Origin of the sequence: Roseicyclus persicicus (genome assembly GCF_012395815.1) — a bacterium.
GTDB lineage: Bacteria > Pseudomonadota > Alphaproteobacteria > Rhodobacterales > Rhodobacteraceae > Roseicyclus > Roseicyclus persicicus.
Genome location: NZ_JAAZQQ010000002.1, coordinates 386,196 through 439,895, shown reverse-complemented (window position 1 = coordinate 439,895; position 53,700 = coordinate 386,196). Strand labels below are relative to the sequence as shown.

Annotated in this window: 59 protein-coding genes, 1 tRNA gene, 1 other RNA gene and 1 pseudogene (2 of these 62 running past the window's edge); 34 read left to right on the top strand and 28 right to left on the bottom strand. The window is 71.9% G+C overall.

Going from position 1 to position 53,700, the window contains the following annotated elements; genetic code table 11:
* The 7 genes from HCU73_RS07465 to HCU73_RS07435 form a co-directional block, all read left to right on the top strand.
* On the top strand, window positions 1-523 hold the 3' portion of the coding sequence (locus HCU73_RS07465) for an SPOR domain-containing protein (protein ID WP_168622799.1). It extends 446 nt beyond the left edge of the window; 523 of the gene's 969 nt are visible here — the last part of the coding sequence; its start codon lies off the left edge, out of view; the stop codon is at window positions 521-523.
* 22 nt (window positions 524-545) lie between these two features.
* Complete coding sequence (locus HCU73_RS07460; protein ID WP_168622798.1) at window positions 546-1,760, top strand: D-alanyl-D-alanine carboxypeptidase family protein; 1,215 nt, start codon at window positions 546-548, stop codon at window positions 1,758-1,760.
* A complete protein-coding gene (gene tmk / locus HCU73_RS07455) occupies window positions 1,760-2,386 on the top strand; it encodes a dTMP kinase (RefSeq protein WP_168622797.1) in 627 nt (208 codons plus the stop codon). The genes HCU73_RS07460 and tmk overlap by 1 nt, the downstream gene beginning before the upstream one ends.
* A gap of 102 nt (window positions 2,387-2,488) precedes the next feature.
* Window positions 2,489-3,622 carry a DNA polymerase III subunit delta' gene (locus HCU73_RS07450; RefSeq protein WP_168622796.1) on the top strand — a complete coding sequence of 378 codons (1,134 nt, stop codon included), beginning with the start codon at window positions 2,489-2,491 and terminating at the stop codon, window positions 3,620-3,622.
* 18 nt (window positions 3,623-3,640) lie between these two features.
* The gene (locus HCU73_RS07445) at window positions 3,641-4,450 is read left to right on the top strand and encodes a TatD family hydrolase (RefSeq protein WP_168622795.1); all 810 of its coding nucleotides are present in this window, start codon (window positions 3,641-3,643) and stop codon (window positions 4,448-4,450) included.
* Between the two features lie 4 nt (window positions 4,451-4,454).
* A complete protein-coding gene (locus tag HCU73_RS07440) occupies window positions 4,455-5,252 on the top strand; it encodes an MBL fold metallo-hydrolase (protein ID WP_168622794.1) in 798 nt (265 codons plus the stop codon).
* A 4-nt stretch (window positions 5,253-5,256) separates the two neighbouring features.
* Window positions 5,257-6,186: an AEC family transporter gene (locus HCU73_RS07435; protein ID WP_168622793.1), complete on the top strand. Its 930-nt coding sequence runs from the start codon at window positions 5,257-5,259 to the stop codon at window positions 6,184-6,186.
* 10 nt (window positions 6,187-6,196) lie between these two features.
* Here HCU73_RS07435 and HCU73_RS07430 read toward each other — a convergent pair whose 3' ends face one another.
* Window positions 6,197-6,847 (bottom strand): Hint domain-containing protein, encoded by a 651-nt coding sequence (locus tag HCU73_RS07430; protein ID WP_168622792.1) that lies wholly within the window; start codon window positions 6,845-6,847, stop codon window positions 6,197-6,199.
* 297 nt (window positions 6,848-7,144) lie between these two features.
* Here HCU73_RS07430 and HCU73_RS07425 point away from each other — a divergent pair, with 297 nt between their 5' ends.
* Complete coding sequence (locus tag HCU73_RS07425; protein ID WP_275403011.1) at window positions 7,145-8,818, top strand: ABC transporter ATP-binding protein; 1,674 nt, start codon at window positions 7,145-7,147, stop codon at window positions 8,816-8,818.
* 6 nt (window positions 8,819-8,824) lie between these two features.
* Here the strand turns inward: HCU73_RS07425 and HCU73_RS07420 are convergent, their stop codons facing one another.
* The 4 genes from HCU73_RS07420 to HCU73_RS07405 form a co-directional block, all read right to left on the bottom strand.
* The gene (locus HCU73_RS07420) at window positions 8,825-9,667 is read right to left on the bottom strand and encodes a fumarylacetoacetate hydrolase family protein (protein WP_168622790.1); all 843 of its coding nucleotides are present in this window, start codon (window positions 9,665-9,667) and stop codon (window positions 8,825-8,827) included.
* Between the two features lie 125 nt (window positions 9,668-9,792).
* Window positions 9,793-9,879: transfer RNA gene (locus tag HCU73_RS07415), tRNA-Leu, on the bottom strand.
* Between the two features lie 138 nt (window positions 9,880-10,017).
* Window positions 10,018-11,325, bottom strand: coding sequence for a peptidoglycan-binding domain-containing protein (locus HCU73_RS07410; protein WP_168622789.1), 1,308 nt, complete (start codon window positions 11,323-11,325; stop codon window positions 10,018-10,020).
* A 117-nt stretch (window positions 11,326-11,442) separates the two neighbouring features.
* Entirely contained in the window at window positions 11,443-11,949 is a 507-nt protein-coding gene (locus HCU73_RS07405; RefSeq protein WP_168622788.1) for a DUF2306 domain-containing protein, read from the bottom strand.
* Window positions 11,950-12,073: 124 nt separating this feature from the next.
* Between HCU73_RS07405 and HCU73_RS18820 the strand changes: the two genes are divergently transcribed.
* Both HCU73_RS18820 and lipB read left to right on the top strand, forming a co-directional pair.
* Complete coding sequence (locus tag HCU73_RS18820) at window positions 12,074-12,838, top strand: LytTR family transcriptional regulator DNA-binding domain-containing protein (RefSeq protein WP_168622787.1); 765 nt, start codon at window positions 12,074-12,076, stop codon at window positions 12,836-12,838.
* A gap of 10 nt (window positions 12,839-12,848) precedes the next feature.
* A pseudogene (gene lipB / locus HCU73_RS07395) lies at window positions 12,849-13,535 on the top strand (lipoyl(octanoyl) transferase LipB); the annotation flags it as partial.
* On the opposite strand, the gene HCU73_RS07390 reads toward lipB, so the two are convergent.
* Window positions 13,512-14,177, bottom strand: coding sequence for an outer membrane protein (locus tag HCU73_RS07390; RefSeq protein WP_168622785.1), 666 nt, complete (start codon window positions 14,175-14,177; stop codon window positions 13,512-13,514). The pseudogene lipB and the gene HCU73_RS07390 sit on opposite strands and share 24 nt — an antisense overlap.
* Window positions 14,178-14,696: 519 nt before the next feature.
* Here HCU73_RS07390 and HCU73_RS07385 point away from each other — a divergent pair.
* From HCU73_RS07385 to HCU73_RS07365, 5 genes are all read left to right on the top strand, one after another.
* Complete coding sequence (locus HCU73_RS07385) at window positions 14,697-14,948, top strand: hypothetical protein (RefSeq protein WP_168622784.1); 252 nt, start codon at window positions 14,697-14,699, stop codon at window positions 14,946-14,948.
* A gap of 192 nt (window positions 14,949-15,140) precedes the next feature.
* A complete protein-coding gene (gene ctaD / locus HCU73_RS07380) occupies window positions 15,141-16,805 on the top strand; it encodes a cytochrome c oxidase subunit I (RefSeq protein WP_168622783.1) in 1,665 nt (554 codons plus the stop codon).
* 7 nt (window positions 16,806-16,812) lie between these two features.
* Entirely contained in the window at window positions 16,813-17,337 is a 525-nt protein-coding gene (locus tag HCU73_RS07375; RefSeq protein WP_168622782.1) for a DUF2244 domain-containing protein, read from the top strand.
* Window positions 17,338-17,456: 119 nt separating this feature from the next.
* Window positions 17,457-18,566 (top strand): AraC family transcriptional regulator, encoded by a 1,110-nt coding sequence (locus HCU73_RS07370; protein ID WP_168622781.1) that lies wholly within the window; start codon window positions 17,457-17,459, stop codon window positions 18,564-18,566.
* 80 nt (window positions 18,567-18,646) lie between these two features.
* Window positions 18,647-18,811: a hypothetical protein gene (locus HCU73_RS07365; protein WP_168622780.1), complete on the top strand. Its 165-nt coding sequence runs from the start codon at window positions 18,647-18,649 to the stop codon at window positions 18,809-18,811.
* A 54-nt stretch (window positions 18,812-18,865) separates the two neighbouring features.
* On the opposite strand, the gene HCU73_RS07360 is transcribed toward HCU73_RS07365, so the two are convergent.
* Entirely contained in the window at window positions 18,866-19,324 is a 459-nt protein-coding gene (locus HCU73_RS07360) for a GatB/YqeY domain-containing protein (protein WP_168623247.1), read from the bottom strand.
* Window positions 19,325-19,489: 165 nt separating this feature from the next.
* Between HCU73_RS07360 and carA the strand changes: the two genes are divergently transcribed.
* Both carA and HCU73_RS07350 read left to right on the top strand, forming a co-directional pair.
* Window positions 19,490-20,638, top strand: coding sequence for a glutamine-hydrolyzing carbamoyl-phosphate synthase small subunit (gene carA / locus HCU73_RS07355; protein WP_168622779.1), 1,149 nt, complete (start codon window positions 19,490-19,492; stop codon window positions 20,636-20,638).
* Between the two features lie 118 nt (window positions 20,639-20,756).
* Window positions 20,757-22,754: a glycosyltransferase gene (locus HCU73_RS07350; protein ID WP_168622778.1), complete on the top strand. Its 1,998-nt coding sequence runs from the start codon at window positions 20,757-20,759 to the stop codon at window positions 22,752-22,754.
* Here the strand turns inward: HCU73_RS07350 and HCU73_RS07345 are convergent.
* Window positions 22,723-23,376, bottom strand: a complete 654-nt coding sequence (locus HCU73_RS07345) for a GntR family transcriptional regulator (protein ID WP_168622777.1) — start codon at window positions 23,374-23,376, stop codon at window positions 22,723-22,725. The genes HCU73_RS07350 and HCU73_RS07345 overlap by 32 nt on opposite strands.
* 99 nt (window positions 23,377-23,475) lie before the next feature.
* Here HCU73_RS07345 and HCU73_RS07340 point away from each other — a divergent pair, with 99 nt between their 5' ends.
* Window positions 23,476-24,120: a pyrimidine 5'-nucleotidase gene (locus HCU73_RS07340; protein ID WP_168622776.1), complete on the top strand. Its 645-nt coding sequence runs from the start codon at window positions 23,476-23,478 to the stop codon at window positions 24,118-24,120.
* A 118-nt stretch (window positions 24,121-24,238) separates the two neighbouring features.
* Entirely contained in the window at window positions 24,239-25,444 is a 1,206-nt protein-coding gene (locus tag HCU73_RS07335) for a UbiH/UbiF family hydroxylase (protein ID WP_168622775.1), read from the top strand.
* 3 nt (window positions 25,445-25,447) lie between these two features.
* Here the strand turns inward: HCU73_RS07335 and HCU73_RS07330 are convergent, their stop codons facing one another.
* The 3 genes from HCU73_RS07330 to HCU73_RS07320 all read right to left on the bottom strand — a co-directional run bounded on the left by HCU73_RS07330 (window position 25,448) and on the right by HCU73_RS07320 (window position 27,619).
* On the bottom strand, window positions 25,448-26,578 hold the full coding sequence (locus HCU73_RS07330; RefSeq protein ID WP_168622774.1) for an aminotransferase class V-fold PLP-dependent enzyme: 1,131 nt from the start codon (window positions 26,576-26,578) through the stop codon (window positions 25,448-25,450).
* 130 nt (window positions 26,579-26,708) lie between these two features.
* On the bottom strand, window positions 26,709-27,167 hold the full coding sequence (locus HCU73_RS07325) for an Lrp/AsnC ligand binding domain-containing protein (protein ID WP_168622773.1): 459 nt from the start codon (window positions 27,165-27,167) through the stop codon (window positions 26,709-26,711).
* Window positions 27,164-27,619, bottom strand: a complete 456-nt coding sequence (locus HCU73_RS07320; RefSeq protein WP_168622772.1) for an Lrp/AsnC family transcriptional regulator — start codon at window positions 27,617-27,619, stop codon at window positions 27,164-27,166. Before HCU73_RS07320 ends, HCU73_RS07325 begins: the two co-directional genes overlap by 4 nt.
* 137 nt (window positions 27,620-27,756) lie before the next feature.
* On the opposite strand from HCU73_RS07320, the gene ilvC reads away from it, so the two are divergent.
* Complete coding sequence (gene ilvC / locus HCU73_RS07315) at window positions 27,757-28,779, top strand: ketol-acid reductoisomerase (RefSeq protein ID WP_168622771.1); 1,023 nt, start codon at window positions 27,757-27,759, stop codon at window positions 28,777-28,779.
* Window positions 28,780-28,841: 62 nt separating this feature from the next.
* Here ilvC and HCU73_RS07310 read toward each other — a convergent pair whose 3' ends face one another.
* The 4 genes from HCU73_RS07310 to HCU73_RS07295 form a co-directional block, all read right to left on the bottom strand.
* On the bottom strand, window positions 28,842-29,306 hold the full coding sequence (locus tag HCU73_RS07310; RefSeq protein WP_168622770.1) for a CAP domain-containing protein: 465 nt from the start codon (window positions 29,304-29,306) through the stop codon (window positions 28,842-28,844).
* A 191-nt stretch (window positions 29,307-29,497) separates the two neighbouring features.
* On the bottom strand, window positions 29,498-30,841 hold the full coding sequence (locus HCU73_RS07305) for an 8-oxoguanine deaminase (RefSeq protein WP_168622769.1): 1,344 nt from the start codon (window positions 30,839-30,841) through the stop codon (window positions 29,498-29,500).
* Window positions 30,834-31,673 carry a histidinol-phosphatase gene (gene hisN, locus HCU73_RS07300; RefSeq protein ID WP_239025476.1) on the bottom strand — a complete coding sequence of 280 codons (840 nt, stop codon included), beginning with the start codon at window positions 31,671-31,673 and terminating at the stop codon, window positions 30,834-30,836. Before hisN ends, HCU73_RS07305 begins: the two co-directional genes overlap by 8 nt.
* An 80-nt stretch (window positions 31,674-31,753) precedes the next feature.
* Window positions 31,754-32,137 carry a helix-turn-helix domain-containing protein gene (locus HCU73_RS07295; protein WP_168622767.1) on the bottom strand — a complete coding sequence of 128 codons (384 nt, stop codon included), beginning with the start codon at window positions 32,135-32,137 and terminating at the stop codon, window positions 31,754-31,756.
* Window positions 32,138-32,447: 310 nt separating this feature from the next.
* Here HCU73_RS07295 and HCU73_RS07290 point away from each other — a divergent pair, with 310 nt between their 5' ends.
* Window positions 32,448-33,407: an NADPH:quinone oxidoreductase family protein gene (locus HCU73_RS07290; RefSeq protein ID WP_168622766.1), complete on the top strand. Its 960-nt coding sequence runs from the start codon at window positions 32,448-32,450 to the stop codon at window positions 33,405-33,407.
* Between the two features lie 4 nt (window positions 33,408-33,411).
* Here HCU73_RS07290 and HCU73_RS07285 read toward each other — a convergent pair whose 3' ends face one another.
* Window positions 33,412-34,266 (bottom strand): LysR family transcriptional regulator, encoded by an 855-nt coding sequence (locus HCU73_RS07285; protein WP_168622765.1) that lies wholly within the window; start codon window positions 34,264-34,266, stop codon window positions 33,412-33,414.
* 121 nt (window positions 34,267-34,387) lie between these two features.
* Here HCU73_RS07285 and HCU73_RS07280 point away from each other — a divergent pair, with 121 nt between their 5' ends.
* From HCU73_RS07280 to HCU73_RS07260, 5 genes are all read left to right on the top strand, one after another.
* On the top strand, window positions 34,388-34,603 hold the full coding sequence (locus tag HCU73_RS07280; RefSeq protein WP_168622764.1) for a DUF1127 domain-containing protein: 216 nt from the start codon (window positions 34,388-34,390) through the stop codon (window positions 34,601-34,603).
* Between the two features lie 185 nt (window positions 34,604-34,788).
* Entirely contained in the window at window positions 34,789-35,571 is a 783-nt protein-coding gene (locus tag HCU73_RS07275; protein WP_168622763.1) for a Bax inhibitor-1/YccA family protein, read from the top strand.
* Between the two features lie 112 nt (window positions 35,572-35,683).
* Window positions 35,684-37,009 (top strand): chromate efflux transporter, encoded by a 1,326-nt coding sequence (gene chrA, locus HCU73_RS07270; RefSeq protein ID WP_168622762.1) that lies wholly within the window; start codon window positions 35,684-35,686, stop codon window positions 37,007-37,009.
* A gap of 101 nt (window positions 37,010-37,110) precedes the next feature.
* Window positions 37,111-37,278: a 50S ribosomal protein L33 gene (gene rpmG, locus HCU73_RS07265; protein ID WP_005630270.1), complete on the top strand. Its 168-nt coding sequence runs from the start codon at window positions 37,111-37,113 to the stop codon at window positions 37,276-37,278.
* An 85-nt stretch (window positions 37,279-37,363) separates the two neighbouring features.
* Complete coding sequence (locus HCU73_RS07260) at window positions 37,364-37,870, top strand: GNAT family N-acetyltransferase (protein ID WP_168622761.1); 507 nt, start codon at window positions 37,364-37,366, stop codon at window positions 37,868-37,870.
* 83 nt (window positions 37,871-37,953) lie between these two features.
* Here HCU73_RS07260 and HCU73_RS07255 read toward each other — a convergent pair whose 3' ends face one another.
* Both HCU73_RS07255 and HCU73_RS07250 read right to left on the bottom strand, forming a co-directional pair.
* A complete protein-coding gene (locus HCU73_RS07255; RefSeq protein ID WP_168622760.1) occupies window positions 37,954-38,646 on the bottom strand; it encodes a metal-dependent hydrolase in 693 nt (230 codons plus the stop codon).
* A gap of 69 nt (window positions 38,647-38,715) precedes the next feature.
* Complete coding sequence (locus tag HCU73_RS07250; protein WP_168622759.1) at window positions 38,716-38,928, bottom strand: hypothetical protein; 213 nt, start codon at window positions 38,926-38,928, stop codon at window positions 38,716-38,718.
* A 211-nt stretch (window positions 38,929-39,139) separates the two neighbouring features.
* Between HCU73_RS07250 and gatC the strand changes: the two genes are divergently transcribed.
* The 5 genes from gatC (at window position 39,140) to rnpB (ending at window position 42,824) form a co-directional block, all read left to right on the top strand.
* Window positions 39,140-39,427: an Asp-tRNA(Asn)/Glu-tRNA(Gln) amidotransferase subunit GatC gene (gene gatC, locus HCU73_RS07245; RefSeq protein ID WP_168622758.1), complete on the top strand. Its 288-nt coding sequence runs from the start codon at window positions 39,140-39,142 to the stop codon at window positions 39,425-39,427.
* Window positions 39,428-39,429: 2 nt separating this feature from the next.
* Complete coding sequence (gene gatA, locus HCU73_RS07240; RefSeq protein ID WP_168622757.1) at window positions 39,430-40,914, top strand: Asp-tRNA(Asn)/Glu-tRNA(Gln) amidotransferase subunit GatA; 1,485 nt, start codon at window positions 39,430-39,432, stop codon at window positions 40,912-40,914.
* 34 nt (window positions 40,915-40,948) lie between these two features.
* On the top strand, window positions 40,949-41,761 hold the full coding sequence (locus HCU73_RS07235) for a hypothetical protein (protein WP_168622756.1): 813 nt from the start codon (window positions 40,949-40,951) through the stop codon (window positions 41,759-41,761).
* Window positions 41,758-42,411: an N-acetylmuramoyl-L-alanine amidase gene (locus HCU73_RS07230; RefSeq protein ID WP_168622755.1), complete on the top strand. Its 654-nt coding sequence runs from the start codon at window positions 41,758-41,760 to the stop codon at window positions 42,409-42,411. The genes HCU73_RS07235 and HCU73_RS07230 overlap by 4 nt, the downstream gene beginning before the upstream one ends.
* Window positions 42,412-42,444: 33 nt before the next feature.
* Window positions 42,445-42,824: RNase P RNA component class A (gene rnpB, locus HCU73_RS07225), an RNA gene on the top strand.
* Between the two features lie 295 nt (window positions 42,825-43,119).
* On the opposite strand, the gene HCU73_RS07220 is transcribed toward rnpB, so the two are convergent.
* Window positions 43,120-43,569, bottom strand: a complete 450-nt coding sequence (locus HCU73_RS07220) for a nucleoside deaminase (protein WP_239025475.1) — start codon at window positions 43,567-43,569, stop codon at window positions 43,120-43,122.
* Window positions 43,570-43,621: 52 nt separating this feature from the next.
* Between HCU73_RS07220 and HCU73_RS07215 the strand changes: the two genes are divergently transcribed.
* Window positions 43,622-44,425, top strand: a complete 804-nt coding sequence (locus HCU73_RS07215; RefSeq protein WP_168622754.1) for a pseudouridine synthase — start codon at window positions 43,622-43,624, stop codon at window positions 44,423-44,425.
* Here HCU73_RS07215 and HCU73_RS07210 read toward each other — a convergent pair.
* The 3 genes from HCU73_RS07210 to ftsY are packed head-to-tail and all read right to left on the bottom strand — an operon-like array spanning window position 44,394 to window position 47,052.
* Window positions 44,394-45,011: an inner membrane-spanning protein YciB gene (locus HCU73_RS07210; protein ID WP_168622753.1), complete on the bottom strand. Its 618-nt coding sequence runs from the start codon at window positions 45,009-45,011 to the stop codon at window positions 44,394-44,396. The genes HCU73_RS07215 and HCU73_RS07210 overlap by 32 nt on opposite strands.
* Window positions 45,012-45,022: 11 nt before the next feature.
* Window positions 45,023-45,925: an EamA family transporter gene (locus HCU73_RS07205; protein WP_168622752.1), complete on the bottom strand. Its 903-nt coding sequence runs from the start codon at window positions 45,923-45,925 to the stop codon at window positions 45,023-45,025.
* Window positions 45,926-45,969: 44 nt separating this feature from the next.
* Window positions 45,970-47,052: a signal recognition particle-docking protein FtsY gene (gene ftsY, locus HCU73_RS07200; protein WP_168622751.1), complete on the bottom strand. Its 1,083-nt coding sequence runs from the start codon at window positions 47,050-47,052 to the stop codon at window positions 45,970-45,972.
* 135 nt (window positions 47,053-47,187) lie between these two features.
* On the opposite strand from ftsY, the gene HCU73_RS07195 reads away from it, so the two are divergent.
* Window positions 47,188-48,351 (top strand): alkane 1-monooxygenase, encoded by a 1,164-nt coding sequence (locus HCU73_RS07195; RefSeq protein WP_168622750.1) that lies wholly within the window; start codon window positions 47,188-47,190, stop codon window positions 48,349-48,351.
* A 9-nt stretch (window positions 48,352-48,360) separates the two neighbouring features.
* On the opposite strand, the gene HCU73_RS07190 is transcribed toward HCU73_RS07195, so the two are convergent.
* From HCU73_RS07190 to HCU73_RS07165, 6 genes are all read right to left on the bottom strand, one after another.
* Complete coding sequence (locus HCU73_RS07190; RefSeq protein ID WP_168622749.1) at window positions 48,361-49,200, bottom strand: ATP-binding protein; 840 nt, start codon at window positions 49,198-49,200, stop codon at window positions 48,361-48,363.
* Between the two features lie 4 nt (window positions 49,201-49,204).
* Window positions 49,205-50,071 carry a twin-arginine translocase subunit TatC gene (tatC, locus tag HCU73_RS07185; RefSeq protein ID WP_168622748.1) on the bottom strand — a complete coding sequence of 289 codons (867 nt, stop codon included), beginning with the start codon at window positions 50,069-50,071 and terminating at the stop codon, window positions 49,205-49,207.
* Window positions 50,068-50,619 (bottom strand): Sec-independent protein translocase protein TatB, encoded by a 552-nt coding sequence (tatB, locus tag HCU73_RS18615; RefSeq protein WP_210730528.1) that lies wholly within the window; start codon window positions 50,617-50,619, stop codon window positions 50,068-50,070. The genes tatC and tatB overlap by 4 nt, the downstream gene beginning before the upstream one ends.
* Before the next feature lie 90 nt (window positions 50,620-50,709).
* The gene (locus HCU73_RS07175) at window positions 50,710-50,943 is read right to left on the bottom strand and encodes a twin-arginine translocase TatA/TatE family subunit (RefSeq protein ID WP_168622747.1); all 234 of its coding nucleotides are present in this window, start codon (window positions 50,941-50,943) and stop codon (window positions 50,710-50,712) included.
* A 127-nt stretch (window positions 50,944-51,070) separates the two neighbouring features.
* Window positions 51,071-52,153 carry an ABC transporter ATP-binding protein gene (locus HCU73_RS07170; RefSeq protein WP_168622746.1) on the bottom strand — a complete coding sequence of 361 codons (1,083 nt, stop codon included), beginning with the start codon at window positions 52,151-52,153 and terminating at the stop codon, window positions 51,071-51,073.
* A gap of 150 nt (window positions 52,154-52,303) precedes the next feature.
* Window positions 52,304-53,083: an SDR family oxidoreductase gene (locus tag HCU73_RS07165; protein WP_168622745.1), complete on the bottom strand. Its 780-nt coding sequence runs from the start codon at window positions 53,081-53,083 to the stop codon at window positions 52,304-52,306.
* 125 nt (window positions 53,084-53,208) lie between these two features.
* Here HCU73_RS07165 and HCU73_RS07160 point away from each other — a divergent pair, with 125 nt between their 5' ends.
* Window positions 53,209-53,700, top strand: partial view of a Hint domain-containing protein gene (locus HCU73_RS07160; RefSeq protein ID WP_168622744.1) — the 5' end (the start) only. The gene runs 513 nt beyond the window's last position; 492 of the gene's 1,005 nt are visible here — the first part of the coding sequence; its start codon is at window positions 53,209-53,211; its stop codon lies beyond the right edge, outside the window.

Genomic DNA, 53,700 nt, shown 5'->3' with positions numbered 1-53,700 from the left:
CGAGGAGGTGTCCGACCCGGTGATCGAGCCCGCCGAGGGGGCCGAGGCCCTGCCGGCCGCCGCCGAAGGCACCGAGGTGGCGACGCCCGCGATCACCGCGACGCCGCTGGGCGACCCGATCGCCGCGGCCGAGGCCGCCATCACCCAGAGCGAGATCGCCGCGGCGACCGCGGCGGCCCCCGCCCGCCCGCTGCCCGCCGCGGCCACCGCGTCGGCCGCACCTGCCGCGCCCTCCGCCACGCCGGCGCCCACGCCCGTCGCCGCCGCCCCGGCCGCCGCCGCCTCGGCGCTGGACCGGCCGTTCATCCAGATCGGCATCTTCTCTGTGCAGGAAAACGCCAACAACACCGGGCAGGCCTTGCGCAACGCCGGGCTGGTGCCGACAATCTACGACCAGAGCTCGAACGGCCGCCGCTTCTGGCGCGTGGTCGTGGGCCCGGCCCAGACCAGCGCGGACCGCGACGCGATCCTCGCCACCGTCCGCGGCCTGGGCTTCGAGGACGCCTATTTCGTCACGAGGTGACGCCAAGACCGACGGGGAAAGAATGCCTGCTGCCCTATCCCACCTGATCCGACGCGCCGCCGCCCTCGTGGCGGCGGTCGCCGTTTGCCTGATCTCCGCCGCGCCGGGCGCCCACGCCCAGGGCTACGAGACCGAGGCCACCGCCGCCTATGTCATCGACCACGGCACCGGCCAGGTGCTGTTCTCGCGCAACGCCGACGTGCCGCTGCCGCCGGCGTCGATGTCCAAGCTGATGACGCTGCTGATGGCCTTCGAGGCGCTGCGCGACGGGCGGCTGACGCTCGACACCCGCGTCCCGGTCAGCGCCCACGCGATGAGCTTCGGCGGCTCGACCATGTTCTTGAACACCACCGACCGCCCCACCGTCGAGGACCTGATCCGCGGCATCATCATCGTGTCGGGCAACGACGCCTCGGTGGCGCTGGCCGAGGCGCTCAGCCCCGACGGCACCGAGGCCGGCTTTGCCCGCATCGCCACCGACCGCGCGCGCGAGCTGGGGATGTCGTCGACCACGCTGATGAACGCCTCGGGCTGGCCCGCGCCCGGCCACGTGATGAGCATGCGCGACCTCGCCATCCTGGCCGAGGAGATCATCACCGAGCACCCGCAATACTACCGCTACTTCGCCGAGACCGAGTTCGACTACGAGAACCGGTCGCCCGCGAACCGGTTCAACCGCAACCCGCTGCTTGCCATGGGCATCGGCGCCGACGGGCTCAAGACCGGCCACACGCAGGAGGCGGGCTATGGCCTCGTCGGGTCCGCGGTGCAGGGCAACCGCCGGGTGACCTTCGTCATCACCGGCCTGTCCAGCGCCGAGGCCCGCGCGCGGGAAAGCGAGCGCATCCTCAGCTGGGCCTTCCGCCAGTTCGTCGAACGGCAGGTGGTGACGGGCGGCACCGAGCTGGCCCGCGCGCCGGTTTTCATGGGCACCGCCGCCGACGTGGGCCTCGCCGCCGCCGGGGACCTGACGCTGCTCCTGCCCGCCACGGGCGAGACGGGGCTGCAGGCCGAGATCACCTACACCGGCCCGGTGCCGGCGCCGATCGAGGCCGGGGCCACGCTGGGCGAACTGGTCGTGCGCGTCGGCGAGGGCGACACGGCGGTCGAGCACCGCATCCCGATGGTCGCGACCGAGGCGGTGCCGCAGGGCGGCATCGGCATCCGGCTGGGGACCGCGGCGCGCGCGGTGCTGCACGAGCTGCTCGGCCCGCCCCCCACCGCCGTGGGCGGGTGATGGCCGCGACGCAGGCGCTGTTCCTCAGCCTCGAGGGGATCGACGGCTCGGGCAAGTCCACGCAGGCGCGGCGGCTGGCCGACTGGCTGCGCGCGCAGGGCCGCGACCCGGTCCTGACGCGCGAGCCGGGCGGCGCGCCGGGGGCCGAGGAGATCCGCCGCCTGCTGGTCGAGGGCGACCCCGACCGCTGGTCGCCCGAGACCGAGATCCTCCTGTTCACCGCCGCCCGCCGCGACCACCTGGAGCGCACGATCCACCCCGCGCTCGCCACGGGCCGCGACGTGGTGACCGACCGCTTTGCCGATTCCACCCGGGTCTACCAGGGTGCCACGCGGGGCGACCTGCGGGCGCTGGTCGACGACATCCACGCCCGGGTCATCGGGATCGAGCCGGACCTGACGCTGGTGCTGGACATGGACCCCGAGGTGGCGCTGACGCGCGGCCTCGCGCGCGGCTCGGGCGAGGACCGGTTCGAGGAGTTCGGGCTGGAGTTCCAGCACCGGCTGCGGGCGGGGTTCCGCGCGCTGGCGGCCGAGGCGCCGGGGCGCTGCGTGCTGATCGACGCCTCGCGGGACGCCGACGCCATCGCCGCAGCGATCCGGGACGCGGTGGCCGCGCGGCTCTGACCGGCGCCGAAAAACTGCAGTTTTTCGGATGGGAAAACTGCAGTTTTCCCACGCGGAAAACTCGAGTTTTCCGCCCCCCGCCGCGGTGCTACACCCGTGCCCATGAGCGACGACGCCCTCCTGCCCGAGCCAGACCGCCTCGACGGCGCGCCCCACCCGCGCGAGACCGCCCGGCTGTTCGGGCAGGCCGACGCCGAGGCCGCGTTCCTGTCGGCCTACACCTCCGGCCGCCTGCCCCACGGCTGGCTCCTCACCGGCCCCGCGGGCACCGGCAAGGCCAGCTTCGCGTGGCGCGCCGCCCGCTTCCTGCTGGCCACGCCCCGCGACGAGGGCGACGGCCTCTTCGGCGCCCCGCCCCCGCCCGCCAGCCTCGACATCGACCCAGCCCACCCGGTCGCGGCGCGCCTGCGCGCCCTGTCCGAGCCGGGCCTCTGCCTGATCCGCCGCGGCCCGCGCCCCGACGGCAAGGCCCTGTCCGACGTCATCCGCGTCGACGAGGTGCGCCGGCTGAAGGGCTTCTTCGCCCTGTCGGCCGGCGGCAACGGGCGGCGGGTCGTGATCGTCGACAACGCCGACGAGATGAACCCCTCGGCCGCCAACGCGCTTCTGAAGGAGCTGGAGGAACCGCCGAAGGACGCCGTCCTGTTCCTGATCTCGCACCGGCCCTCGGGCCTCCTGCCCACGATCCGCTCGCGCTGCCGCACCCTGCGGTTCCAGCCGCTCGGGGCCGACGACCTGCAGGCCGCGCTGGCGCAGGCGGGGCTGGCCGCGCCCGACAACGCCGCGGGGCTGGCGGAACTTGCCGGCGGCTCGGTCGGCGAGGCGGTGCGGCTGATTTCCCACGACGGGCTCGGGCTTTACGCCGAGCTCCTCACGCTGTTGCAGGGGCTGCCGCGGCTCGACCGGCCGCTGGCGCTGAAGCTGGCCGAGGCGACGGTGGGCAAGACCGGCGAGGCGCGCTTCGACCTGACCCTGTCGCTGCTCGACACCGCGCTTGCCCGCCTCGCCCGCACCGGCGCGACCGGGGCGGCGCCGCCCGACATCCTGCCCGGCGAGGGCCGGACGCTCGCCCGCCTTGCCCCCGATCCGCGCGCCGCGCGGGCCTGGGCGCAGCTGGCCGCGACCCTGACGGCGCGGGCCCGGCGGGGCAAGGCGGTCAACCTTGACCCTGCCGCGCTCACGTTCGATATGTTCCTCGACCTCGACCGGACCGCCGCAGAGCTTGCCGCGGCCTGACCCCGCGAAAGCCTAGCCATGCCCGAGACCACGCCCGAGATCGTCGACAGCCATTGCCATCTCGACTTCGACGCGCTGAAGGACGAGCTGCCCGAGGTGGTCGCGCGCGCCCGCGCGGCGGGCGTCACCCGCATGGTCACAATCTGCACCCGGCTGCGCAACGCCGACAGCGTGCGCGGCATCGCCGAGGCCCACGCGCCCGTGTTCTGGGCCGCCGGCACCCACCCGATGAGCGCGGCCGAGGAGCCGCTGGCGAGTGTCGAGGCGCTGGAGGCGCTGGCGCGGCACCCGAAATTCGTGGGTATCGGCGAGACCGGCCTCGACTATCACTACACGGCGGACAGCAAGGCGATCCAGCAAGACAGCCTGCGCCTGCACATCGAGGCCGCACGGCGCACCGGCCTGCCCCTCATCATCCACGCCCGCGACGCCGACGAGGACATGGCCCGCATCCTCGCCGAGGAACACCGCGCCGGGGCCTACGCTTGCGTCATGCACTGCTTCAGCTCGGGGCGCGGGCTGGCCGAGGCGGCGCTCGACCTCGGCTTCTACCTGTCGATGTCCGGCATCGCCGCCTTCCCGAAATCGCAGGAGCTGCGCGACATCTTCGCCGCCGCGCCGGTCGACCGGATCCTGCTGGAGACCGACAGCCCCTACCTCGCCCCGCCGCCCCACCGGGGCAAGCGGAACGAGCCCGCCTACACCGCGCACACCGCGCGCGTCGGCGCCGAGGTCTACGGCCTGTCCTACGAGGCCTTCGCGCGCCAGACCTCGGCCAATTTCGACCGGCTGTTCTGGAAGGCCGCCGCCTGGGCCAAGGCCGCGTGAGACGATGGCCCAGCTGATCTTCACCATCCTCGGCTGCGGGTCGTCGGGCGGCGTGCCGCGCCTCGGCGGGCACTGGGGCGACTGCGACCCGGCCGAGCCGAAGAACACGCGGCGGCGCTGCTCGCTCCTGATCCGCCGGCGCGACGGGGACGCGGAAACCGCGGTCCTGATCGACGCCTCGCCCGACCTGCGCGCGCAGCTGCTGGACGCCGGGATCGGGCGGCTCGACGGGGTGGTCTTCACCCATGCCCATGCCGACCATGTCCACGGCCTCGACGACCTGCGCATGATCGTGTTCAACATGCGCCAGCGCCTGCCGGTCTGGGCCGACGGGCCGACGCAGAATGACCTGCTCAATCGCTTCGGCTATGCCTTCGTGCAGCCGCCGGGCTCGGCCTACCCGCCGATCCTCGACCTCAACGCGATCGAGGGCGACGTGACCATCGACGGCCCCGGCGGGCCGATCACCTTGACGCCCTTCGAGGTGGAACACGGCAACATCGACGCGCTGGGGTTCCGCATCGGCGATCTGGCCTATCTGCCCGACGTGTCCGACATCCCCGACGGGGTGTGGCCGGTGCTCGACAACCTCGACTGCTGGATCCTCGACGCGCTGCGCCGCACACCGCACCCGTCGCACGCGCACCTGGAAAAGTCGCTGGGCTGGATCGAGCGCGCCCGCCCGCGCCGCGCGGTGCTGACCAACATGCACATCGACCTCGACTACGCCACCGTGGCCGCCGAGACCCCCGACCACGTCCTGCCCGCCCATGACGGCATGACCCTGACCTACGAGGTCTGAACGGGTGGGCGACATCCTTGCCATCGTGCTGCCCGTCTTCCTCGTCGTGGGCGCGGGCTACCTGGCCGTCTGGCGCGGGATGTTCTCGCACGCCGCGGTCGACGGGCTGATGAGCTTCACCCAGAAATTCGCCATTCCCTGCCTGCTGTTCTCGGCCATCGCCACGCTGGACCTCGGCGCCGATTTCGACCTCGCGCTGCTGGCCAGCTACTACGCGGGCTCCACCGTCAGCTTCTTCGCCGCGATGTTCGGGGCGCGGCTGATGTTCGGGCGGCCCTGGACCGACAGCGTGGCGATCGGGTTCTGCGCGCTCTTCGCCAATTCGGTGCTGCTGGGCCTCGCCATCGGGGAACGCGCCTACGGCATCGAAAGCCTGGGGCCGAACTACGCCATCGTCGCGGTGCACGCGCCGTTCTGCTACCTGCTCGGGATCGTGGCGATGGAGATCGTCCGCGCCGAGGCCGGCGGGGCGAAGCTGGCCGTCACCGTGACCCGCGCGATCTTCAGCAACGCGCTGATGATCGGAATCGGGCTGGGCTTCGCGGTGAACCTGTCGGGGCTGCCGATCCCGGCCGTCGTCGACGAGGCGCTGGAGCTGATGATCCGCGCCGCGCTGCCGGCGGCGCTGTTCGGGCTGGGCGGCGTGCTCTGCCGCTACAAGCCCGAGGGCGACGCGGGCGTGATCGCGCTGATCTGCGGCGTCTCGCTCGTGCTGCACCCGGCCATCGCCTGGGGGCTCGGCAGCACCGTGGGCGGGCTCACGCAGGAGCAGCTGCGCGGCGCGGTGCTGACGGCGGCGATGGCGCCGGGGGTCAACACCTACATCTTCGCGGACATGTACGGCGTGGCGCGGCGCGTGGTGGCGTCGTCGATCCTGATCGGCACGGCGCTGACGATCCTGACCGCCTCGGCCTGGATCTGGGTCCTGGGCTGAGGGCGCGGGCTCAGGCGTCGCGGTCGGGCGCGGACGACAGGGCGCCGCGCTCGCCGTCGCCGATGGCGAAGGCCGCGGGCCGCGCCCCGGCCCCGGCTCCGGCCAGCCGCATCATCGCCTCGATCCGCTCCAGCCCGTCGGGGCCTGGCGGCAGCGTCTCGCAGGGCACGTTCTCGGCCAGCACGACCTCGCGGCGGGCGCACATCAGGTGCACGTAGGTCACCGTCTCGGCGGGCGGCTCGACCACCACGTCCTCGCCGTTGACGAAGCTCCGCGCCAGCCCGAACACGGCGCTGGCGTCGAACAGGAGGTCGGCGCGCAGCCCCGTCACCCGCAGCCGGTGCCCCTGGCCCAGCCGCAGCGGCCGGATGTTGTCCAGCGTCCCGGTCTCGAACCGGACCGGCGCATGGGCGCCGCGCCCCGCGACGCAACTGCTGCCGACCCAGGCCAGCCGCGCGTGGCGACCGTCGGCCGTCAGCACCGCGTCGCCGGCCGCGAGCCGCTCGACCGCGACATAGCCCATCGGCGTGGCGATGCGAACGCCGGCGACGAAACCGATGCCGAGGCCGCGGACCGGCAGGACGGTGACGCCATCGACGTCGGGGGCAAGGTCGGCGGGGCTGCTTCCCTCGAAACCGACGCGGAAGATCGGGGCAGACATGGCAGGCTATCCCTCATGGCAGCTTCAGGCTGACGGTAACGCTACGTCAATGTCCGGGGCAGGAATGCGGACCGATTGCGGCGGGATTGGGGCAGCGCGGCGGGCCTCGCTTGTCTGCACCGCCGCCATCGCGTAAGCGGGAACCCACCCGCATGGACCAGCCCCCAGCCGCCGGAGCGGACCGCCCTGCAAGACCCGTCCCCCCTCACCACGCCGCCCGCGCGCCCCGTCGCGCCCGCCGGTCGCCTGATCGGCCGGCTCTGGCGCGAGCATGTCTCGGCCTACTGGCCGCGGCTCTTGTTCGCCGCGCTGCTGATGAGCGTCGAGGGCGCGGCGCTGGGGGCCTTCGCCTACCTGATCCAGCCGCTGTTCGACGACCTGTTCTCGGCCGGCAGCATGTCGGGCGTCGGCTGGGTCGCGCTGGCGATTTCCGGGGTCTTCGTCCTGCGCGCGGTGGCGGGCTTCGGGCAGCGGCTGATCGTGGTGGCGGTGGGCCTGAAAGTGACGACCGGGCTGCAGTCGCGGCTGGTCGGCCACCTGCTGTCGCTCGACCTCGGCTATTTCCGCGACACCCCGCCCGGCGCGCTGATCGAGCGGGTGCGCGGCGACACGCTGGCGCTGCAGGGGCTGGCGTCGAACGTGGTGATGTCGCTCGGGCGCGACACGATCACCTTCGTGTCGCTGCTGACGGTGATGTTCGTCAACGACTGGCGCTGGACGCTGCTGGCGCTGATCGGCCTGCCGCTGCTGGTGCTGCCGGTGGTCGCGCTGCAGCGCTACATCCGCACCACGACGACGGCCAGCCGCGAGGCGGCGGCGCGGCTGTCGGGGCAGCTCGACGAGATGTTCCACGGCATCCAGTCGATCAAGCTGAACCGGCTGGAGCGCCACGAGACCGACCGCTTCGGCGCCGAGGTCGGCCACTTCCTGAAACAGGCGATCCGCGCCCAGCGCGGGATGGCGGCCAACCCCGCGATGATCGACATCATCGCGGCCGCGGGCTTCGTGGCAGTGCTCTACTACGGCGGCGCGCAGATCATCGCGGGCGAAAAGACGGTGGGGCAGTTCATGTCCTTCTTCACCGCACTCGCGCTGATCTTCGACCCGCTCCGGCGGCTGTCGAACATCGCGGGGCAGCTGCAGGCGGGGCTGGCGTCGCTGGAACGGCTCTACGAGGTGCTGGAGGCGCGGCCGACGATCCTGCCGCCGGCCAATCCCCGCCCCGTGGTGCCGGGCGAGATCCGCTTCGAGGACGTGGAGTTCGGCTACGAGGGCACGCCGGTGCTGCGCGGCCTCAGCTTCACCGCCGAGGCGGAGCGGACCACGGCCATCGTCGGCCCGTCCGGCGCGGGCAAGACCACGGTCTTCGGCCTGCTCACGCGGCTGGTCGATCCGGCCGGGGGGCGGATCACGCTGGCCGGCACCGAGATCGGGGCGCTCGACCTCGACGGCCTGCGCGACGCGATCGCGGTGGTGGGGCAGGAGACGGCGCTGTTCGACACGACCATAGCCGGGAACATCCGGCTGGGGCGGCTCGACGCCACGCCCGAGGAGGTCCGCGCCGCGGCCGAGGCCGCCTCGGTGCTGGAGTTCGCCGACGCCTTGCCGCTGGGCCTCGACACGCCGGTCGGCCCGCGCGGCTCGGCGCTGTCGGGCGGGCAGCGCCAGCGGGTGGCCATCGCCCGCGCGATGCTCAAGGCCGCGCCGATCCTGCTCTTGGACGAGCCGACCTCGGCGCTGGACGCGCGGTCCGAGCAGCTGGTGCAGGAGGCGCTGAAGCGGCTGAGCGCCGGGCGCACGACCCTTGTCATCGCGCACCGGCTGTCGACGATCCGCGACGCCGACCGGATCCTCGTGCTCGACAAGGGCCGGGTCATCGAGCAGGGCAGCCACGCCGAGCTGATGGCCGCGAACGGCGCCTATGCGCGGCTCGAGGCGCTGCAGTCGGCCGGCGTGCTGCCCCCGCTCTGACCTGCGTCAGACGTCCTGCACCACGGTGCGCTGCCGCCCCAGACCCTCGACCGTCAGCTCGACCACGTCGCCGCCCTTGAGGTAGCGCGGCGGCTTGAAGCCCATGCCGACGCCGGGCGGCGTGCCGGTGACGATCAGGTCGCCGGGTTCCAGCAGCACGAAGCGGCTGAGGTAGGCGACGATATGGGCGACGCCGAACACCATGGTCGCGGTCGTGCCCTTCTGCATCACCGCGCCGTTCACGGTCAGCTCCATCGCCAGCGCCTGCGGGTCGGGCACCTCGTCGCGGGTGACCAGCAGCGGGCCGACGGGGCAGAAGGACGGGTAGCCCTTGCCCTTGGACCACTGGCCGCCGCGCTCGATCTGCCATTCGCGTTCCGACACGTCGTTGGCCGCGACGTAACCGAAGACGTGATCCATCGCGTCGGCCTCGGCGATGCCCAGCGCGGGCTTGCCGATGACCACGCCCAGCTCGACCTCCCAGTCGAGTTTGCGCGCATGGGCCGGGCGCAGGATCGGGTCGGTCGGCCCGGACAGCGTGCTGCCGGGCTTGGTGAACAGGATCGGCTCGGCCGGCACGGCCATCCCCGCCTCGGCGGCGTGGTCGGAATAGTTCAGCCCGATGCACCAGATGTTGCGCGGACGCGCGATCGGGGGGCCGACGCGCTGGCTGTCGGGCGAGAGCGCCGGCAGCAGCGACAGGTCCGCCCCGGCCAGCACCTCGGCCGCCGTGGCGAGGGTCTCGGGCCCGAGATCGGGCACCAGCCGCGAGATGTCCCGCCAGGTCCCGTCCTGTGCCAGCATCGCCGGTCGCTCGGCCCCGGCCTCTCCGATCCGCATGAAACGCATGTGATGGTCTCCCCTGATTGTCCCGGGGGCGGACTATGCACAGCGGCGCGGCGCTGTCACGGGGTCAGCGCGGGCACGGGCCCGCCTGGGCGCAAGGGCCCCTGTCCGGCACTGGAGAGAGAGAATGGTGCGGTCGAGAAGACTCGAACTTCCACGGGAGTTACCCCACAGCGACCTCAACGCTGCGCGTCTACCAATTCCGCCACGACCGCACGTGTCAGGTAGTCGCGGTCGTTTAGCCGAGGCGTTGGGGCTTGTGAAGAGGGGGCGGGCGGATTTTTTCGGGCGCCCCCGGAACGGAAACGGGCCCCCGCGCGGGGGGCCCGTGGGCGCCGGCCGGGGGGCCGGCGTTACTGGTTGACGCGGAAGGTCGGCAGCGCCGGCTGCGCCGGGACGGGCTGCGCCGCCGGCACCGGCACCGCGACCGGCTGGGACTGCATCCGCATCGTGGCCTGCCGCAGCAGCATGGTGCGCTCGGGCTGGCCGGGCATGAAGGCGGGCTGCGCGCCCTGCTCCAGCGAGGTCAGCGCGGCGTTGTACCAGGCCATCGCCAGGTCGGGGCGCTCGGCGGTGCCGAAGCCCTCGCGCAGGTGGTGGCCCATCAGCTCGCCGTAGGCCGGCTCGCCCAGCGTGACAAGCATCAGGGTCGAGGCGACGGCCATGCGCATGTTGTCCTGCGCGTAGCCGACCGACAGGCAGACCCGGGCCGTGGCGGCGAGGTCGGCCAGCGGCACGCCCGCCGAAGTGGCGATGCCCGCGACCTGCGGCACCACCTCGCCCTGCCCCGAGACCGAGGCGAGCTCGACCTGCGCCGACAGCATGTCGGCGAACTGGGTGCACTGGGCGCTGATCTGCTGCGGCGTCAGGCCGACGATGCCGCGCATCAGCTCCTCGCCGCGGGCCATGGCGTAGGTGCGGGCGACGCAGAACTGCTCGGACAGGGCGAAGTCGGGGTCGGTCATGGTGGCGAGCGTCACGTAGCCGCCATTGGTCGAGGTCTGCAGCATGACCCCGTTGCAGGTGTTGGCCAGCGACACGGTGGGCGCGGCGTTGGCAAAGAGATTCGGCACCGCCGGCGTCGCCGAGGCCGAGACCGTGGGCGCGGGCAGGCCCGGCTGCGGGTTCACGATGACCGTCGTCGCGGGCGGCTGCGGGGCGACCGGCTGCGGCGCGGCGGCGGGCAGCATCCGGCCCTCGCGGCTGTCGCGGTAGGCGAACAGGAGCGGCTGGCCCGCCAGCCCGGTCTGCGCCGAGCCGCCGTTCTGCGCCCAGTAGTAGGCGTCCATCAGGTAGTCGAACTGGTAGGACGAGAACTCGCGCCCATCCACCGGATAGCCCATCGCACGCTGGTAACGCTCGATCGCGGCGCGGGTGCCGTTGCCGATCTGGCCGTCCACCGCTCCGGCGTTGAAGCCGAAGTAGTTCAGCGCCAGCTGCGTCTCGCGGCCCTGCTGGGTGGCGGGGATGCCGGGGCGCACCACGCGGGTGGTGGTGCCGGCGCCGTTGTTGCGGTTGCCCTGGGTCGCCAGCGCGTGGCCGATGACGCCCCCGATCAGGGCACCGCCGAGGAATTCGGCGGCGTCGGCCTCGGCGCGCTCGGCGGGGGTCAGGGCCAGGGCGGCCACGAGGCTGGCCGAGGTCAGGAACCGTGCAAACATGTCATTTCCCTCCAGGTGGTGCTTGGCCGCAACACGCGCGGCCGATCACGATCTTGTCACAGACTACCACAGGACGGCCCCTCTCTCAGCCGGAAATCCCGGCGGATCGGGAAAACCTTACCCCGCCGCTCTGCGCCCCGGCCCGCCGCGCCGCCCGCGCCACCCCCGCAGGGCCAGCCCGGCGGCGACCGCGGCGATGGCCAGGACCCCGGCCCAGGGGTGCCCGGGAAACAGCACGGCATTCAGCGTCCGGCCGGGCAGCAGGGTCAGGATGCCGGCCAGGATCAGCGCCTGCCAGTAGAGCCCGCGCATCCAGCCGCGGTGCGCCACCACGTCGCCCGCCCGCGCCGCGGCGACCCCGCGCCACAGGCCGTGCAGCACCACGAGCGACAGCAGGTGGATCGGCCCGAAGCCGAAGGCGACCGGCAGAACCCCGGCCTGCAGCCAGAAGGCGCTGCCGGCGACCAGCGCCATGACCGCGACCCAGGCGTAGCCCGCCGCCTTGTGCCACGCGTCGCAGCGGCGGCGGTAGAGGGCGACCGGCCCGAGTCCCAGCGCCAGCAGCGCGGGCCAGAGGTGCAGGTGCAGGGCAAGGGGCATGTCGGCGAGCGGGGCAAGGGTCATCGGCGGGGTCTCTCCGGTCTCGGGGCGCGCGCCCGGCTTGCCGGGGCGGCGCAGCTTTGGCAGGCTCCTGACAGACCCCCGGGCCGCGCTGCCAGCGCGCCTGCGCAAGGAACGGACAGACGTCGTGAACCGCCCCGCCCCGCAGTCCGCGCTTCGTGAAATACGGGCGCATCTGGGCCAGCCCGCCACCCTGACGGCGCTGGCGGGGGCGACGGCGCTCCTGGTGCTGGCGGGGCCCTTCGGCACGCTCGACAGCCTCGGCGCCGCGGCGCGGGTGGGCTACTGGGGCGCGGTGGTGCTGACGACCTACGCGGCCGGCACGGCGGTGGACGTGCTGTTGCGCCCGCGCCTGTCGGGGCTGGGCCACGCCGCGCGCATCGGGGCGATCACGCTGGCCACGGCGCTGGCGGTCACGGGGGTGGTGGTCGCGCTGAACCTTGCTCTGCTCGGCCGGGCGCCCGGCACGCACGGCGCGGCGGGGGCGCTTGGCGCGATCTTCGCGGTCGCCGCGATCGCCAGCCTCCTGCTGCAGCTTGCCGGCCCCGGGGCCGAGCCGGCCGCCGTGGCGGGGCCGCCGCCGCTGCTGGACCGGCTGCCGGTCGACAGGCGGGGGGCGCTGGTCGCGCTGTCGGTCGAGGACCACTACGTCCGGGTGCGGACCACCCGTGGCGAGGCGATGCTGCTGATGCGCCTCGGCGACGCGATCCGCGAGGCCGCGCCGGTGCCGGGCCTGCGGGTCCACCGCTCGCACTGGGTGGCCACCGACGCCGTCGCCGCCGTGCGCCGCGAGGGCGACCGCGCCGTCCTGACGATGACGGTGGGGGGTGACATTCCGGCGTCGCGCGCGCATATCCCCGCGCTGAAGGCGGCGGGCCTGCTGCCGCGCTGACGAAAGGCCCCCCATGGTCGAGTGGATCACCTCGGACAGCCCCGTCGACTACCTGCAGGCCGTGGCCGAGATGGAGGCGCGCGCGGACGCCATCGCCCGCGGCGAGGCCGGCGAGGCGGTCTGGCTGCTGGAACACCCGCCGCTCTACACCGCCGGCACCTCGGCGCGGCCCGAGGACCTGAAGGACGCCGGCCGCTTCCCGGTGTTCCAGACCCGGCGGGGCGGGCAGTATACCTACCACGGACCCGGACAGCGGGTGGTCTACGTGATGCTCGACCTCAACGCCCGCGGCCGCGACGTGCGCGCCTTCGTCGCCGCGCTGGAGGCGTGGGTGATCGCCGCGCTGGCCGAGTTCAACGTCCGCGGCGAGGTGCGGCCGGGGCGCGTCGGCGTCTGGGTCGCCCGGCCCGACAAGGCCCCCCTGCCCGACGGCACCCCGCGCGAGGACAAGATCGCGGCCATCGGCGTGCGGCTGAGGAAATGGGTCAGCTTCCACGGCATCTCGGTGAACCACGACCCCGACCTGTCGCATTTCGGCGGCATCGTGCCCTGCGGCATCACCGGCCACGGGGTCACGAGCCTGGTCGACCTCGGGCTGCCGGTCACGATGGACGACCTCGACCTCGCGCTCCGGCGCCAGTTCGCCACCTTCGAGGCGCTGCTGCCCCGCGCCTCAGAACCGGCGCAGCACGGATAGGCGGACCTCGCTCCGGTCGTAGTCGCGCGTCGCCGCCGACAGGGTGATGACGGGCGGGCCGCCGGGAAAGGTCGCCGCGGGGTTGCGGGCCGACAGCCCCGCGTAACGGCGCGCCTCGGCCCGAACCGCCCAGCCCGCATCGAGGGCGAGGTCGACCGACAGCCCGACATAGTGGCCGCGCAGGTCGTCCTCGAAGGTCAGGCTGCGCACCGGCGGCGCGGTGTCGAAGCTGAAATCGGTTCGGATGGCGGCCCAGCCGGCCGTCGCCGACAGGAGCACGCGGTCGAAGGCGTAGCCGACGCGCAGACCGGCGGTGGCCATCGCCTGGTCCTCGTAGCGCATCGCCGAGCCCGAGGGGTGGGTGAAACGGCCGCTGGCCCCGGCCGTGCCCGCAGACAGCTCGGCCCCGAGGACCCAGTCGCCCAGCTGCCAGGCATGGCCCGCCGTGATCGCCACGACGCTGCCCGAAAGATCCGCGGTGCCAAAGGGCGAGGTCGCCCCGTCCGAGGTCAGGGTCGCCGATCCGGTTGCCTGCCCGACGCTCAGGCCGAGATAGGGGCCGGCCCAGTCCTGCGCCGCGACCGGCTGGGCCAGCGCCATTGCCACCGCCAGGCAGGCTCCACGCCCCGTTTTCGTCATCATTCCCGGTCCTCCGTCCTGTCCAGCCTCAGCGGGATCAATTGCAGCCCGCCATCATGTGTTCTGTAAATTGAAAGGAATCGCAATTGTTTGACATGGATCAAGCCCGGACCGGCGCGGCGGCGTGGCCGCGCGGCGGTGATGCCGGACCGGAAACAGTGTGTTTGCGGACCGGGCCATCGGGGACGTCTTGCTGCCGCGATGCCGCGCCAGAATTGCCGGACGGGGGGAAAACCGCCCCCTGCCCTGCCCATCGAGATACCGGACTCGACCTCAATGACCTGCTGACTGCCCGATCCCAGGACCGATTCGCGCCAGAGCGCGGGGGTGTGCCCCATCCCCCCCGCGCCGCCCGGGAAGGGTGATCGCGACGGAAGATCCCACCCTCGCACCGCGAGGGCGCTGCGGAAGCCTCGTCCCGGACCGAGCCGTCCGGGGCGCTGTCCGTGCCCGGGAAACGATGTGTTCGCGCTGCACTGCGGCGATTGCCCCATTCCTGCCGGGTTCCCGGCGCAGACCGGGATGCAGAACGCACCGCCCGGCGCGGTGCCCAAGCATGGATTCCCCGCGATGCGCCCGCAGTCGGACACCGACGAAGACTTCCTTCCGGGCCCCCCCGAGGGCGCCGGGTTTCAGGCCATGGTCCTCTGGTCGGCCATCGCCGGGCTGCTGGCCGTGCTGGTCGTGGGCGTGGCCGTCGTCATCGTCCAGCACCCCGGGCTGGACCAGGAGATCTGGCCCGACACGCCCCCCGCGCCGCGCGTCGTCGACTGATCCGGGCGGCCCTGCACAGTGCGGCGCGACGCACCTTGATCTGAGACAATTTTCCTCACCCCCAGGGGCGGCTGATTGACGCCTGCAACATTGCGTGACCGGAAGGACGGCTCTAGAACGGGTCCATAGGATACGCGGGTGCGCGGCTTCGGCCCTGCGCCGCCGCTGACGAGCGACTGACAGGAGTAACACATGGCAGATGCCGCCCTTCAGGGGCATGAACACGAGCGCCCGGGCTTCTTCACCCGGTGGTTCATGTCCACCAATCACAAGGACATCGGGATCCTCTACCTGTTCACGGCAGGGTTCGTGGGCCTGATCTCGGTCATCTTCACCGTCTACATGCGGATGGAGCTGATGGAACCGGGCGTGCAGTACATGTGCGCCGAGGGCGCGCGCGTCCTGTCGGCCGCGGCCGAGGGCGAGTGCACCCCCGACGGCCACCTGTGGAACGTGATGATCACGGGTCACGGCGTGCTGATGATGTTCTTCGTCGTCATCCCCGCGCTGTTCGGCGGCTTCGGCAACTACTTTATGCCGCTGATGATCGGCGCGCCGGACATGGCGTTCCCGCGGCTGAACAACCTGTCCTACTGGCTGTATGTCGCCGGCACCGCGCTCGCCTTCTGCGCCGTGTTCATCGACGGCGGCGCCGGCCCGGGCTGGACCTTCTACCCGCCGCTGTCGTGGCAGGACGCGCCGACCAGCCGCGCGGTGGACTTCGCGATCTTCGCCGTGCACGTGTCGGGCGCCAGCTCGATCCTCGGCTCGATCAACTTCATCACCACCTTCCTCAACATGCGCGCCCCGGGCATGACGCTGCACAAGGTGCCGCTGTTCGCCTGGTCGGTGTTCGTGACCGCGTGGCTCCTGCTGCTGTCGCTGCCGGTGCTGGCGGGTGCGATCACCATGCTGCTGACCGACCGCAACTTCGGCACCACGTTCTTCGACGTGGCCGGCGGCGGCGACCCGGTCCTGTTCCAGCACATCTTCTGGTTCTTCGGGCACCCCGAGGTCTACATCGTGATCCTGCCGGCCTTCGGCGTGATCAGCCACGTGATCTCGACCTTCTCGAAGAAGCCGATCTTCGGCTACCTGCCGATGGTCTACGCGCTGGTGGCGATCGGCGGCCTCGGCTTCGTCGTGTGGGCGCACCACATGTACACCGTGGGCATGACCCTGACCCAGCAGGCCTACTTCATGGTGGCCACGATGGTGATCGCGGTGCCGACCGGCATCAAGATCTTCAGCTGGATCGCCACGATGTGGCAGGGCTCGATCGAGTTCAAGACGCCCATGCTGTTCGCCATCGGCTTCATCTTCCTGTTCACGCTGGGTGGCGTGACCGGGATCATCCTGAGCCAGGCGGGCGTGGACCGCGCCTACCACGACACCTACTACGTGGTCGCGCACTTCCACTACGTGATGTCGCTGGGCGCCGTGTTCGGGATCTTCGCCGCGGTCTACTACTGGTTCGGCAAGATGTCGGGCCGGCAGTACCCCGAGATCATCGGCAAGATCCACTTCTGGATGTTCTTCCTCGGCGCCAACCTGACCTTCTTCCCGCAGCACTTCCTGGGCCGCCAGGGGATGCCGCGCCGCTACATCGACTACCCGGACGCCTTCGCGCTCTGGAACTACGTCTCGTCGATCGGCGCGTTCATCTCCTTCGCCTCGTTCCTGCTGTTCATCGGGATGGTGTTCTACGCGCTGTTCTACGGCCGCAAGGTGACCGAGCCCGCCTACTGGGGCGAGCACGCCGACACGCTGGAATGGACGCTGCCGAACCCGCCGCCGGAGCACACCTTCGAGGAGCTGCCGACGCGCGAGATGTGGGACCGCCAGCCGCATCACTGATGGCCCCATGCCGGTAACGATCGAAACTCTGAACGGGGCCCCGGACACCACCGGGGCCCTTTTCCGTGAGGGGCACGGGACGCCGCGGCTGCGCGTCCTGCTGACGCCCCACAAATCGCTGACGCCCGAGGGATTCGTCTGGTTCATCGGGCTGACGGCGGCGCTGATCTCGGTGCCGCTGTTCTCGATCCTCGGCACCGAGGTGTTCTGGGCGTTGCTGCCCTTCCTGGCCGCGGCGGTCTGGGGGGTCTGGGCCGCGCTCAAGCGCAGCTGGCGCGACCACGACATCTGGGAGGAGGTGCTGGTCTGGGACGACCTGATCCGCCTCGAACGCCACGAGGCGCGGCGCCCGCCCCGCGACTGGGAGGCCAACCCCTACTGGGTGCGCGTCGCGCTGCACGAGCGCGGCGGGCCGGTGCCGAACTACCTGACCCTGCAGGGCGGCGACCGCGAAGTGGAGCTGGGCGCCTTCCTGACCCCGCCCGAGCGGCTGGGCCTCAAGGATACGCTGGAGCGCGCGCTGCGCGGCTGACACCGGGCGCGCCGGGTTTTCGGAATCGGCGCGCCGATCCTCGGGAATCGGCGGGCGAAACGGCGCGGGCGCCCCTATGTTGCGCCCAGCACCCAACCCCAGCCCCGGAGACCCGGACCATGCTTCCCGAGATCGACCTTGCCCTGCGCGGCGGCGCGGCGGCCCTGCTCCTGCTGCTGGCGGTGCTGATGGGGCGGGCGCCGATCGGGCGCGACGCGCGGTGGTCGGTGCTGGCCGTCGCGGTCACCAAGTCGGCGTTCCTCGCCGCCTCGGCGCCGCTGCTGGCGGGCGGCCCGGCCGCGCTGATGCTGGCGGTCGGGGCGGTGGCGGGGCTGGTGCCGCTGGCGGTGACGTGGCTCCTGCTGACGATCTTCCTCGACCCGCCGACGCCGCGCGCGCCCTGGGTCGCGGCCTCGGCGGTGGTGTCGGCCCTGCTGGTGGGCAGCCTTGCGGGGCTGGTCAGCCCGACGGTCTGCGGCGCGGCGGGGGCGCTTCTGTATGCGGGGCTGCTGGGTCTCGCGCTCGACAGCGCGCGGGGCGACCTCGTCGAGGACCGCTGCCGGGCGCGGCCCGGATTCGCCATGGCCATCGCGGGTTACGGGCTGGGCATCACGGGGCTGCAGGCGCTCGGCGTGGCGACGCACGCGGCGGGGTGGTTCGCGCTTCTGACGTCAACGGGGACGCTGGCCCTGGCGCTGGCCTTCGCGGGCTGGATCCTGCGCCCGGTGGCCAACCGCTGGCCCGGGCCGAAACCCGCGGAGGCCGACACCGGCACTGCGCCCCGCGCCACGGCGGCGGAGCCGGGCGCGGAGCCCGGCGCGGGCGCCGACCCCTTCGAGGCCGCGCTGATCGCCCGGATCGAGGCGGCGATGGAGGCCGGCATCTGGCGCGAGGAGGGTCTGACCATCGGCGCGCTGGCCGCCCGGCTGAAGGTGCCCGAGCACCGGCTGAGGCGCGCCATCAACCAGGGGCTCGGCCACCGCAACTTTTCCAGCTTCATCAACCGCGCCCGCATCGCCGCGGCGCAGGCGGCGCTGTCGGACCCCGCGCAGATGGGGCGCACCGTGCTCGAGATCGCCTACGAGACCGGCTTCGCCTCGCTCGGGCCGTTCAACCGCGCCTTCCGGGCCGAGACCGGCCAGAGCCCGACCGAATACCGCCGCGCGGCGCTGGAGCGCGCGCCCGCCGATCGCCGCAATCCCGCGCCGATCCCTGCAAGCCTGCACTGATTTCCAAAGCCGGCGCGCGGGCCGCGCCGGGGCGCTCCATGTTCCGGGCATCGACCCAGAACCCCGAAGGAGCCACCCCCATGCGTCGCCTGATCCTTGCTGCTACCCTCGCCCTCGGCGCCACCGCCGCCCCCGCGCAGGACATCCCCACCCCGCCCGGCGACTGGCCCGCCGCGGGCACCTTCTGCGGCCTGTTCACGCTGTGCCCGCCGCCCGAACCGGTGACCCGCGAGGCCGGCCGCTGAGGCGCGCGGCCCGGGCGGCGCGGTCTTCCCCCACGCGCCGCCCGGCGTGGCCCGTCAGGCCAGCCGGTCCTTCACCGCGGGCCCGACGGCCCCGAAATCCATCTGGCCGGTGTATTTCGCCTTGAGCGCCGCCATCACGCGGCCCATGTCGCGCAGGCCCTCGGCCCCGGTGTCGGCGATGGCCGCGTCGATCGCCGCCGAGACCTCGGTCGCGCTCAGCTGCCGGGGCAGGTAGCCCTCGATCACCGCGATTTCCGCGCGCTCCTTCTCGGCCAGCTCCAGCCGGCCGCCCTCCTCGTAGGCGCGCGCGCTTTCCTGGCGCTGCTTGACCATCTTGCCGAGGATGGCGAGCACGCTGGCCTCGTCGACCTGGTCGCCCCGGCCCTCGCCGCGCAGCGCGATGTCCTGGTCCTTGATCGCGGCATTGATCAGGCGCAGCGTCCCCAGCCGCGTCGTGTCCTTCTCGCGCATCGCCTCCTTGAGGCCCGCGCCGATCCGTTCCCTGAGATCCATGGGCATGGTGGCCCCCTCTGCGATGTCCCGAGGCGCCTAGATAGGGCAGAGTGCGGGCGGCAACAACCGCCCGTTGTCCGCCGGCGTCGCCCGTGGCTTGACCGGGGGCGCGCACCCCCGTATGCCACCGCCAATTTGCCGACCCGCAACACGGGAGCTGCCCCCATGCCCGCCAAGCCCACCGCCTGCCTCGCCCTTGCCGATGGAACGCTTTTCTACGGAAAGGGGTTCGGCGCGACGGGGATGCGCGTGGCCGAGCTGTGCTTCAACACGGCGATGACCGGCTACCAGGAGATCATGACCGACCCGTCCTACGCGGGGCAGATCGTGACCTTCACCTTCCCCCATATCGGCAACACCGGCGTCACCCCCGAGGATGACGAGACGGCCGACCCGGTGGCCGAGGGCATGGTGGTGAAGTGGGATCCGACCGAGCCGTCGAACTGGCGCGCCACGGGCGACCTGGTGACATGGCTGAACAAGACCGGCCGCGTCGGCATCGGCGGGATCGACACCCGCCGCCTGACCCGGGCGATCCGGCAGCAGGGCGCGCCCCACGTGGCGCTGGCCCATGACCCGGACGGGAATTTCGACATCGAGGCGCTGGTCAAGGCCGCGCGCGGGTTCCCGGGCCTCGTCGGGCTCGACCTTGCCAAGGACGTGACCTGCGCGCAGTCCTACCGCTGGGACGAGAAGCGCTGGGCCTGGCCCGAGGGCTACACCCGCCGCGAGGGGCGCGCGCCCCGCGTCGTGGCACTGGACTACGGCGCCAAGCGCAACATCCTGCGCTGCCTGGCCAGCGTGGGCTGCGACGTGACCGTCATGCCCGCCACCACCACCGCCGAGGAGGTGCTGGCGCTGAACCCCGACGGGGTGTTCCTGTCGAACGGCCCCGGCGACCCGGCGGCGACCGGCGCCTATGCCGTGCCGATGATCCAGGGCGTGCTGGCCGCCGATCTGCCCGTCTTCGGCATCTGCCTCGGCCACCAGATGCTGGCGCTGGCGCTCGGCGCCCGGACCATCAAGATGAACCACGGCCACCACGGCGCGAACCATCCGGTGAAGGACCTCGAGACCGGCAAGGTCGAGATCACCTCGATGAACCACGGCTTCACCGTGGACAGCCAGACCCTGCCGGCCGGCGTGATCGAGACCCATGTTTCGCTGTTCGACGGGTCCAACTGCGGCATCCGCATGGCCGACCGCCCGGTGTTCTCGGTGCAGTACCACCCCGAGGCAAGCCCGGGGCCGCAGGACAGCTTCTACCTGTTCGAGCGCTTCGCCGACGCGGTGCGCGCCCGCGCCGCGGGCTGAGCGGCGCGCGTGCCGCGGCATCCCGCAGGCGCGCGAGGTCGCGTCCGTTAACCCCGCATTAACCCCCCGTGGCCCAGTGTGTCCGGGTCTGACGGCCACACGCCGCCGCGGGGGACAGATGGACGCATCACTCGACAGCGGGCGCGCCGGGGACGCCGCACCGCCGCGCCTTGTCTCCGGGGCGGACGGCGCGGCGCCCGACGCCCGGCAGATGGCGGCGGCCGCCGCGGGCCTGCGGGCGCGGACCCGCCGCCGCGTCCCGGCCGAGGCGCTGGAGGCCCTGCTCCTGGCCCGCGGCGCCATCGGCCTGGCCGATCTCGCCGAGGCGCGGCAGGCCGCCCGCAGCCTCGACCGCCCGATCGGCGACATCCTCCTCGCCCGCGGCGCGCTGACCGAGGCCGAGCTTCTGCCGGCGCTGGCCGAGGTGCACGGGCTGGGGCTCTGGGACGGGCCGGGGCGCGGCGCGCCCGATCCGCGGCTCGCGGCCCACCTGCCCGCCGCCGACGCCCTGTCGCTCGAGGCGGTGCCGGTCGCCCGCGCCGGCGGCGCCGTCATCGTCGCCACCTGCCGCCCCGACCGCGCGGATGACATCGCCGCGGCGCTGGCCCTGCCACCCGGTGCGCGCGCGATCCTGACGCTCGCATCGCGGGCGCAGGTCACCGCCGCGCAGATCGCGCTGTACGGCGACGGGCTCGCGCGGCTGGCCGAGGGGCAGGCGCCGCAGCGCGACAGCTGCCGCGGCTGGCGCCCGCGCCGGGCCGCAACCGCCCTCGCGGCGGCCGCCCTCGCCGTCCTGCTGCTCGCGCTGGTCCTTCCCCGCGTCGCAATCGCCGCGGTGTTCGGCTTTGCCCTGCTGGTGTTCCTGGGGAACATGGCGCTCAAGATCGCGGCCTTCGCCGTCACCCTGCGCGCCGAACACCGCCGCGGGGCGCAAGACCTGTCGCCGCCCGCGCCGACACCCCTGCGCCTGCCCGTGGTCACGATCCTTGTGCCGCTCTACCACGAGCGCGAGATCGCGACGACGCTGATCGCCCGGCTCGCGCGGCTCGACTACCCGCGCGAACGCCTCGACGTGCTGCTCGCCGTCGAGGCCGACGACACGATGACCCGCGCCGCGCTGGCCGCCACCGCCCTGCCCGCCTGGATCCGGGTCATCGCCGTGCCGCCCGGCACCCCGCGGACCAAGCCGCGGGCGCTGAACTTCGCCGTGAACTTCGCCCGTGGCGAGATCGTCGGCATCTACGACGCCGAGGACCGGCCCGAGCCCGACCAGATCGCCCGCGTCGTGCAGCGCTTTGCCGAGGTCGGGCCGGACACCGCCTGCCTGCAGGGCCGGCTCGACTACTACAACGCGCGCCACAACCCGCTCGCCCGGCTTTTCGCCATCGAGTACGCGGCGTGGTTCCGGGTCCTCCTGCCCGGCGTGCAGCGGCTGGGGCTGGTGGTGCCGCTGGGCGGGACGACCCTGTTCCTGCGCCGCGCGGCGCTGGCCGAGCTGGGCGGCTGGGATGCCCACAACGTCACCGAGGACGCCGAGCTGGGCCTGCGGCTGGCCCGCCGCGGCTACCGGACCGAGATCGTCGAGACCACCACCTTCGAGGAGGCCAACGCCGCCGTCCTGCCCTGGATCCGGCAGCGGTCGCGCTGGCAGAAGGGCTACCTGATGACCTGGGCCGTGGCGATGCGCGCGCCCGGGGCGCTCCGGCGCGACCTCGGGATGCTGCGCTTCATCGCGTTGCAGGTGCAGATGCTCTTCGCGGTCGCCGGTTTCCTCGTCGCGCCGCTGCTGTGGTCGCTGATGATCAAGCCCTTCGGCCTCGCCCACCCGCTCGACGCCGTGGTGGGCCCGCTGGGCTACGGGGCGCTGGCCGTGGTCTTCGTGGCCAGCGTGGTGCTGTCGCTGGCCCTGTCGCTGCACGCCACGCGGGCGCCGCACCTGCGCGCGCTCCGGCCCTGGATCCTGCTGTCCGAGGTGTATTTCCTGCTCGCCACCCTCTCCGCCTTCCGCGCCGCCGCCGAGATGCTGCTCAGGCCGTTCTGGTGGGCCAAGACCACCCATGGCGGCTTTGGCGGGGTCGGGCCGGTCACGCCTTGCCCGTCTGCGCCACCTCCTTGAGGCGGACGACGAAGGCCGTCGACAGGTGGTCGCGCAGCGCGCGGGCGGCGCGGTCGCCGTCGCGGGCGGCGATCGCCTCGACGATGTCGGCATGTTCGGCCAACGCCTTCTCGCCCCGGCCCTGCGCCGCCAGCGAGGTGCGCGCCATCAGCGCCATCGACCGGTAGACGAGGTCGAGCTGCTGCACGAGAAACCGGTTGTGGCTGGCCAGGTGGATCTGGTGGTGGAACCGCCGGTTCGCGCGGGCCAGCGCCTGCGGGTCGCCCAGCAGCGCGCGGTCGGCCTCGACCATGTCGCGCAGCACCTGCACCTCCTCGGCGGCGGCATGCTGGGCGGCCAGCTTCGCCGCCAGCCCCTCCAGCTCCTGCCGCACGGCATAAAGTTCGGCCATCTGCGCGTGGTCGAGCGAGGCCACGATCAGCGACCGCCCGTCCCGGGTCAGCAGGCTCTGGGTCTCCAGCCGCTGCAGCGCCTCGCGGATCGGCGTGCGGCTGACCCCGAAGCGGTCGGCCAGCTCCGATTCCACCAGCCGGTCGCCGGGGCGGTAGATGCCCTGGTCGATCGCGTCGAGGATCAGGGCATAGGCGTCCTTGTTGGGTTCGACATGGGTCTTCTGGGCCATGGGCGGGCGGTATCCTTCGGTATGCCGCACGACGCTAGGGCCGCCCGCGCGCCCTGTCCAGACTTGCGCATCCCCGCGCCGGCGCCTACGCCTTGCGCCATGCCGCGCGACCGCTTTTCCCATGTCGAGACCTGGGTCTTCGACCTCGACAACACGCTCTACCCGCCCGAGATGGCGCTGTTCGACCAGATCAACATCCGCATGACCGACTGGGTGATGCGGGTGCTGGGCGTCGACCGCGCCGAGGCCGACCGGCTGCGCCACCGCTACTGGCGCGACCACGGCACCACGCTGGCCGGGCTGATGCGGCACCACGGGGTCGATCCGGGGCCCTACCTCGTGGAGGTGCACGACATCGACTTCACCGTGCTGACGCCCGATCCGGCGCTGGCCGCCGCCATCGCGGCGCTGCCGGGCCGGCGGATCGTCTACACCAACGGCACGCGCCCCTATGCCGAGCAGGTGATCGCGCACCGCGGCCTTTCGGGCCTGTTCGACGCGGTCTATGGGGTGGAGCACGCGGGGCTGGTGCCGAAGCCCGAGCGCGCGGCCTTCGAGACGGTGTTTGCCGCCGACGGCCTCGACCCGCGCCGGGCGGCGATGTTCGAGGACGATCCCCGCAACCTCGCCGTGCCGCACGCGATGGGGATGCGCACGGTGCATGTGGCGCCGGCACCGGAGCCCGCGGATTTCATCGAGCACCACACCGACGACCTCGGGGCCTTCCTCGCGCGGCTGGTGTGAGCCCCCGAAAAATCGTACGAATTTTCGCACCCGCAGGGTTTTCGTACGAAAACCCTGCTCGCCGCTTGGGACAGCCTGTCGCGTCGCCGCCACGCCCCCGCCGCCCTAGCTTTCGCCCATGCGTGACCTCGAACACACCGACATCTTCGTCTCGGGCGGCGGCGTCGCCGGCCTGACCGCTGCGGCGGCCTTCGGGGCCGCGGGCTTTTCCGTGATCTGCGCCGACCCCGCCCCGCCCGTCACCGACGCGGCCGCCGAGGGCTCGGACCTGCGCACCACCGCCTTCCTGCAGCCTTCGCGCGATTTCCTCGCCCGCGCGGGCCTGTGGGACCGCCTCGCCCCCTACGCCACGCCGCTGCAGGTGATGCGCATCGTCGACGCCGGCGGCGAGGTGGCGGAGCCGCGCGTGGCCCATGACTTCAACGCCGCCGACATCTCGGAGCTGCCCTTTGGCTGGAACCTGCCCAACTGGCTGTTGCGGCGCGAGATGGTGGCGCACCTCGCCACGCTCCCGAACGTCGATTTCCGGGCCGGCACCGGCACCGCGCAGGTGATGACCCGCGAGGCCGAGGCGCGGGTGACGCTGAGCGACGGCGCGCGCATCGGCGCCAAGCTGGTGATCGCCGCCGACGGCCGCGGCAGCCCGGTGCGCGAGGCGGTGGGCCTCGGCGTCACCACGCTCCGCTACGGGCAGAAGGCGCTGGCCTTCGCCGTGACCCACCCGATCCCGCACGAGAACGTGTCGACCGAGATCCACCGCTCGGGTGGGCCCTTCACGCTGGTGCCCCTGCCCGACCACGAGGGCCGCCCCTGTTCCGCCGTCGTCTGGATGGAGCGCGGCCCCGAGGCGCTGCGGCTGGCCGCCCTGCCCGAGGACCAGTTCAACGCCGAGATGACCGAACGGTCGGCGCATCTCTTCGGCCCGCTGACGCTGGTCACGCGCCGCACCCTCTGGCCGATCATCAGCCAGATCGCCGACCGGATGGAGGCCGAGCGCGTGGCGCTGGTGGCCGAGGCCGCCCACGTCGTGCCGCCGATCGGGGCGCAGGGGCTGAACATGAGCCTCGCCGACCTGCGCGTGCTGCTCGACCTCGCCGAGGCGCACCGGGACGATCCGGGCGCGCGCCCGCTCCTGCAGCGATACCACCGGGCACGGCATGCCGAGGTGCTGGCCCGCGTCACCGGGGTGGATGCGCTGAACCGCGCCTCGATGGCCGAGGCGCAGGGGCTGCGCGACCTGCGCCTGCGCGCGCTGAACGCGATCTATTCGGTCACGCCCGTGCGCCGGGTGATGATGCGCGCGGGGCTCGGCGCGCGGGGCTGAGGCTCAGGGAAAGACCCGGTCGACCACCGCCTTGAGCCGCGCCAGCGCCGCCGGCACGTCGTAGAGCTTGTCGAGCCCGAAGAGGCCGATGCGGAAGGTCATGAAGCCGTCGGGCTCGTCCACCCGCAGCGGGACGCCCGCCGCCACCTGCATCCCGTGCGCCAGGAAGGCCGCGCCCGACTTGATCGCCGGGTCGTCGGTGTAGCTGACGACCACGCCCGGCGCGCCCCAGCCCTCGGCCGCGACGGACCGCACGCCCTTTTCGGCCAGCATCGCCCGCACCCCGTCGCCCAGCGCCCATTGCGCCTGTTTCAGCCGGTCGAAACCGTAGTCCCGGGTCTCCAGCATGGTGTCGCGGAACACGCGCAGCGCGTCGGTGGGCATGGTGGCGTGGTAGGCATGGCCGCCGGCCTCGTAGGTCGCCATGATGCCCGCCCAGGCCTTGAGGTCGCCGGCGAAGCTGGAGCTGGACGTCTCGTCCAACCGCGCCTTGGCCCGGTCGGACATCATCACAAGGCCCGCGCAGGGCTGCGCCGACCAGCCCTTTTGCGGGGCCGAGATCAGGACGTCGACGCCCGTGGCGGCCATGTCGACCCAGGCGCAGCCCGACGCGATGCAGTCGAGCACCATCAGCGCGCCCACCTCGTGCGCGGCGTCCGCCAGCGCGGCGATGTAGGCGTCGGGCAGGATGATGCCGGCCGAGGTCTCGACATGGGGCGCGAAGACGATGCCGGGGCGCGTCTCGCGGATCTTCGCCACGACTTCCTCGATCGGCGCCGGGGCATAGGGCGATTGGGCGCTGTTACCCGTGGGCCGCGCCTTCATCACCGTGACCTCGCCCGCGAAGCGCCCGGCGTCCAGGATCTGCGACCAGCGGAAGGAGAACCAGCCGTTGCGCACCACCAGCACGTCCTGCCCGCCCGCGAACTGGCGCGCGACGGCCTCCATCGCGAAGGTGCCACCGCCGGGCACGAGGGCGACGTGGGAGGCGCCGTAGACCTCCTTCAGCATGTCCGAGATGTCGCGCATCACCTGCCCGAAGGCGGCGGACATGTGGTTGAGCGAGCGGTCGGTGAAGACCACGGAGTATTCGAGCAGCCCGTCGGGATCGACGGTATCGAGCAGGGCGGTCATCGGCGCATCCTCCTAATCCTGCCCGTGGGATAGCGGGCCGGGGCGCGCGCGCCCAGACCGTCTTTCGTCGCGGGGGCGGTGCGGCGGGCCGGGACCGGGCGCGGATCGGCGCGCGCGTTTCCGATCCGCGTCAGCCGAGGGGGCCGGGGCGGCGTTCCTCGGACAGAAGCACGTTGGCCTCGACCTGCCCCACGCCCGGCAGCGTCATGATCCGGCGGCGCAGCACGCGCTCGAAATCGGGCAGGTCGCGGGCGACGACGCGCAGGCGGTAGTCGTAGAGGCCCAGCACATGCTCGACCGTCTGCACCTCGGGGATCGCGGACACCGCGCGCTCGAAATCCTCGAGGCTGACGCGGCCCTTGAGCGCGAGTTTCACGCCGAGGAACACGGTGACGCCGAAGCCCAGTTTCTCGAGGTCGAGGTCGAGCCGGCGCGGCCCCAGCGCGCCTGCATCGGTCAGCCGCTTGACCCGCCGCCAGGTGGCGGGCTGGCTGAGGCCGAGGCGGCGGCCGAGCGTGGACGCCTTCAGCGTGGCGTCGGCCTGCAGGGCGCGCAGGATCGCGCGGTCGGTGGCGTCGAGGTCGATCACAGGGGCAACGTCTGCTGGTTCTTGATCGTGGCGACCTGCATCAGCGCCTCGATGTCGGCGATGTGCGGCAGGGTCAGGATGCGGTCGCGGTAGATGTCCTGGTAATGGCTCATGGTGCGGGCGATGACGGCCAGCCGCACGTCGACCCGGCCGAGGAAGGTCTGGATCTCGGTGACCTCGGGCACGGCGCGGGCGGCGGCGAGGAACTCGTCGAAGGCGCGCGGCTCGGTCTTGTCCAGCGTGATGCGGAGCGAGACCTCGACCGCGTAGCCGAGCGCGGGCCAGTGGATCGTGGCGCGCTGGCCCTTGAGGATGCCCTGCGCCTGCAACCGCTCCAGCCGCTTGTAGGTGGTGGCAAGCGGCAGGCCTGCGGCCTCGGAAAGCTGGGTCACGGGTTGGCCGGGGTCGGCCTGCAGGTGGCGCAGGAGGCGCCTGTCGCTGTCGTCGAGCATGCGTATTTTCGGAAAGATAAATTAGACGAATGATTTTCTAACACAGGGGCCGGATTTTGCCAATTCCGTTGCAGCGGACCAAGGTCCCGACGGGCATGGTGCGCGCCAGAGACGACTCACGCAAAGTGGAGAGAGACATGCGCGTTTACTACGATCGCGACTGCGACGTGAACCTGATCAAGGACAAGAAGGTGGCGATCCTGGGCTACGGCTCCCAGGGGCATGCCCATGCGCTGAACCTGCGCGATTCGGGCGCCAAGAACGTGGTCGTGGCGCTGCGCCCCGGCTCCCCGTCGGCCAAGAAGGCCGAGGGCGAGGGGCTGCAGGTCATGGGCATCGCCGAGGCCGCGGCCTGGTGCGACCTGATCATGTTCACCATGCCCGACGAGCTGCAGGCCGAGACCTACCGCAAATACGTGCATGACAACCTGCGCGAAGGCTCGGCCATCGCCTTTGCCCACGGCCTGAACGTGCATTTCGGCCTGATCGAGCCGAAGCCCGGCGTCGACGTCATCATGATGGCGCCGAAGGGCCCCGGCCACACCGTGCGCGGCGAATACGTCAAGGGCGGCGGCGTGCCCTGCCTGGTCGCGGTGCACAACGACGCCTCGGGCAAGGCGCTGGAGATCGGCCTCAGCTACTGCTCGGCCATCGGCGGCGGGCGCTCGGGCATCATCGAGACCAACTTCAAGGAAGAGTGCGAGACCGACCTCTTCGGCGAGCAGGCGGTTCTGTGCGGCGGCCTCGTGGAGCTGATCCGCATGGGTTTCGAGACGCTGGTCGAGGCGGGCTACGCCCCCGAGATGGCCTATTTCGAGTGCCTGCACGAGGTGAAGCTGATCGTGGACCTGATCTACGAGGGCGGCATCGCCAACATGAACTACTCGATCTCGAACACCGCCGAGTACGGCGAGTATGTCTCGGGCCCGCGCATCCTGCCCTACGACGAGACCAAGGCGCGGATGAAGGCGGTGCTGGACGACATCCAGCAGGGCCGTTTCGTGCGCGACTGGATGCAGGAATGCGCCGTGGGCCAGCCGTCGTTCAAGGCGATCCGCCGCAACAACGACGCGCACCAGATCGAGGAAGTCGGCGCCAAGCTGCGCGGCATGATGCCCTGGATCACCAAGGGCAAGATGGTCGACCGCGCCAAGAACTGACGCCCCCGCCGCGGCGGAGGCAGGGCGGCCCCGGGGGAGGACCCGGGGCCGCCTTTTTCATGTCAGCAGGGGCGCGCGAGGACCAGAACCCAGGTCTCGCCGGTGCCGGCAAAGCCGAACTGGGTGACCTGCGGGTTGAGGATGTTGGCGCGGTGATCGGGGCTGTCCATCCAGAGCGCCACGGTGGACCGGATGTCGGGCGTGCCGTTCGCCACGTTCTCGGCCGAGGTGCAGGCGCTGTAGCCCGCCCGCTGCAGCCGGTCGGTCAGGGTGGAGCCGTCGGCGCCGATATGGCCGAGGCGGCCGGAGCGGTGCAGGTCGTCGGCCTGCGCCTGGGCCGCGGCCTGCAGCGCGGGCGAGTGGATCAGGGGCCGGATCATGCCCTGGGTGGCGCGCCGCGCCGAAAGCTGGGTGCCGGCCGAGGCGATGTCGACGGTGGCGCCGGCCGAAAGCCGCTCGGTGCCGGGCGCAGGCGCGCAGGCGGCGAGCGCGGACAGGAGCACGAACGCAAGGATGCGGGGGGTCATGGGTCTGCCTTTGGGCTGCTCGGGGTGTTTTCCCACAGGATGAGCCCGGCGCGCGCGCCGCACAAGGGGGGCGTAAGGGCCGCCGGGGGCGTCAAGGCGGCAGGCTGTGGATGGAATTGGGAGTTGTTTGCAGAAGTGCAAGGAATTAGCCGGAAACGGCCCTGGCCAAGCGTCAATGCAATTGAATTGGGCTACTCACCGCGCGCAAGCGCATCGGCAAGACGCCGCTGATGCTCCAGCACGACGGGCAGGTCTAGCGTCGTGATCCGCCCCTCGGCCACGATCCGGCGCCCCTCGACCAAGAGGTCGCGTACCCGGGTCGGGCCGGCCAGCAGCAGCGCGGCGGGATCCCAGCTTCCAGCGGCCTCGACGCCCGACACGTCCCAGACCGCGATGTCGGCGCGGTAGCCCGGCACCAGCTGGCCCAGCTCGGCCCCGCGTCCCAGCACCTCGGCGCCGCCGCGGGTGGCGAGGCGCAGGGCCTCGCGGGGCGACATGGCGTTGGGCCCCGACGCGACCCGCTGCAACAGCATCGCCATGCGCGCCTCGGCCACGAGGTTGCCCGCGTCGTTCGAGGCCGACCCGTCGACGCCAAGGCCCACCGGCACGCCCGCGTCCCGCATCGCGCGCACCGGCGCGATGCCCGAGGCGAGGCGGCAGTTGGAACAGGGGCAATGGGCGACACCGGTCCGGCTGCGGGAGAAAAGGTCGATCTCGCCCGCGTCGAGCTTCACGCAATGGGCGTGCCAGACATCGGGGCCGGTCCAGCCAAGATCCTCGGCATACTGGCCGGGGCGGCAGCCGAATTTTTCCAGCGAATAGGCGATGTCCTCGTCGTTCTCGGCGAGGTGGGTGTGCAGCATCACCCCCTTGTCGCGGGCAAGGAGAGCCGCGTCTCGCATCAGCTCGCGGCTGACGGAAAAGGGCGAACAGGGCGCGACGCCGACGCGGATGAGGGAGGCGGGCGCGGGATCGTGGAAGGCGTCGATGACGCGGAGGCAGTCCTTCAGGATCGCGGCCTCGTCCTCGACCAGCGTGTCGGGGGGCAGGCCGCCCTGCGACTGTCCGATCGACATGGCACCGCGGGTGGCGTGGAAGCGCAGGCCGATTTCGGCCGCCGCGGCGATGGTGTCGTCGAGCCGCGCGCCGTTGGGGTAGAGATAGAGGTGGTCGGACGACAGGGTGCAACCCGACAGCGCCAGTTCGGCCAGCCCGGTCAAGGCCGAGACGCGCATGTGCTCGGGCGTGAAGCGCGCCCAGATCGGGTAGAGCGTGGTCAGCCAGCCGAAGAGCGCCGCGTCCTGAGCGCCCGGCACCGCGCGGGTCAACGACTGGTAGAGGTGGTGGTGCGTGTTCACGAGGCCGGGCGTCACCACGCAGCCGGCGCAGTCCAGCACCTCGCCGGTGGTCCGCAGCCCCTGCCCCACCGCCGCGATGGCGCCGTCGCGGATCAGGAGGTCGGCGCCGGCCAGGTCCGTGCCCGCGTCGTCCATCGTGACGAGGACGGAGGCGCGGCGCAGCAGCAGCTCAGGCATCGGGCACCTGCGACAGGAGCGCCAGCGCCGCGGCGTGGATCTCGGGGTTGGCGGCGGCGAGCGCGCGGCCGCCGCCATGCACGGGGCGCCCGCGCCAGTCGGTGACGACGCCGCCCGCGGCCTCGATCACGGCGATGGGGGCGCAGATGTCGTAAGGGGCGAGGCCGGCCTCGATCACAAGGTCCACCTGCCCCGCCGCGACCAGGGCATAGGCGTAGCAATCCATGCCGTAGCGCGTCAGGCGGACCCGGTCGCGCACCGCCTCGAAGCCCGCGCGCTCGGCCGGCGTGCCGACCTCGGGGAAGGTGGTGAACAGCACCGCCTCGGACAGCGGGCGGGGCGGGCGCGTGGCCAGCGGGCGGGCACCCTGCGGCCCCGACAGCGCGGCGCGGCCGAAGCCGCCCTCGAACCGCTCGCCGATGTAGGGCTGGTCGATCAGGCCGTAGATCGGGCCGTCGGCATCGGTCAGCGCGATCAGCACGCCCCAGCTGGGGGTGCCGGACATGAAGGCGCGGGTGCCGTCGATGGGGTCGATGACCCAGGTCAGGCCGCTGGTGCCGGGTTTCGCCGCCTCCTCCTCGCCGAGAATGGCGTCGTCGGGGCGCAGCCGGGCAAGCACGGCGCGCATCGCGGCCTCGGCGGCGCGGTCGGCCTCGGTCACAGGGTCGAAACGGCCGACGCCCTTGTCCTCGGTGACGAGGCCCGTGCTGCGGAAATGGGGCAGGATCGCGGCCCGCGCGGCGTCGGCCACCGCATGGGCGGCGGCGATCAGCGCGGCGGGGTCGGGCTGGTCATGCCGGGGGCGCAAGGCTCCGGTCAGGGGATCCATCATGGGGCCTCCGGGGGATGCGGGTCTGGAACGCATCGCGGAGGGGACACGATCCCCTGACCGGGGTCAAGCGCCGGTCGCCGTCAGGCGGCGGCGTCGGACAGGACGCGGGCGAGCTCGAACAGCCGCCGGCGCTGGTTCTCGGGGATCGCGTAGTAGGAGCGGACCAGCTCCAGCGCTTCCTTGTCGCCAAGGATGTCGCCCGGAACCCCGGCCATGCCCGCATCGGTCGTCTGCGCGGCGTCGGCCCCGTCCATCCCCTCGAAGAAATACGCCACCGGCACCGAGAGCGCCTCGGCGATGTCCCACAGGCGCGAGGCGCTGATGCGGTTCATGCCGGTCTCGTATTTCTGGATCTGCTGGAACTTGATGCCGACCTTTTCGGCCAGCTGCTGCTGGGTCATTCCGACCATCCAGCGGCGGTGTCGGACCCGCTTTCCGACATGAACGTCTACAGGGTGCTTCAAGACCCCCTCCTGTTGTTGCCAAACCAAGAACCTGCCACCCTGCCACACGAACCCCGGGCGCAAGCCACCACCGGGACACCGGCGACGACTGGCAGATAGCGCGCCGAGGTCGGAAATCAATCCTTTGGAGAGTCGGCCCCGCCACGTTCACCTTGCGGGGGCACTCCGGCCGGGCCGACCCCTTAAACGCGCACTCTGGCAACCATACTCGCCTTATGCGTGTCCCGCAACCTCGCATTAACCTTTGCGCCCCTCTGGCCGCGCCCCCGGTCGGCGGCTAGGCTGGGCCGAACCACGGCGGAGACAAGCGATGCGGGCCTTTCAGGTGCAGGAGATCGGGGCGGAACCGGGGCTGGCGGAGCTGCCGCTGCCCGAGCCGGGGCCGGGCGAGATCCGGGTGCGGATCGCGGCCTGCGGCCTGAACTTCGCCGACCTGCTGATGATCAAGGGCCAGTACCAGGACACGCCGCCCGCCCCCTTCACGCTGGGCATGGAGCTGTCCGGCGTGGTCGATGCGCTGGGGCCGGGCGTCGGGGGGCCGGCGCCGGGCACCCGCGTCGCGGTGTTCGCCGGCAAGTCGGGGCTGGCCGAATACGGGGTGTTCGAGGCGGCCCGCGCGGTGCCGATCCCCGACGCGATGACCTTCGAGGAGGCGGCGGGGTTCCTGGTGGCCTATGGCACCTCGCACCTGGCGCTGGCGCACCGCGCCGGGCTGAAGCCGGGCGAGCGTCTGCTGGTGCTGGGCGCCGCGGGGGGCGTCGGGCTGACGGCGGTGGAGCTGGGGGCGGTGATGGGCGCCGAGGTGATCGCGGTGGCCCGCGGCGCCGACAAGCTGGCCGTCGCACGGGCCGCGGGCGCGACCCACCTGATCGACAGCGAGACGGCGGACCTGCGCGCCGCGCTCAAGGCGCTGGGCGGGGTCGACGTGGTCTACGATGCGGTGGGCGGCGCGGCCTTCGACGCGGCGCTCAGGGCGGCGCGGCCCGAGGGGCGGGTGCTGGTGATCGGCTTCGCCAGCGGCGAGGTCCCCCAGATCCCGGCCAACCTGCTCCTGGTCAAGAACATTTCCGTCCTGGGCCTGTACTGGGGCGGCTACCTGCGCTTTGCCCCCGAGGTGCTGACGGCCAGCCTGTCCGAGCTGATGGCGCTCTACGCGGCCGGCCGCATCCGCCCCCATGTCAGCGCCACCTTCCCGCTGGAGCGGGCCGCCGAGGCGCTGGCGCTCCTGAAAAGCCGGCGCAGCACGGGCAAGGTGGTCGTCACGATGTGACCGCTCAGAGGCTGCGGAAGGACGCCCGCGTCAGTTCGCACAGCGCATCCAGCGGGCGGCCCTGGTTCAGCTCGGAACGGTACAGGTTGATGCGGATCTGCGGCAGCATCGGCAAGGCGCCGCCGTGGGACACGCGTTCCACGTAGGGCGGCTCGGTCCCTTCGATGCAGGCGTGGACGGCCAGGTCGGCCGAGATCGACGCCTCGACCGTGCGGGTCGAATCGCTTTCCACCGCCATCTCCCAGGGGATGCCCGCCCGGTCCAGCGCCGCCTGCACCGAGGACCGGAAGATGCAGGCATGTTCGAAGGCGAGCCGCAGCGGCCGCTGCTTCCACATCTGCCCGCCCTCGGCCCCCACCCAGACCAGCGAGCGGGTGATCAGCGTCTCGCCGCCGGCGTCGCAATCGGCCTCGGTGGTCAGGATCGCGTCGAGCTCGCCACGGGCGAACATGCGCTTGAGCCGCTCGGTGTAGGACGAGATCAGCTGCACCTTCACCCGCGGGAAATCCACCGCCAGCCGGTGCAGCACCTGCGGGATCGCCGGGTAGACGATGTCGTGCGGCACGCCCAGCGTCAGGACGCCCTCGTAATCCGACGCGGTCAGGCGCTGCAGCACCTCGTCGTTCAGCTCCAGCATCCGCCGGGCATAGCCCAGCATCTGTTCGCCCGGCCCCGTCAGCACCAGCCGGCGGGTCGAGCGGTCGAACAGGCCGACGTCCAGCATCTCCTCCAAGCGCTTGATCTGCATGGAAACCGCCGATTGCGTCAGGTTCAGGTAGCCCGAGGCCTTGGTCACGCCGCCGGCGTCGGCGACGGCCACGAAGGCGCGGAGGGCGGTCAGGTCGAGGTTGCGCGGCATATCACGTCCTGTGATCTCAAAAATCAGAAACATTCACTTTCAACATGCATAACTGCTCACATATATCAAGCATCGAAATCTCCCCCTGTTCTTGGATCACGACTCGCGAAAGGACTACCCGATGACCGACATCATGGCATCGCATGGGGCGGCCGCCATGGGCGGTGCCGCCTCCCCCCTCACCCGGCTCGGCGCCTGGCTCGCCGCCTGGCAAAGCCGCCGCAGCCTGAGCCGGCTCGACGCCCGCCAGCGCCGTGACTTCGGCCTGCCGCAGCCCGCGGCCGCCCAGGTCGACGTGCAGCCCGGCTGGGACGTGGGCCTGCTCGGCCTGCGCTGACACGGGGCCTGCCCCGTCTTTCCCGCCGAAGGGATAGGAAAAAACTATGGCGCCGCAGCCCCCCGCTGCGGCGTCACTTTCTTGAAAACCAAGGCCATGTCGCCAATATTCGACTCAAGGATGGGTGGCCCGCGCGCGCGATCGCGCCGGCGGCCCTGCCCGTACAGTGTCTTTAGGAGGGATACATGGCTGACTACCAGACGATCCGGGCCGGCGTCTCCGGCGCCCGTGCCGCCCAGATCGACGAGGGCCTGCGCGCCCACATGAACAAGGTCTATGCCACCATGTCCGGTGGCATGCTGATCACGGCCGGCGCCGCCTGGGCGATCGCCAACCTCGCCGTCACCAGCGACCCGACCGGCGCGACCGTCGCGCTGCGCGACGGCCAGTACCTGACGGGGCTGGGCGAGCTGCTCTACACCACGCCGCTGCGCTGGGTGGTGATGTTCGCGCCGCTGGCGTTTATCCTGTTCGGCTGGGGCGCCCTGATGCGGCGCGGCTCGGCCGCGGCGGTGTCGCTGGGCTTCTTCGTCTTCGCGGCCGTCATGGGCGTGTCGATGAGCTCGATCTTCCTCGTCTTCACGTCCTACTCGATCGTGCAGACCTTCCTCGTGACCGCCATCGCCTTCGCAGGCCTCAGCCTCTGGGGCTACACCACGAAGCGCGACCTGTCGGGCATGGGCAGCTTCCTGATCATGGGCGTGATCGGCCTGATCGTGGCGATGATCATCAACATCTTCCTGCAGTCGCCGGCGATGATGTTCGCGATCTCGGCCATCGGCATCCTGATCTTCGCGGGCCTGACCGCCTTCCACACCCAGGAGATCAAGTCGACCTACGTCGCGCACGCCGTGCACGGCGACCAGGAATGGCTGGACAAGGCCGCGATCGACGGGTCGCTGAACCTCTACATCTCGTTCCTGAACATGTTCCAGTTCCTGCTCATGTTCATGGGGCAGCAGGAATAACCCCTGCGCCACAGCGTTCCGAACAGGGCCGGGATACACTCCCGGCCCTTTTTTCGTGGCGTCACGGAAACTTCACGGGGCGGCGCCCGGCCCCTTGCCATATGGCTGCGACATGACGGACACGCCTGCCCCTGCCCCTGCCTCCGGCCCCGCCGACGCCCCTGCCGCCCCGCCGGTCGCCCCGCCGGGCCTGGCCGACATCACCCGCGTCTTCGCGCGGATCGGCGTGCTGTCCTTCGGGGGGCCCGCGGCGCAGATCGCGCTGATGCACAAGGAGCTGGTCGAGGACCGGCCATGGCTGACCGAGCGGCAGTTCCTGACCGCGCTCAGCTTCTGCATGTTGCTGCCGGGCCCCGAGGCGATGCAGCTGGCCACCTATTCCGGCTGGCGGCTGGCGGGGCTGCGCGGCGGGCTGATCGCGGGGCTCCTGTTCGTGCTGCCGGGGGCGGCGGTGATCCTGGCGCTGGCGTCGCTCTACGCGGGCGTCGGCGACCTGCCGCTGGTGCAGGCGCTGTTCCTCGGGATCAAGGCCGCGGTCATCGTGATCGTCCTGCAGGCGCTGCGCAAGGTCGCGAAGAAGGCGCTGACGCGGCCGCTGGCCTGGGCCATCGCGGGGGCGGCCTTCCTCGCGCTGGCCGTGGGGCAGGTGCCCTTCCCCGTCGTGATCCTGGCCGCCGCGGTGCTGGGCGCGCTGACGCTGGGGACCGCGCCGGCCGACGGCCCCGCGCCGCCCCGCGTGGCGCTGCGCGACACGGGGCGGGTGGTGGCGGTCTGGGGGGCGATCTGGCTCCTGCCGCTGGCGGCGCTGTGGGTGGTGGCGCCGGGGGGCCTCCTGGCCGAGATCGGGCTGTTCTTCGCCAAGCTCGCGGTCGTCACCTTCGGCGGGGCCTACGCGGTGCTTGCCTACATGGTGCAGGAGGTGGTGGGCACCCACGGCTGGCTGACCACGGCGCAGATGATGGACGCGATGGGGCTGGCCGAGACCACGCCCGGGCCGCTGATCCTGGTGACGGAATTCGTGGCCTTCCTTGCCGGCGCGCAGGCGGGGGGCTGGGCGATGGGCCTCGCCGCCGCGGTGGTCACGCTCTGGGTCACCTTCGCGCCCTGCTTCCTGTGGATCTTCGTCGGCGCGCCTTACGTCGACTGGATCGCCACCCGGCCGCGCCTGACCGGGGCGCTGTCGGCGATCACGGCGGCGGTGGTGGGGGTGATCCTGAACCTGTCGCTGTGGTTCGGGCTGCATGTCCTGTTCGCCGAGCACGCCCCCGGACCTGGCGGGCTGCGCCTGCCGGTGCTCGCCAGCCTCGATGTCGCCGCGCTGGGGCTGACGGTGCTGGCCGCGGGGCTGCTCTGGGGCCTGCGGCTCGACCTTCTGAAGGTGCTGCCGCTGATGGCGCTGGCGGGTCTTGGCCTCAGCTGGGCCACGACCGGGATTTGAGGTGTTGACTCGCCGCCCGCGCCAAGTAAAAGGCACGGTCTCAAGAGAGTTTCCGCGCGGCGCCGCCGCCGCGCCCCGAATTGACCGCAGGAGCCCGACCCATGGCGAAGCCGACGACCATCAAGATCCGCCTCAACTCGACCGCCGGGACGGGCCACTTCTACGTGACCAAGAAGAACGCCCGCACCATGACCGAGAAGATGACCGTACGAAAGTACGATCCGGTGGCGCGCAAGCACGTCGAATACAAGGAAGGCAAGATCAAGTAATCTGCGCTTCCATATCCGACCTGAGGGCCGCGCCGGGACACCGACGCGGCCCTTTTTCGTTTTTCGACCGTCAGGAGGCCCCGAGATGGCCGACGAGATCACGATCAGACCGACCCACGCCCATGACCTTGCCGCCGTCGACGCCCTGCTTGCGGCGAGCTACCCGTCGATCCTGAAGCGCGACTACGCGCCCTCGGTGCTGGTCACGGCGCTGCCCATCATCTCCCGCGCGAACCCGGCGCTCCTGCGCTCGGGCAGCTACTACATGGCCGAGGACGGCGATGGCCGGGCGCTGGCGGCGGGCGGCTGGTCGCGCGGGGCGCCGCAGGGCGGCGCGGGCCGGCCCGAGATCGGGCACGTCCGCCACGTGGCGACGCACCCCGCGCACCTGCGCAAGGGGCTGGCGCAGGCGATCCTGACCCGCGTGCTGGCCGAGGCGCTGGCCGCGGGGGTGGAGCGGATGGTGTGCCAGTCGACCCTGACGGCGGTGCCCCTCTACACCGCCATGGGGTTCCGCACCCGGGGCGAGATCGCCGTGCGCCTCGCCCCCGGCATCACCTTCCCGGCGGTGGAGATGGAGCGCCTGCTCTGACCGGCGCGCGGGCAAGATCCTTGCAAGGATCTTGCCAAGGCCCTTGCAAGGGCCTTGCCAGTCTCTTGCAAGAGACTGGCGGCTCACAGCTCCACAGTCACCCCCGGGTCGGGGTCGAGCACCCGCACCCCCGGCAGTGCCGCCTTCAGCGCGGCCGCCGACTGCTCCAGCAGCGGGAAGGTCCGGTAGTGATAGGGAATCACCGTCTTGAAGCTGAACAGCTTCGACGCCGCGTAGGCCGCCCGCTTCATGTCCATGGTGTAGTGCCCGCCGGCGCACAGGATGCCCACGTCGGGGGCGTGGATGTCGGCCCAGACCTTCATGTCGGCCATCACGTCGGTGTCCCCGGACACGTAGACGCCGCGGCCGGCACCCTCGATGATGTAGCCCGCCTCGGTGCCGACGAAGACCGGGCCGTCCGGCCCCGACATCGACGAGGAATGGGTGGCGTTCACCATCGTCACCGCGACCTCGCCCAGCCGCACCGTGCCGCCCTTGTTGAAGCCGTTGGCCTTCAGCCCGTGCGCCGCGCCCCAGCGGCCCATCAGCTCGACCATGCCGTAGACCGGCACGTCCAGCGACCGCGCCAGCTCGGCCACGCCGCCGGTGTGGTCGTCATGCCCGTGGGTGATGAAGATCGCGGTGACGCCCTCGAACACCGCGGCGCGGCGGTCGGCGGGAAACATCGGGTTTCCCGGCTCCCAGGGGTCGATCAGCAGGACCTGATCGGCGATCTCCAGTCGAACGCCGGCGTGTCCCAGCCAGGTGTATTTCATGTCGGTTGCCCTCCGTGCGGCCAGTGCGTCGCCGCAGGATAGCCGCGCGTCGGGCCGGGGGGAAAGGGCTCAGGCCCCGGCGCGGGCCAGCAGGCGCCGGACGGCGAGGTGGCCGAGGCACAACAGCGCCGTCACCAGCCCCGAGGCCGGGATCAGCGCGAGGGCGGTGGGCTGCAGGGCGGGGAACATCGACATCGACAGCGGCAGGAGCAACTGGATCGTGATGACGAAGCCCGCCACCGCGGGGAACAGGATGTTTGCGACGGCGCGCAGGAAAAGCATGATCGGATACCCCGCTGGCTGGGACCGGTGACGGTGACGTTGCCCGGTCAGCTTCGCTTTCGATCCCGGCAACAATGCGGCAGGTGTGGGGTGATTTCGTCCCGCGGCCGCGAAAATCGCCCGCGCCGCGGGCCGGGCCCGGACACATGCTTGCGGGCCGCGCGGCACGCCGCTAAACCGCGCCCTGTTCCCGCTCTGGAGGCCCCGAGAGATGTCCATCGACCGCGCCACCGCCGCCAAGGTCGCCAAGCTCGCCCGGATCCGGGTCGAGGAGGCCGACCTGCCCGCGCTCGCCGACGAGTTCAACGCCATCCTCGGCTTCATCGAGCAGCTGCAGGAGCTGGACGTGAGCGACGTGGAGCCGATGGTCAGCGTGACGCCGATGCGGCTCGCCCGCCGCGTGGACGCGGTGACCGATGGCGACCGGCAGGCGCAGGTGCTGGCCAACGCGCCCGACGCGCGCGAGGGCTTTTTCGCGGTGCCCAAGGTGGTGGAGTGACCATGTCCGACCTGACGAAACTGACCATCGCCGAGGCCCGCGACGCGCTCCGCCGGGGCGACACGACCGCCGTCGCGCTGACCGAGGCCTGCCTCGCCGCCATCGACGCCGCCGACGCGCTGGGCGCCTTCGTCCACAAGACGCCCGAGATCGCGCTGGACCGCGCCCGCGCCGCCGATGCGCGGCTGGCCGCGGGCGACGCGCCCGACCTGTGCGGCATCCCCGTGGGCATCAAGGACCTGTTCTGCACCGAGGGCGTGCCGTCCCAGGCCGCCTCGAAGATCCTCGAAGGCTTCCGCCCGCCCTATGAATCGACCGTCTCCGCGCAGCTGCGCGACGCGGGCGCCGTCATGCTGGGCAAGCTGAACATGGACGAGTTCGCCATGGGCTCGTCGAACGAGACCTCGGTCTACGGCAACGCCGTGAACCCCTGGCGCGCCGGCAACTCCGACGCCGCGCTGACGCCGGGCGGGTCCTCGGGCGGGTCCGCCGCCGCCGTGGCCGCCGACCTCTGTCTCGCGGCCACCGGCACCGACACCGGCGGCTCGATCCGCCAGCCCGCCGCCTTCACCGGCATCGTGGGGCTGAAGCCCACCTACGGCCGCTGCTCGCGCTGGGGCATCGTCGCCTTCGCCTCGTCGCTCGACCAGGCGGGCCCGATGACCAAGACGGTGCGCGACGCGGCCATCATGGGCGCGGCGATGATGGGCCACGACCCGAAGGATTCCACCTCCGCCGACCTGCCCGTCCCCGATTTCGAGGCCATGCTGACCGGCGACATCCGCGGCAAGGTCATCGGCATTCCGCGCGAATACCGCATGGACGGGATGCCCGCCGAGATCGAGGCGCTCTGGGCCCGCGGCCGCGAGATGCTGGCCGACGCCGGCGCCGTGATCCGCGACATCAGCCTGCCGCACACGAAATACGCGCTGCCCGCCTACTACGTCATCGCGCCGGCCGAGGCGTCGTCGAACCTCGCCCGCTACGACGGGGTCCGCTACGGCTACCGGGCCAAGCTCGCGCAGGGCGACGGCGTCACCGAGATGTACGAGAAGACCCGCGCCGAGGGCTTCGGCCCCGAGGTGCGCCGCCGCGTGATGGTCGGCACCTACGTCCTGTCGGCGGGCTACTACGACGCCTACTACAACCGCGCCCGCAAGGTCCGCACCCTCATCAAGCGCGACTTCGAAGAGGCCTTCGCCGCCGGCGTCGACGCGATCCTGACGCCCGCGACGCCGTCGGCGGCCTTCGAGCTGGGCAAGAAACACAGCGACCCGGTCGAGATGTACCTGAACGACGTCTTCACCGTGACCGTGAACCTCGCCGGGCTGCCGGGCCTCGCCGTGCCCGCGGGGCTCGACGCGGCCGGCCTGCCGCTCGGGCTGCAGCTGATCGGCAAGCCCTGGGAAGAGGGCGAGCTGCTCAACATCGGCTACGCGCTGGAGCAGGCCGCCGGATTTGTGGCGAAACCCGCGAAATGGTGGTAACCTGCCCGAAACGATAAGCTTTCGAGGCAGGCACATGATCAGGATCCGTTCGGGCGCAGCCGCGCTCCTCGTTGCCGTTGCGACGCTCGCCGCCTGCGGCGGGGGCGCGCCCCCCAACGACGTGGCCGAGGGCGTCGGGTTCCAGGACTACGCCGCCTGGCAGGCGCGCCGCGCGCAGCTCCGCGGCGAGGCCCCGCCGCCCGTCGCCGCCGCCGTGGTGCCGCCCTCGGCGCCGCTGGCCGCCACCCTGCCCCCTGTGGCCCCGGCCCCCGCCCCGGTCACGGTGGCCACCGCACCCGCCCCGACGACCCCCGACCCGATCGCCGCCCGCGCCGCCGCCGCCATCGCCGCGGCCGAGGCCGCGCCGCGCGCGGCCCCTGCCCCCGCCGCCGCGCCCGTCCCGGTGACGCTTGCCAGCGCCCCCCTGCCTGCCGCGGCCGTGGCCAACCCCGGCATCTCGGACGAACAGGATTTCGCCGCCGTCTCGGGCCGCGAAACCATCGAAAGCGACGCCGAGCGCCTGGCCCGGATGCAGGCCGAGCGCGTGGTGATCCAGCCGACCGCCGTGCCCGACCGCCCCGAGGGCCTCGGCCCCAACATCATCGACTACGCGCTGGCCACCACCCACCCGGTCGGCGAGGCGCGCTACAGCCGCCGCCCGGTCTCGGAGACACGCCACCAGCGCGCCTGCATCGCCTTCCGCTCGGCCGACCTCGCGCAGGAATGGTTCCTGCAGAACGGCGGGCCGGGGCGCGACCGGCAGGGTCTCGACCCCGACGGCGACGGCTACGCCTGCGCCTGGAACCCCGCGGTCTACCGCGCCGCCGCGGCGGCCGCCCGGAATTGAGCCTGTCGCCCAATTTCGGGCCCCGCCGCGACGGGCTCGTCCCCGAGCTCGTGGTGCTGCATTACACGGCGATGGCCGACTGCGACGCGGCGCTCCGGGTGCTGTGTTCGCCCGAGCGCGAGGTCTCGGCGCATTACCTCATCCGCCGGGACGGGCGCGTGGTGGCGCTGGTCGACGAGGCGATGCGCGCCTGGCACGCGGGTGCGGGGGAATGGCGCGGGCGCGGCGACGTGAACTCGCGGTCGATCGGGATCGAGCTTGACAATGACGGGCTTTCGCCCTTCGCCGCGCCGCTGATGGACGCGCTGGAGGCGCTCCTGCCCGGAATCCTGTCGCGCTGGTCAATCCCGCCCGAGGGGGTGATCGGCCATTCCTGCATGGCGCCCGGGCGCAAGATCGACCCCGGCCCCCGCTTCGACTGGCGGCGGCTGGGGCGATCCGGCCTCGCCGTCTGGCCTAGGGGTGCGGGGACGGCCCCGGTCGACCCGGAGCGGTTCCGCGCCGACGCCCGCGCCTTCGGCTTTCCCGATGTGGATGACGACCTGCTCCTCCAGGCCGTGCGCCTGCGCTTCCGCGCCGGCGCGCGGGGGCCGCTCGACGGGCGCGATTGCGCCCTGCTCGCCGAGATGGCGGCGCGCTTCGGGGCTTGAACCGGGGCGCCGGGGCGCGTAGCTGACAGGGGCGCGGAGGGCCGGATGGCCGCGGGCGGGCGACCGCTCGAGGAAAGTCCGGACTCCCTGAAGCCACGGTGCCGGGTAACGCCCGGGCGGAGCGATCCGACGGACAGCGCCACAGAAATGAAACTACCCTTGTCCGCAGGGGAAAAGGTGAAACGGTGGGGTAAGAGCCCACCGCGCGACGGGCAACCGGAGCGGCACGGCAAGCCCCACCGGGAGCAATGCCGAATAGGGATGCCGCGGGGGCGACCCCGGGGGCCGGCTTCGCCCCCAGGCATCCGGGTTGGCAGCTTGAGGCGCGGGGGCAACCCCGCGTCCAGAGGAATGGCCATCCAGAGGGGGGCGACCCCCTTGGACAGAATCCGGCTTACAGGCCCTCCGCGCAAATCGCCTGTGCCGCCGCCGCCCCTTGTGCACCCGCGCGCGGGTTGCGTGTGCGGGAGCCTCCCCTTTCGGCGGCAAAGCCGCCTGTCGGGCGGCGGGCGGGAGTATTTGAAAAGCAAAGATGACCAGGGCGGCACCTCCCCTCATCTTTGCTTTCCAAATACCTCCGGGGGGAGGCGCCAAAGGCGCCGGGGGGCTGGCCCCCCTCTCGCTTTCTTCCCTTTGCAACATGCGATCAGGAGCCCGCGCCGCGCCAGCGGCGCGCGCCCCGGCGACGGCGAAGCCGGCGCAACCCCTTTACCGCCGCGACGCGAAGAAGTCCTTCAGGAGCGCCGCCGCCTCGGTCTCGCCGATCCCGCCATAGACCTCGGGCGCCCAATGCGCCTGCGGATGGTCGAAGACCCGCGGCCCCTGCGCCACGCCCCCCGATTTCGGATCGCTCGCCCCGTAGTAGAGCCGCGACAGCCGCGCCGCCGCGATGGCGCCCGCGCAGGCCGGGCAGGGCTCCAGCGTCACCCAGAGGTCGCAGCCCGTCAGCCGTTCCGACCCCAGCGCCGCGCAGGCCGCGCGGATCGCCAGCATCTCGGCATGGGCGGTGGGGTCGGTGCGTTCCCGCATCCGGTTGCGCCCGCGGGCGACGATCGCCCCGTCTTTCACCACCACCGCGCCCACGGGCACCTCGCCCGCGGCGGCGGCGGCCCGCGCCTCCTCCAGCGCGGCGTCCATGAAGGAGAGGAAACCGGTCATGCGCCCCTGATCCCGCCTTTCGCCGGCGCTGTCAAACCGCTAGGAGGGGTCCATGTCCGAGCCTGAACGCATCGCCAAACGCCTGAGCCGCGCCGGGGTCGCCTCGCGCCGGGAGGCCGAGCGCATGATCGAGGCCGGCCGCGTCGCCGTGAACGGCAAGCTGATCGCCAGCCCCGCCCTCAACGTCACCGACCACGACCGGATCACCGTGGACGGCCAGCCGCTGCCCGAGGCCGAGCGCCCGCGGCTCTGGCTCTACCACAAGCCCGCGGGCCTCGTGACCAGCGCCAAGGACGAGAAGGGCCGCGAGACGGTCTTCGACAAGCTGCCCGAGGGGATGCCGCGGGTGATGAGCGTGGGGCGGCTCGACCTGACGTCCGAGGGGCTGCTGCTGCTCACCAACGACGGCGGGCTGAAGCGCAAGCTGGAACTGCCCGCCACCGGCTGGCTGCGGAAGTACCGGGTGCGGGTCAAGGGCACGCCGACCGACGCTGACCTCGAGCCGCTGCGCAAGGGGATCGAGGTGGAGGGCGAGCGCTTCCAGGGGATGGAGGTGCGCCTCGACCGCCAGCAGGGCGCCAACGCCTGGCTGACCGTGGGCCTGCGCGAGGGCAAGAACCGCGAGATCCGCCGCGCGATGGCCGAGATCGGGCTCGACGTGAACCGCCTGATCCGCATTTCCTACGGCCCCTTCCGCCTGAACGAGCTGAAGCCCGGCGAGGTCGAGGAGGTCAAGCCGCGGGTCCTGCGCGACCAGCTGGGGCTGGAGGCGGCGGTGGAGGGGCACGCGGTGGCGAAGCCCAAGCGGCCGTTCCGCAAGAAGCCTAGCCCTTCCGCTCCCCGTCGTCCGCGCTGAGGCTTTCGCGCTCGATCAGCCGGGACTGGGCCATGAAGGCCACGAACAGGAAGGCGGGCAGGCCGAAAGTCTCGAAGGTCACCCAGAATTCCGTCGATTGCGTCCGCCAGACCGCCTCGTTCGCCACCGCCATCAGCGCGAAGGTGGCCGCGATGCGCCGCGACAGGATCAGCCAGCCGCGGTCCGACATCGGCAGCATCTCCCCCATCAGCACCTTGAGCCAGCCCTGCCCGCGCAGGAGCCCGATGCCCAGCGTCACCGCGAAGAACCCGTAGACCAGCGTCGTCTTCATCTTGAAGAAGCGCTCGTCGTTCAGCCACACGGTCAGCCCGCCGAACACGACCACCATGACCGCCGTGAAGACCTGGATGCGGGAGATCCGGCCCGTCAGCTTCCACAGGATCCCCATGGACAGGAGCAGGAGCGGCACGAAGCCCGCCGTCACCAGGATGAAGCCGTCGTAGTCGCGCCCGCCGATCGTCCAGGTCACGTCCTGGAACCGCATGTAGGCCAGGAAGAACAGGATCGGCGGCCCGAGTTCCAGGCCCTGCCGGAGCCAGGGGTTGACGGCTTTCTCCTGTCGCATCGGGGCTCCTTTCATCCGCCCGCCTCAACTATCACCGCGCCCGCCGCGATCAACCCCATCAGGGCCAGCCGCCGCGGCCCGACCCGTTCGCCGAGGAACAGCCAGCCGATCAGCGCGGCGAATACGGTGGAGGTCTCGCGCAGCACCGCGGCCTCGCCGACCTGGTCGAGGCGGGTGGCGAGCATGATCGAGCCGAAGCTGGCAAAGGCGACAAGGCCTCCGAAGAGGCCGCGGAGCGCCAGCGGCCCGGCCGGCGGTTTCTCGGGCAGGCGCCTGTAGAAGCGCCAGGCGAGCACCGGGAACAGGAGCCCGTCGATCAGGAAGAACCAGGCGAGGAAGGTGAAGGGGTCGGCCGTCGCCCGGATGCCATAGGCGTCGTAGGTGGTATAGAGCGCGACGAAGAGGCCCGTCAGCACGGCGAAGCCCAGCGCCGGCACCAGCGTGTCGCGGGCCACCGTGACGTGGATCATGTTGTAGGCCGCAAGCCCGTAGAGCCCCGCCAGCAGCACCGCGACGCCCAGCCATTGCAGCGGCGCGAAGGTCTCGCCGAAGATCAGCCAGGCTCCGATGATCGCGAACAGCGGCCCGGTGCCCCGCATCACCGGGTAGACGACGGTATAGGCCCCGCGGCGGTAGCTCGCCAGCGTCGCCCATTTGTAGAGCACGTGGATGACGAAGGCGCCGGCGAAGATCGGCCACATGTGCGGCTCGGGCCAGGGCACCACGAAGAAGGCGAAGGGGGCGGCCATCGCGGCGTAGCTTGCGTCGATGGCGCCGCGGGCCAGCAGCGGGTCGTGGCGGCCCTTCTGCAGCGCGCCGAACACCGCGTGGAGCAGCGCGGCCAGCAGCGCCAGCATCGTGGCGACCGTTCCGGCGGCGGCGGTGCCCTCGATCGAGGTGATCCAGGCGCTCATGGGGCGTCAGCGGGCATTCTGCTCACAGGGGCTGTGGATGGATGTCAGGAATTCTCAACACCGACAAGGGCATTGGCGAAGTCCTGCGGGTCGAAAGGTTGCAGATCATCAATCTGCTCACCCACCCCGATGGCATGGATCGGCAGGCCGAAACGGTCGGCCAGCGCCACCAGCACCCCGCCCTTGGCGGTCCCGTCGAGCTTGGTCATCACCAGGCCGGTCACATCCGCCATCTTCTGGAAGATCTCGACCTGGTTCAGGGCGTTCTGCCCCGTGGTGGCGTCGAGCACCAGGAGCGTGTTGTGCGGCGCGTCGGGGTCCTTCTTGCGGATGACGCGGACGATCTTGGCCAGTTCCTCCATCAGGTCGGCGCGGTTCTGCAGCCGCCCTGCGGTGTCGATCAGCAACAGGTCCGCGCCCTCGGCCTCGGCCCGGCCCATGGCGTCGAAGGCCAGCGCCGCGGGGTCCGACCCCTCGGGCGCGGTCAGGACGGGCACGCCGGCGCGTTGCCCCCAGACCTGCAGCTGCTCCACCGCCGCGGCGCGGAAGGTGTCGCCGGCGGCGATCACCACGGATTTGCCCGCCGCCTTGAACTGGCTCGCCAGCTTGCCGATCGTCGTGGTCTTGCCCGACCCGTTCACGCCGACGACCAGCACCACCTGCGGCGTCTTGCGGTAGATCGGCAGCGGGCGGGCGACCGGCTCCATCACGCGGGCGATCTCGGTAGCGAGCAAATCCTTGATATCACTGGCAGACATCATGCGGCCATAGCGCCCCTCGGCCATATTCGCGGTGACGCGCAGGGCGGTCTCGACGCCCATGTCGGCGGCGATCAGCAGCTCCTCGAGGCTCTCCAGCATCTCGTCGTCGAGCGCCCGGCGCGGCTCGGCCGTGCGGCCCATGATCCGCCCGAGAAGGCCCGGTTTCGCGGCGGGCGCGGGCCCTGACGTGGGTGCGGCGGGGGCTTCAACCTTGGGCGCGGGCGCCGGCGGCGCCTCGACCTGCGGCGCCGGCTCGGGCGCCTCGACCGCGGCCTCCGCCCCCTCCTCGATGATCGCGTCCAGGCCCGCGTCGATCTTGGAGGAGGATTTGAGCATCCGGTCCTTCAGTTTCTTGAAAAAGGACATGGGCGCGTGGCCTTTCACGGTTTCTTGAGGCTTTCCCTGACCTAATACGGGGCGGATGGGAAAGAAAGGTCATGGTTTCGCCCAGAACCCGTGCCAGATATGGTGAAAGGACAGTCAGACGCCCCCGATGCCGCCATGCCCGTGATCGCCCGTTACGCGCTCGTCACCCTCGTTCCGGCCCTCCTGATCGCGCTCGGCGCGACGGTCTGGGGGTTCGCGTCCGTGCTCGCGCTCCTGTGGCTGACGCTCATCGCCGCGGGCATGGACCGGCTGCTGGCGCCGCCCCGACTCGACGACCACGACCACGCACCCTGGTCGGACCGGCTGGCCGCGGGGCTCGGGGTGGTCCATCTGGGGCTGCTGGCGCTGGTGCTGGCGGCGCTCGGCGACCCGCGCTTCGGCTTCGGCGAGACGCTGGCGCTGTTCTTCGCCGCCGCCTCCTTCTTCGGGCAGGTCAGCCACCCCAACGCGCACGAGCTGATCCACCGCAAGCCCCCCCTCCTGCGGGGCCTCGGGGCGGCGGTCTACACCTCCGTCGGGTTCGGCCACCACGTCTCGGCGCACCGGCTGGTGCACCACCGCCACGTCGGCACCGAGGAAGACCCCAACACCCCCCTGCCGGGCGAGGATTTCTGGACCTACCTGCCGCGCGCCTGGCGCGGGTCCTTCGAGGCCGGGCTGCAATCCGAGGCCGACCGGCTGGAGCGGCGCGGCCTGCCGGCGCAGAGCCTACGGAACCCCTATGTCGCCTGGGTCGGCGGCGCGGCCCTCGCCCTGGTCGCGGCCTTCGCGCTGGGCGGGCTGGGCGGCGGGCTGGCCTGGATCGGGCTGGCGGCGCTGTTCGGTGCGCAGGTGCTGATGTCGGACTACATCCAGCACTACGGCCTGCAGCGGCTGGAGTTGCCCAACGGCCGGCGCGAACCCGTGGGCCCGCACCACAGCTGGAACGCGCCGCGGGGCTTTTCCAGCTACCTGATGATGAACGCCCCCGCCCATTCCGAACACCACCTGCACCCCGACCGGCCCTATGACCGGCTGGACCCGCAGGCCGACGTGCCCACCCTGCCCTGGTCGCTGCCGGTGATGGCGGTGCTGGCGACGATCCCGCCGGTCTGGCACCGGATGATGGACCGCCGCGCGCTGAGGGTGATGGAGGCCGCGCAGGCCCGGCTGGCCGAGGGCGGCGGCATCCGCCCGCGCCATCCGGCGCCCCGGGGCGAGGTCCGCCCCGCCGTGTCTGAGTCCGAACCGGAGACCGACGACCTGCTCAGCCGCGTGGCGCGCCGCGCGGCCGAGTAACCGCGGCGCTCAGACCGCGACGCCGTGGCGCCCGGCGAGATCGCAGAAGAACTGCCACGCCACCCGGCCCGACCGCGACCCGCGCGTCGCCTGCCACTCGATCGCCTCGGCGACCAGCGCGCTGTCGGCGACCTGCAGCCCGTAGGCCGCGCAGTAGCCGCGGATCATGGTCAGGTATTCGTCCTGGCTGCAGGGGTGGAAGCCGAGCCAGAGGCCGAAGCGGTCGCTGAGCGACACCTTCTCCTCGACCGCCTCGGAGGGGTTGATGGCGCTCGACCGCTCGTTCTCGATCATGTCCCGCGGCATCAGGTGGCGCCGGTTGGACGTGGCGTAGAACAGCACGTTGGCCGGCCGCCCCTCGACGCCGCCGTCCAGCACCGCCTTGAGCGACTTGTAGTGGTGGTCGTCGTGGGAAAAGGACAGGTCGTCGCAGAACAGGATCACCCGCACCGGCGCCGCGCGCAGGAGCGTGAGCAGCCGGCCGATGGAGCCGAGGTCCTCGCGCTGCACCTCGACGAGCTTCAGGTCGGGCGCGTCGGACAGGCAGGCGGCATGGACCGCCTTGACCAGCGAGGATTTCCCCATCCCCCGCGCGCCCCAGAGAAGCGCGTTGTTGGCGGGCAGGCCGCGGGCGAACTGCGCGGTGTTGGCCTGCAGCGTGTCGCGCGCCCGGTCGATGCCGTGCAGGAGCGTCAGGTCGACCCGGTTCACCTGCGCGACCGGGTCCAGCCGGTCGGGGTCGGCGTGCCAGACGAAGGCCTCGGCCGCGTGCCAGTCGGGCGCCGCGGCGGGGGGCGGGCGCAGCCGTTCCAGCGCCTCGGCGATGCGGGTCAGGAGGGCCTCGGTCATGCGGTCAGAGCTCTTCGCCCTCGTCGAGGATGCCCTCGGCCCGGAGCCGGCGGATGCGCTTGCGCTCGACGATCCGCACCAGCCAGATCGAGATCTCGTAGAGGCCGTAGACCACCGTGAACAGGATCAGCTGGGTGATCACGTCGGGCGGCGTCACGATGGCGGCCAGCGTCAGGATGCCCACGACGGCCCATTTGCGCACGTTCGCCAGGCCCTCGGCCGTGACCAGCCCCGCCTTGCCGAGCAGCGTCAGAAGGACGGGCAGCTGGAAGCACAGCCCGAAGGCGAAGATGAACTTGAGCGCGAGGTCGAGGCTTTCGCGGACGGACCCGAGGAACACGGTCTGGATGCCGCTCTCGGGGCCGGCGGGCGCCTGGAAGGTGCCGTCGCCCGCGATCAGGTTGGCCAGCGCCGGGATCGCGTCGGAGAAGCCGATGAAGAAGGTCATCGCCAGCGGCGTGACCACGAAATGCGCAAAGGACGCCCCGACCATGAACAGGACCGGCGAGGCCACGAGGAACGGCAGGATCGCGCTCTTCTCGGACTTGTAGAGGCCCGGGGCGACGAAGCGCCAGAGCTGGTGGGCGATCACCGGGAAGGACACGGCGAAGCCCATGATGATCGAGATCCGCACCAGCACGAAGAACTTCTCCTGCGGGGCGGTGAAGATCAGGCGCGCGTCCTCGCCGCGGGCGCGCAGCACCTCGGCCAGCGGCTGGGATATGAACTCCAGCATCGGCTCGGCCACCGTGAACATGGCGATCATGCCAACGACGAAAGCGAGGACCGACCGGATCAGCCGGGTGCGCAGTTCCGCCAGGTGCTCGATCAGCGGGGCGGAGCTGTCCTCGATCGGGTCTTCTGCACTCATTTCTGCGCGGTTCCGGTGCGGGCTGGCGCCGGCGCGGGCGCAGGTTCGGGCGTGGCCTCGGGCGCCGGCCCGGGCACCACGTCGGGCGCGGGCGCCTCAAGCGGGGCCTTGGCGGCGGCGCTGGCGGCGGCCTGCTTGTCGGCGATGGTCTGGTCGATCTTGGCCTGGCGCCGGGCGTCCATCTCCTCGCGCAACTGGCGGCGGGCGGCGGCCTTTTCCTCGGCGATGCGCCGGGTCTCGGTGCCTTCCTCGTATTTCGTGGGATCGATGTCGAAGTCGTCGCCAAGGGTGTCCTTGAGCGCGTCCATCCCGGCCTTCCTTGGGTTCTTGGCGAAGTTGGTCGCCTTGCGCAGGTCGCGGTTCAGGTCGGACATGCCGCTCTCGTCGGCGGCCTCGTCCATGGCGCGCTGGAAATCCTTGGCCATGGCCCGGATCCGGCCGGTGAACTGGCCGAGCTTCCGGAACATCATCGGAAGATCCTTCGGCCCCACGACGATCAGCGCCACGATGCCGATCACGAGGAGCTCCATCCAGCCGATATCAGGCATGGCAGTCCCTGTTCAAAGCCCTGGTCACGGGCCGACCCGGTTCAAGGCGAAGGCCCCCCGGGCGGCACGCGAGGGGGGCTGCGGCGCCGGTCAGGCGTTGTCGCGCTCGGCGCGGGGGGTGACGTCGCGGGCGCGGCTGCCGTCGTCGGGCGCGGTGGTCGAGGCGTTCTCGATTTCCTCGGCCTGGTCCTTCACGCCGCGCTTGAAGGCGGTGATGCCCTTGCCGACCTCGCCCATCAGGCTCGCGATCTTGCCGCGGCCGAACAGCACGAGGACCACGATGGCAATGAGCAGAAGGCCCGCCGGTCCGATATTGTTGAGCATGGATCTCTCCCTGACGCCGCGCAGGGCCCGAGGGCGGGCGCGCGGCTGGCTGCTGGTCTCTGGACCCCATAGGTATGCGTTCCGGGCCGCAGTTCAAAGCCCCAAAACGCACAGCTTTGCCCCTGCGTCAGCGCTTTTTCGCGAAGACGAAGCAGCGGTCGCGCCGCACGGTCAGCCACAGCGGCGTGCCGGGCTTGGGCAGGAACACCGCGGGCACGGTGGCCTTGAGGATGCCGCCGTCGAAGTCCATGCGGAATTCCACCAGGCTCTCGTGGCCCATGAAGCGCGCGCGCTCGACGACGCCGCGGGCCGGCGTGCCGTCCTGGGGCGTGGGGTTGGGGCCGCGCCCGCCGCGGTCGAAGTCGATCTTCACGTGCTGCGGGCGGAACACGATCTCGACCGCGGTGCCGTCGGCATGGCCCGGCGCGAGGAACTGGCCGAAGGCGGTGTCCACCAGCGCCCCCTGCACCGTGCCGCGGATCACGTTGACATCGCTGAAGAAGGCGGCCGCGGCCTTGTCGCAGGGCGCGTTGTAGATGTTGTAGGGCGCGCCCTTCTGCACGATCCGGCCGTCGCGCATCAGCGCGATCTGGTCGGCCATGCGCATGGCCTCCTCGGGCTCGTGGGTGACGAGGACGACGGCGGTGCCTTCCTCCTTCAGGAGCTGCAGGGTCTCGTCGCGGATGCCGTCGCGCAGCCGGTTGTCGAGGCCGGAAAAGGGCTCGTCCATCAGCATGATCCGCGGCCGCGGCGCCAGCGCCCGGGCCAGCGCCACCCGCTGCTGCTCGCCGCCCGACAGCATGTGCGGGGCCTTGTCGGCGTAGCCCCCGAGGTCCACCCGCTCGAGCAGTTCGGCCACCCGCCGGGTGCTGTCGGCGCGCCCTCCGCGCAGCCCGAAGGCGACGTTCTGCCCGACGGTCAGGTGCGGGAACAGCGCGAAATCCTGGAAGATGAGGCCCACCCCCCGGTCCTCGGGGGGCAGGTGGACATGCCCGTCGGACAGGGTGTGGCCGTCGGCCCGGATCGCCCCGGCGACCTGCCGCTCGATCCCGGCGATGACGCGCAGCGTCGTGGACTTGCCGCAGCCCGAGGGGCCCAGCAGGCACAGCACCTCGCCCGGGCGCACCGCGAAGCTCACGTTGTGCACCACCTCGCGCCCGTCGAAGCGACAGGTGACGTGGTCGACCTCGAGGCGGGGGGCGTCGGCCATGGTCCGGGGATACCCGATCAATTCAGTCGGAGTGGCAGGTATCAGCCGGGGCAGATCCTTGCAAGGATCTGACCACGCCCTTGCAAGGGCGTTGCCAAAGCCTTGCAAGGCTTTGGGCAGACCCTTGCAAGGGTCTGCCGCGCCGGGCGGTCAGATCGTCGCGTTCGTCCCGCCGCCATCCACCAGGATGTTCTGCGCCACGATGAAGCCCGCGTGCTGCGAGCACAGGAACGCGCACATCTTGCCGAACTCCTCGGCCGTGCCGTAGCGCCGGGCCGGGATGGTCTGCTCGCGCCGGGCCTTCGCCTCCTCGACCGAGATGTTCTGCTGCCGCGCCACGTTGCCGTCCAGCGCATCGGCGCGGTCGGTGGCGTGGATGCCCGGCAGCATGTTGTTCACGATCACCCCGTGGGCCGCGACCTGCCGCGCGGTGCCCGCGACATAGCCGGTCAGGCCCGTGCGCGCCGCGTTCGACAGGCCCAGCTGCGGGATCGGCGCCTTCACCGACTGCGAGGTGATGTTGACCACCCGGCCCCAGCCCTTGTCGATCATCTTCGGCATCAGCGCCGTCATCAGCGCGATCGGCGTCAGCATGTTGGCGTCCAGCGCCTTGATGAAGTCATCGCGCGTCCAGTCCGACCACAGGCCGGGCGGCGGGCCGCCGGCGTTGGTGACCAGGATGTCGACGTCGCCCGCGGCCTCGAGCACCCGGGCGCGCTCGGCCGCGTCGGTGATGTCGGCGGCCACCGCGGTCACCTTGACGCCGTAGCGGTCGCGGATGTCCTGCGCGGTCGCCTCCAGCGCCGCGGCGCCGCGCGCGTTCAGAACCAGGTCAACCCCGGCCTCGGCCAACGCCTCGGCACAGCCGCGGCCCAGCCCCTTGGACGAGGCGCAGACCAGCGCCCGCTTCCCGGCAATCCCCAGATCCATGACGGTATCTCCCCTGTTCTTGCGTGTCGGGCCCGTCCTAGCAGCGCCCCGCGCCCGCCGCCAGCCTTGACCGGACCGGCCCCGCGCCCTACCGAGAGGGGCACCCGCGCCGGACCGGACCCGCCATGACCGACCTTGCCCCGCTCTTCCGCTTCGCGACCTACCCGGTGGGCGCGGTGCGCGCGCTGACCGGCGCGAACGAGGGCGACCCGATCGGCCTGGGCGACGCGGCGCTGCCGGGCGACACCTACCGGCTGGCGCGCGACGCGCGGGCGCGGCGGCTCGCCATCTGCGACGGGCCGGACGGCGGGCAGGTGGTGGCCACCGGCTCCGAAGTGGGCCGGCCCGGCGACGCCCTGACCATCGCGGCCTGCCACAGCTTCATGGGCGAGGCCGGCGAGATGATCGAGATGCTGGTCCTGCGCCGGGGCTCCGCGGCCGACGGCACCACCCTGCACCTCCTGCCGCTGGCGCCGCTGCGCCCGGGCACGAACTACGAGCTGATCGGCTCCTCGGCCGCCGCCGCGCCGGAGCGCTTCGCCGACATCGCCTCGGTCAGCTTCTTCGCCGGCACCCACCTGACGCTGGCCGGCGGGGCGCAGGTCCGGGTCGAGGAC

Coding starts and splice junctions, on each gene's coding strand:
- HCU73_RS07460 (WP_168622798.1), top strand. CDS start 546: ATGCCTGCTGCCCTATCCCACCTGATCCGACGCGCCGCCGCCCTCGTG.
- tmk (WP_168622797.1), top strand. CDS start 1,760: ATGGCCGCGACGCAGGCGCTGTTCCTCAGCCTCGAGGGGATCGACGGC.
- HCU73_RS07450 (WP_168622796.1), top strand. CDS start 2,489: ATGAGCGACGACGCCCTCCTGCCCGAGCCAGACCGCCTCGACGGCGCG.
- HCU73_RS07445 (WP_168622795.1), top strand. CDS start 3,641: ATGCCCGAGACCACGCCCGAGATCGTCGACAGCCATTGCCATCTCGAC.
- HCU73_RS07440 (WP_168622794.1), top strand. CDS start 4,455: ATGGCCCAGCTGATCTTCACCATCCTCGGCTGCGGGTCGTCGGGCGGC.
- HCU73_RS07430 (WP_168622792.1), bottom strand. CDS start 6,847: ATGTCTGCCCCGATCTTCCGCGTCGGTTTCGAGGGAAGCAGCCCCGCC.
- HCU73_RS07420 (WP_168622790.1), bottom strand. CDS start 9,667: ATGCGTTTCATGCGGATCGGAGAGGCCGGGGCCGAGCGACCGGCGATG.
- HCU73_RS07410 (WP_168622789.1), bottom strand. CDS start 11,325: ATGTTTGCACGGTTCCTGACCTCGGCCAGCCTCGTGGCCGCCCTGGCC.
- HCU73_RS07405 (WP_168622788.1), bottom strand. CDS start 11,949: ATGACCCTTGCCCCGCTCGCCGACATGCCCCTTGCCCTGCACCTGCAC.
- HCU73_RS07390 (WP_168622785.1), bottom strand. CDS start 14,177: ATGATGACGAAAACGGGGCGTGGAGCCTGCCTGGCGGTGGCAATGGCG.
- HCU73_RS07385 (WP_168622784.1), top strand. CDS start 14,697: ATGCAGAACGCACCGCCCGGCGCGGTGCCCAAGCATGGATTCCCCGCG.
- ctaD (WP_168622783.1), top strand. CDS start 15,141: ATGGCAGATGCCGCCCTTCAGGGGCATGAACACGAGCGCCCGGGCTTC.
- HCU73_RS07375 (WP_168622782.1), top strand. CDS start 16,813: ATGCCGGTAACGATCGAAACTCTGAACGGGGCCCCGGACACCACCGGG.
- HCU73_RS07370 (WP_168622781.1), top strand. CDS start 17,457: ATGCTTCCCGAGATCGACCTTGCCCTGCGCGGCGGCGCGGCGGCCCTG.
- HCU73_RS07365 (WP_168622780.1), top strand. CDS start 18,647: ATGCGTCGCCTGATCCTTGCTGCTACCCTCGCCCTCGGCGCCACCGCC.
- HCU73_RS07360 (WP_168623247.1), bottom strand. CDS start 19,324: ATGGATCTCAGGGAACGGATCGGCGCGGGCCTCAAGGAGGCGATGCGC.
- carA (WP_168622779.1), top strand. CDS start 19,490: ATGCCCGCCAAGCCCACCGCCTGCCTCGCCCTTGCCGATGGAACGCTT.
- HCU73_RS07350 (WP_168622778.1), top strand. CDS start 20,757: ATGGACGCATCACTCGACAGCGGGCGCGCCGGGGACGCCGCACCGCCG.
- HCU73_RS07345 (WP_168622777.1), bottom strand. CDS start 23,376: ATGGCCCAGAAGACCCATGTCGAACCCAACAAGGACGCCTATGCCCTG.
- HCU73_RS07340 (WP_168622776.1), top strand. CDS start 23,476: ATGCCGCGCGACCGCTTTTCCCATGTCGAGACCTGGGTCTTCGACCTC.
- HCU73_RS07335 (WP_168622775.1), top strand. CDS start 24,239: ATGCGTGACCTCGAACACACCGACATCTTCGTCTCGGGCGGCGGCGTC.
- HCU73_RS07330 (WP_168622774.1), bottom strand. CDS start 26,578: ATGACCGCCCTGCTCGATACCGTCGATCCCGACGGGCTGCTCGAATAC.
- HCU73_RS07320 (WP_168622772.1), bottom strand. CDS start 27,619: ATGCTCGACGACAGCGACAGGCGCCTCCTGCGCCACCTGCAGGCCGAC.
- ilvC (WP_168622771.1), top strand. CDS start 27,757: ATGCGCGTTTACTACGATCGCGACTGCGACGTGAACCTGATCAAGGAC.
- HCU73_RS07310 (WP_168622770.1), bottom strand. CDS start 29,306: ATGACCCCCCGCATCCTTGCGTTCGTGCTCCTGTCCGCGCTCGCCGCC.
- HCU73_RS07305 (WP_168622769.1), bottom strand. CDS start 30,841: ATGCCTGAGCTGCTGCTGCGCCGCGCCTCCGTCCTCGTCACGATGGAC.
- hisN (WP_239025476.1), bottom strand. CDS start 31,673: ATGATGGATCCCCTGACCGGAGCCTTGCGCCCCCGGCATGACCAGCCC.
- HCU73_RS07290 (WP_168622766.1), top strand. CDS start 32,448: ATGCGGGCCTTTCAGGTGCAGGAGATCGGGGCGGAACCGGGGCTGGCG.
- HCU73_RS07285 (WP_168622765.1), bottom strand. CDS start 34,266: ATGCCGCGCAACCTCGACCTGACCGCCCTCCGCGCCTTCGTGGCCGTC.
- HCU73_RS07280 (WP_168622764.1), top strand. CDS start 34,388: ATGACCGACATCATGGCATCGCATGGGGCGGCCGCCATGGGCGGTGCC.
- HCU73_RS07275 (WP_168622763.1), top strand. CDS start 34,789: ATGGCTGACTACCAGACGATCCGGGCCGGCGTCTCCGGCGCCCGTGCC.
- chrA (WP_168622762.1), top strand. CDS start 35,684: ATGACGGACACGCCTGCCCCTGCCCCTGCCTCCGGCCCCGCCGACGCC.
- rpmG (WP_005630270.1), top strand. CDS start 37,111: ATGGCGAAGCCGACGACCATCAAGATCCGCCTCAACTCGACCGCCGGG.
- HCU73_RS07260 (WP_168622761.1), top strand. CDS start 37,364: ATGGCCGACGAGATCACGATCAGACCGACCCACGCCCATGACCTTGCC.
- HCU73_RS07255 (WP_168622760.1), bottom strand. CDS start 38,646: ATGAAATACACCTGGCTGGGACACGCCGGCGTTCGACTGGAGATCGCC.
- HCU73_RS07250 (WP_168622759.1), bottom strand. CDS start 38,928: ATGCTTTTCCTGCGCGCCGTCGCAAACATCCTGTTCCCCGCGGTGGCG.
- gatC (WP_168622758.1), top strand. CDS start 39,140: ATGTCCATCGACCGCGCCACCGCCGCCAAGGTCGCCAAGCTCGCCCGG.
- gatA (WP_168622757.1), top strand. CDS start 39,430: ATGTCCGACCTGACGAAACTGACCATCGCCGAGGCCCGCGACGCGCTC.
- HCU73_RS07235 (WP_168622756.1), top strand. CDS start 40,949: ATGATCAGGATCCGTTCGGGCGCAGCCGCGCTCCTCGTTGCCGTTGCG.
- HCU73_RS07220 (WP_239025475.1), bottom strand. CDS start 43,569: ATGACCGGTTTCCTCTCCTTCATGGACGCCGCGCTGGAGGAGGCGCGG.
- HCU73_RS07215 (WP_168622754.1), top strand. CDS start 43,622: ATGTCCGAGCCTGAACGCATCGCCAAACGCCTGAGCCGCGCCGGGGTC.
- HCU73_RS07210 (WP_168622753.1), bottom strand. CDS start 45,011: ATGCGACAGGAGAAAGCCGTCAACCCCTGGCTCCGGCAGGGCCTGGAA.
- HCU73_RS07205 (WP_168622752.1), bottom strand. CDS start 45,925: ATGAGCGCCTGGATCACCTCGATCGAGGGCACCGCCGCCGCCGGAACG.
- ftsY (WP_168622751.1), bottom strand. CDS start 47,052: ATGTCCTTTTTCAAGAAACTGAAGGACCGGATGCTCAAATCCTCCTCC.
- HCU73_RS07195 (WP_168622750.1), top strand. CDS start 47,188: ATGCCCGTGATCGCCCGTTACGCGCTCGTCACCCTCGTTCCGGCCCTC.
- HCU73_RS07190 (WP_168622749.1), bottom strand. CDS start 49,200: ATGACCGAGGCCCTCCTGACCCGCATCGCCGAGGCGCTGGAACGGCTG.
- tatC (WP_168622748.1), bottom strand. CDS start 50,071: ATGAGTGCAGAAGACCCGATCGAGGACAGCTCCGCCCCGCTGATCGAG.
- tatB (WP_210730528.1), bottom strand. CDS start 50,619: ATGCCTGATATCGGCTGGATGGAGCTCCTCGTGATCGGCATCGTGGCG.
- HCU73_RS07175 (WP_168622747.1), bottom strand. CDS start 50,943: ATGCTCAACAATATCGGACCGGCGGGCCTTCTGCTCATTGCCATCGTG.
- HCU73_RS07170 (WP_168622746.1), bottom strand. CDS start 52,153: ATGGCCGACGCCCCCCGCCTCGAGGTCGACCACGTCACCTGTCGCTTC.
- HCU73_RS07165 (WP_168622745.1), bottom strand. CDS start 53,083: ATGGATCTGGGGATTGCCGGGAAGCGGGCGCTGGTCTGCGCCTCGTCC.